Here is a 57,671-nt window from a genome sequence, read left to right on the forward strand (position 1 = left end):
CATTGATTTTGCATTATTTGTATAGCTTCCGCTTTGCTTACCAGTTAAAATATTAATTAGCATATTGGTATATTCTAATTGTAAGTTTTGTCTAAAAGAATTAATACTTCCGTATATATCAGCTTTAAAAATAGCATTATTTAAATCTGTCATAAATTTAGATAAAACATACTGATTGCCATAAAGTTCTGAATCTGTGATACGTTGTAAGGTATTGTAATGTAATAAATGGTTTAAAACATTTTTTTGGTAACTTAATACTTGCTCGTGTATTTTTGGATCTTCAGGACCTCTAAAAAAGTTATAACCACGGCGTTGAAGTGCTAGATAATTATATAAATCATTAGGAGCATCAAAAGCATTAGGCGCAAAAACATATTTACTTAAAGCAGCCATAGCTCTTTTTTGGTCTTCTAAACTAACAGGCGTATAAGGTTGTTTTGCATTTTCTTGTCCTGCCATAGCCCGTTCTACATAAACACCACCAATTTGTCTTGAAATAACATTGGCAGCTCCTGCCTTTTGGCTGCTTAGTAAATAATAAACACGTCTTAATTCTTGATAAGATTCACCATCTTTTATAAAACGCTGTTTTGCCGTTTTCATTAAGTCGTTAGATAGCTCAATTCTATCAATGGAATAGGTAATAGGATCGTTTGATTGATCGTTAGTCATTACCCTAGGGTCAATTGCTTTTCCTGGCGATCGCATATCATCAGCATCGTTACCAAAAATAAGTTCTGGTTTGGTAGATTGATTTAATAAGGTTTGTTTTTCAGTTTCGTTTTGAAATGGTGTGTAACCAAATTGAATGGCCCAAACATCGTAAGGACCTACAGCCGTATCGTCGTATTGACCTTGCTTACTTCTGTCTCTAGTTATGTTAAGTGTAGCATAATCCATAACGGAACCAGTTAAACATTTCCCTTCAATAAATTCTGGCGTAGCTAATTGCTCTGGAGTGTATAAATAACTCGCTTTCATGTTGTGGTTAAGCCCTAATGTATGCCCAACTTCGTGCATAATTAAGGCTGTCATCGATTCTTTTTTAATGCGCTCCATCTCTAAATCGGAAGCTCCTGTGGCAGAAGCTACCGCATTTGCAAACATAACATCTTGGTGCATTAAGTGCCCTAATGAGCAATACTTATAATCGTTTTCATTGGCATGTTCATGCTCAAAATATTCATTTTCTGCTGCTAAATTGTATAATTTATCGTAAAACACACGGTTTGTAAAGTGAACAAATTCTAACATAATATCGGCTCCTAAAATTTGACCTGTTTTTGGGTTTACAAAACTTGGGCCGTAACCACCAAAAGGAGGACGAGGAGATGAAGTCCAACGTAAAACATTATAGCGAATATCTCCAGCATCCCAATCGGCATCATCTGGTTGAATTTTAACTACCATAGCATTTTTAAATCCTGCTTTTTCAAATGCAGTATTCCATTGTAAAACGCCTTGTTTTATAGTTTCTCTCCATTCTAAAGGTGTTGAGTTTTCAATCCACCAAGTTATTGGTTCAACAGGTTCTGAAATAGCCAATTCCGGATTCTTTTTTACAAGATGCCAACGATGAACTAAATCGCGGTAAGGTGTTGATGATGTTGACGTTTGATCTTCAACTTGTGTAGTAAAATATCCAACCCGAGGGTCGTCTAATAAAATTTCATAATCGTTTTTAGGCATTTCAATTAAACTATGAAATACTTTAATGCTTACATTTCGTCCATCTGAAACAGCACTCGAGCCGCTATTTAATACTGAAGGCGATGAGTATACATATTCAACTTCCAAATTAGTATTTTCAGGATAGTTTTTTATGCTTCTTATTTTAGATTTACCTTTATCTAAATTTCCTAGTTTAAATGAAGTAGGCGGAGTTCCTGGACGATTTGAAGGTTTTATTTGTGCGAATGTTTCTTTTAAAAACAAATCATCTGCTTTAATTAAGTATAAACTGTCTTTTTTATCGTAAGCTTCAATTTTTAAGCTAGCCATATTACCTTGACTTGTATTGGCATCTTTCGATTTGGCTAAAGGGCTTTCTGGATCGAAATAGAATGAGGTGTTTTGAGTTACAAACTCAATTTTATTGAAATATTTTTCTATTTTAAATACTTTTGACCCACGGTAAGAACCTCTGTTAATTCGACCAGCATCCATTACGCCATCGGCTATTTGGCTAAAATATATGTATTCTTTACCTATTTGATCTTCAGAAATTAGCATTTGTAACGAACCCGAAATGGTATCTTGGTAAACCGGGAATAATCCGTCAATCTTTTTACTAGATTTTACTAAATCTGTAATTGTTTTTTCTTTTGATTTTTTTGCAGCAGGTGCTTCTGTTTCTGTTTTATTTTTATTTTTTTTCTTCTTTTTATTTTGTGCTTCAAAATTAGGAACATAAAATAAAGTACAGGCTAAAAATAGCACAGATAAAAACTTAAGGTTTTGGTTTTTTAGTTTCATTAATACATTTTTTAGAGAAAAAATCAATTCTCATTGAATTTAATTCAGTAAATGTATTAAATATTTACTTTTTTTCTATTCAATAAAAAGTTAAATATTATTGTTTTACTAAATATTTCCTAAAATACTGTCCATAACCCAACTGGTATGCAATGCGCTTTTACCTGTAGAAGGATGATTTTGTTTTTGGCTTAATAAATCATCTCGCATTAATTGCACATGATGCCATTGTATATGCTTTGGATTTTCAATGAAAAGCTCCTCATTTTTTGTTTCAGATTTTAAAATGATTGGATTTTCATGAAATACAGAAAATTCAATAGTGCCTTTTGTGCCGTAAATTACTTTTTTATCTACATGATCATTGCATCCAAAATTCCAAGTTCCATTACCTGTTATTCCATTTTTATGAATCCATGATGCCATTACAGCATCTAAGGCGGTGTACAAGTTTTGCTGGTTTGTGGCAATACCTTTTGCAATAGTAATATCGCCTAGTAAATATGTAAATAAATCTAATTCATGGCTAGCTAAATCGTCAAAATATCCAGCAGGAGCAATGTTTTTGTCGGTTCTCCAATTGTAATTACCCGATAAATCGGTTTCGTTAGGTGGCTTGCTTAAGTGTGACGAAATATGCCTAACATCACCTATATATTTGGCTTCAAGCCATTCCTTTATTTTTAAGAAGCGCGGTAAAGATCTTCTGTAATAGGCCACAAATAAGGGTAAATTATTAGTTTCAAATGCTTCAATTATGGCAAGTGCTTCTTTATAAGATGGAGTTATTGGTTTTTCAATACAGCAAGGTTTTCCAGCAGCAGCAACTTTTAAAGCATAGTATTTATGTGTATCTGGAGGTGTTGCAATGTATACAGCATCAATGCTAGCATCATTAATTAAATCGTTAGCATTGGTGTACGTTTTTTTTATGTTATGGCGTTTGGCGTAATCCAATAATTTGGTTTCATCGCGACGCATAACAGCATGAAGGTTAAAACCTTCAACCTTTTTGTAAGCAGGTCCGCTTTTTACTTCCGTAACGTCGCCACAACCTATTATTCCCCAATTAATTTGTGCATTTTGCATGATTTGCCTCGTTTTTCTATCAATATTTTCAAAAATATAATTTCTAATTAAAAAAAAGTATAAAATTTTAAAACCGCATAAATAAAAACTTCGTAGGTAGTGTAAATTGAAAACAAAATATATTATGAAACGATTAAACCTAGCAAAATTATTGTCGATTACAGTTATCTCAAGTATTTTTTTAATGTCGTGTGAAGACAATGACGACAATTTGGATAACGACACAGGAACAGGAACATATTTGTATACATCAAACAATGCTAATGGCGATATTACATATTATAATGTTACCGATATGAGCGATGTTACAACGACGGCACTTTTAACGTCGTCTACAGCTGCTGATGGTATATATTATAACCCAGATGAAGATGTAATTGTTCAAGCTTCAAGAAGCAATTTTGCATTAGAAGCATACACAAACACTTCAATGAGTAGTTCTGGTACTTCTATTTCTGTAAGTATAGCGGGAAGTACCGATATGACGAGCCCTCGTGAACTGGCTGTAAATGGTGATTTTTATGTAGTTGCCGATAATGCCGATGTAGATGGCGATCCAGATACTGCAGATGGACGTTTATATATTTACGAGAATACCGGAAGTAGTTTTACTTTAAGAAATGTAATTACAACCGATTTTAAACTTTGGGGAATTATTTTTGAAGGAGACGATTTATATGCCATTGTTGACACAACAAATGAACTAGCCGTTTATACAGACTTTTTATCGAACACTACCGATGCTGCAGTTTCTGCAACGAAAACTATTGCTATTGAAGGCTTAGTAAGAACACACGGTTTAACGTACGATGCCACGTCTGATACCATGATTTTAACCGATATTGCAGAAGCCACAAATGGTCAAGATGATGGTGGTTTTCATGTAATAACTAATTTTATGACTAAATTTAGTAGTACAACCGATGGTGGTACTTTAGCTTTAACAGATCAAATTCGTGTTGCAGGTAGTGAAACCATGTTAGGAAACCCTGTTGATGTGGCTTTTGATAATGCAACCGAAACGGTTTACATAGCTGAAGCTGGAAATAACGGCGGAAGAATTTTAGCATTTAATAACATTGGAAGTGGTGGCAATATTGCGCCAGTACTTAACTACGATTTAGCTTCGGCTTCTTCGGTTTATTTAGTTAAATATTAATAAAAACATTATTAATTATAAAAAGCGGTTAGCATTTTTTTTGCTAACCGCTTTTTTAGTTTTTACTTGTTTAATATTTTATTCTGCTTCTTGCATGGTATGATATACGTTTTGTACATCATCGTCTTCTTCAAGTTTTTCAATTAGTTTTTCTACATCGGCAACTTGTTCTGCGTTAAGTGTTTTTGTTACTTGTGGAATACGTTCGAAACCTGACGATAAAATTTCAATATTATTTTCTTCTAAATAGGCTTGAATTTTTCCAAAACTTTCAAAAGGCGCATATATCATTACGCTGTTAACTTCATTTCCGTCAGCATCTTCGTCGGTGTCTTCAAATATTTCTTCAACACCAAAATCAATAAGTTCTAGTTCTAGTTCTTCTAAATCCATGCCTTCACCCTTAATTTTAAAATTACAAGTGTGATCGAACATAAAAACAACCGAACCTGACGTGCCTAAACTACCATCACATTTATTAAAATAGCTACGTACATTAGCAACTGTTCTTGTATTATTATCTGTAGCTGTTTCAACTAAAATAGCTATGCCATGTTGTGCGTAACCTTCAAAAAGGACTTCTTTATAATCGCCTTGACTTTTATCGCTAGCGCGTTTTATGGCACGCTCAATATTGTCTTTAGGCATGTTTACAGACTTGGCATTCTGTATTACTGCTCTTAATCTAGAATTGCTATCTGGGTCTGGGCCACCTTCTTTAACTGCCATTACAATGTCTTTACCTATGCGAGTAAAGGCTTTACTCATGGCAGACCAACGTTTCATTTTTCTTGCTTTTCTAAACTCAAAAGCTCTTCCCATAATTCTATATATTTAATTTTTTAAGGTGATATTTTAATCGAACAAAGTTAATAACCTGATGTTTAAAAACAAATTATTCCTCGGGTTCTACAATGTGTTCTATGGCTTCGGCCAATTTAAAATCTTTATTGGTAACACCACCAGCATCGTGTGTTGATAATGAAATAGTTAAAACGTTATAAGTATTGCTCCAATTTGGATGATGGTTTAAAGCTTCGCACTCGAATGCAATGCGACTCATTGCGCTAAAACAATCTTTAAAATTCTCAAATTCAAACTCTGCATGTAATGCATTGTCGTAATATTCCCATTCGGGAAAACGTAGTAATTTAGTCTCTATTTCTTCTTGGGTTAAAACGCTCATAAATAAATTTAATTTTTTTTTAAATGTACAGATTTAGCTATTTATAATCAAGTTAAACTTTTATTTCACCCAGAATTTCGTCGCTTAAAATGTTTAAGTTTTTTGGGAGTAAATTGTACTTTGGAAGCACTGCTAAATAACGGTCGTTATTAGTTGTGTAAACTCTTTTAAAAAGCGCTTTTTCTGTTAAACCTAATTTACTTGTAATTTCTTTAATAAAATCGTCGTGATGAACTAAATCACTGCTGCCCAGATGAAAAATACCAAATTTATTTCTGTTAATTATATAATGAATTTGTTGTGTAATTTTACTTTCTGTATTAACATTCATTATTAAATTTGGGAAAATCTCGATAGGTTCTTTAGCCTTTATAAAATCAATTATTTCTAGTATTCGTGGTGATTGCGAACCAAAAACCATTGGTAATCTTAAAATACATACTTTTTTTTGAGGTAAGCGTAAAAGCATATTCTCAATTTTTATCTTAAAATGGCCGTAAACACTGTTGCTTAAGGTTTTATCTTGTTCGTAACTTGGGAATTTACTATAAGCATCAAAAACATTGGCAGACGATAAAAAGATGAGTTTGGTATCATTATCTAAAATATAATCGCTTAAATGCCTATGAAGCATAACTTGTTTTGAAAAATCGCCACGTAAGGCCGAAATAATTATAGTTGGTTTTACAATATCTAGAATTTCGTAAATATCATCTTCTGCAAAGTTGTATTCAAAAAAATGATGGTTTTTTTCGAAGCTCTTGTTAAAATTGTATGTTGCAAATGTGTTAAAATAAGAACATAACTCCCTGTAAATGGCATAACCTAAAAAGCCACTGCCACCAAGAATTAATATGTTATGTTTTATTTCAGGCATAAGTAATAATTAGTTTTTAATGAAATTAAAAGATAGATAGGTTTGTTTTGGTCGTAAATTGCTCTAATGCTTTCATACCTAACAACGAATTCCCTTTTTTATTGAGTCCGGGGGCCCAAGTTGTAATAATAAAATGATCGGGTAGAAGGGCAACAATGCCACCGCCAACACCACTTTTACCGGGTAAGCCAACCTCGAAGGCAAATTCTCCAGCTTCATCATAAAAACCGCAGGTTAACATTAAAGCATTAATACGTTTTACTTGCGAGTTACTTAAATGTAGCTTTTTATTAATACAGTAACCATCGTTAGCTAAAAAATAAAATACGTTAGATAGTTGACTGCAAGTCATTTCTATAGAACATTGATGAAAATAGAAATCTAAAACTTCTTCAACGTCATTATCAAGGTTTTTAAAGGATTTTAAAAGGTTTGCAGCAGCAAAATTTTTAAAGCCCGTATCTTTTTCAGATTTAGCTACAGCAGTGTTATAGTTTATATTTTTATCGCCACATAAATCTCGTACATAATTTAAAAAATCGGTCTTAGGGTTTTTTAAATTAGAAATTAAAATATCTGCGATAACAATAGCTCCAGAATTTATAAACGGATTTCTTGGAATACCATTCTCAACCTCTAACAAGGCTAGTTGATTAAATGGGTGGCCAGAAGGCTCCACATCAACACGTTTAAAAACCGATTCTCCAATAAGCTCCATTGCTTTTCCTAAGGCTAAAACTTTAGAGATACTTTGTATTGAAAAGGGGGTATTAAAGTCACCAACGCCATAATTTTCGCCAGTCATGGTTTTTAAATAAATACCAAAATTATCAATATCTATTTTAGCCAATTCGGGTATGTAAGTCGCTACTTTACCTTTATCGGTTTGGGTAATAGCTTCGTTGTAAATAGAATGTAAAATAAATTTAAAGTCGCGCATTAATTTTTATAAAAAGGGAGTTTTACAACCGTTGCTGGAATGGTTTTTTTACGAATTTGAATATTAATTTTGCTATTAACATCGGCAAAAACTGTTGGCACATAGCCTAAACCAATACCTTTACCTAAACTAGGGCTCATTGTACCAGAAGTTACATTTCCAATTATATTACCATTGCCATCTACAATATCATAACCTTGTCTTGGTATACCGCGTTCGTCTAACTCAAAAGCAATTAATTTTTTATCTACACCGTTTTCTTTTTGCTTTTTTAAGGCTTCAGAATTTGTGAACTCTTTAGTAAACTTTGTAATCCATCCTAAACCAGCTTCAATAGGCGAGGTGGTATCATCAATATCATTTCCGTAAAGGCAATAGCCCATTTCAAGTCTTAATGTATCGCGAGCAGCTAAACCAATAGGCTTAATACCAAAATCTGCGCCGGCTTCAAAAACTTTGTCCCAAATTTGTTTTACCTCACTGTTTTTGCAATAAATTTCGAAACCACCACTACCAGTATATCCAGTAGCCGAAATAATAACATGCTCAATACCTGCAAAATCACCAACTATAAAATTGTAAAATTTAATACTAGCTAAATCGTGGCTTGTTAAACTTTGCATGGCTTCAACCGCTTTTGGTCCTTGAATAGCCAGTAAAGAATAGTCTTCGCTTAAATCGCGCATGGTAGCGCCAGCATCATTTTTATTCGAAATCCAGTTCCAATCTTTTTCAATATTACTAGCGTTAACTACAAGCAAATAGGTATTTTCTTTTATGCGATACACTATTAAATCGTCTACAATACCACCATTATCGTTAGGTAAACAACTGTATTGTGCTTTACCAATTGTTAACTTAGAAGCATCGTTACTAGTAACTTTTTGTATTAAGTCTAGAGCATGTTCGCCTTCAATTAAAAATTCGCCCATATGGCTAACATCAAACACGCCAACGGCATTTCTTACGGTTTCGTGTTCTGCGTTTACGCCTTCGTATTGCACAGGCATGTTAAACCCCGCAAAAGGAACCATTTTAGCGCCAAGAGCAGTATGAGTTTCGGTAAGAGCAGTATTCTTCATTTAAAAATCTTTTGTTAGTATATAAAGTGCAATTAGGCATATTACAACAATTAATATACCTATTAAAACAGGATTTCTTTTTTTAAAGAAAACATAATATCTTCAATAAAATTACCGAAGAATTTTATAATTCTTACAAGTATGTCTTCTATAATTCAAAGAAAAGCAAATGTATTGAAATTTTATAATAACGCTTTCGCGGAAGGCTATAAAGGTTAGTTAAATATTAGCATTTGTCATTTAACTTTTCTTTTAAACTTTGTGCTAAACTATCGTTAAACACTTAAAATGAAACAGGTAAGACCAGTTGTTTTTTGTAAATTTAAGTATGAAAAATATATTAGTAGCAGGTGCAAATGGCACCACCGGTAAACAAATAGTAAATTCATTAAATAGATCAGATCATTATACACCAATAGCAATGGTGCGAAAACAGGAGCAAGTATCGTACTTTAAAGATAAAGGTATTCAAACTGTTGTGGCCGATCTAGAGCAAGATGTAACAAAAGCTTTTAATAAGCAAATAGATGAAGTTGTATTTGCAGCAGGTTCTGGAGGTAAAAATGTAATAGGAGTAGACCAAGAAGGAGCTAAAAAGTTAATAGATGCTGCACAAGCAAATAATGTAAGCAAGTTTGTTATGCTTAGCTCTATGGGCGCAGATAACCCTGAAGCACATTCACAATTACAAGAATACTTAAAAGCAAAACATAATGCCGATGAGTATTTAAAAAGTAGTGATTTAAATTATGTAATTGTGCGCCCAGGTAGTTTAAAAAATGATGACGGTGCAGGTAAAATTGAATTAAAAAACCATTTTGATAAACACGGTGAAATTAGTAGAGCAGATGTGGCTAAAACCCTAGTACAATGTTTGGATGATGATGTACCAAATAATATTACTTTTGAAATTCTAGAAGGAGCAACACCAATTAAAAGGGCTGTTTTTGGTTTAGCTTTAACTGAGGTTGAAGTTTAAAATGTAAACATTGCAAAATAAAAAAAGCTACCATTTTTGGTAGCTTTTTTTATAGTTAATTTTAAAATTTATAAAACATAAGCTCCTTTTAAACAATTTATAAAGTTGTTATTTCCAGCATTATCTACATGATAATGATAACCACGTATATCGTCGTAATGCCCTCTGCATTCATCTAAATCGGTTGGTTCGTCGCCATTTTCATCAAACCTAGCATATATACCATGACCGTCCATAGCATAGCCAATAAGTTCTGCATGCCCGTCGGTTTGTGTAATTACATGTCTATCGGCTATGTCTTGAGTTGCGGCATGATAGTGATAGCCTTGATTAACATTAATATGCCCACCGGCATCATCGAAAGGGGCTAGAGTATATGCCGCTAAAATATTGCTTACAGGTGCGGGTGCAGAAAATTCTATACCGTTTAAAGCAACACCTCTTGTAGAAGGTCCTGTTGTAGCTCCTGGTGCAGAATTAAAGCTATAAGTTGTAGTAAGTGCAATTGGCGTAATTGGTATGGTCCAAGTTTGTGTTATATCGTTTATATACGATGGAATACATTCAACACAAAAATTTTGATATGCTTCACCAACATTTGGGTTGGCAGCGTTTATGCAATCTTCTTCTGTTTCTGTGATGTAAATATCTCCGTTGTCATCATACATTAGCCAAGTATTATCGTTGTAAAAAGTGGCTAAATTAGATACAAATTCACCATCAACGTCGTAAACAGTTCCATTATCTAGCCAAATGCCTCCGGCAGAATCGTCATCTGAAATATGGCTTGGACACCAAGGTCCCATTTCATGATCTGATGGAGCGCTTGTTGTAACAATTTCGTAGCAATTGGTTTCCGTACCATTAGATAGTGTACACGGAACAATGTTTACTGTAACACCAGTAAAATTATCGCTTGAAGCATCTATAACAATATCGTAATCAACTTCGTTATCTTGTGATGTTGTTGTGCTATCAGTATCTCCACTACAAGAAAAAAATGCACATGCACTTGAAAATAAGGTAAGTAAAATTAAGTTTTTCATTTTTAGCTAATTAATTGAGATATAATTAAGATGCACTAAAAATGAAAAACTTGTGGTTTATTTAAAATTAGTTTAATAAAAACTGCTTTAAATCTTCGTAAGTAGAAATAACTGTTGCTTCTTTTTCTTTACCCATAACACTTTTTATTTGCTCTGGTAAAGGCTGTTCTTCTTTTATAACCTCTTCAACTACATCTAAAAATTTAGTAGGATGTGCCGTTTCTAAAAACACGCAATGCGCTTCTGGGTTTTCTTTTAGATAATTTTTACAACCTAAATAACCAACAGCGCCATGCGGATCGGCAACATAACCGTAGTTTTTATAAATTTCTAATAGCGCAGCTTTAGTTTCTTCATCTGTAAAACTGTAAGACGATAAGTTTTCTTTTAAAGCCTCGAAGTTATTTTTATAAATTTCTTCAATACGGATAAAATTACTTGGCGCACCAACATCCATAGCGTTACTAATAGTTTGTACCGATGGTTTAGGCTCATACAATTGTGAAATTAAGTAACGTGTAACCACGTTATTTGCATTGTTTGATGCTACAAAATGTTTAATTGGTAACCCTAATTGCTGTGCCATCATTCCTGCACAAATGTTACCAAAATTTCCGCTTGGTACAGAAAAAACAATATCGTTATATTTTTTATGAAGTTGCTTATAGGCAAACATAAAATAGAATAATTGTGGTAACCAACGCGCCACATTTATTGAGTTTGCAGAGGTTAATTGCATTTTGCTGGTTAAGCTTTCATCTAAAAAAGCGGTTTTAACCATGGCCTGACAATCATCGAAAGTACCATTAACTTCTAAAGCTTTAATATTTTGCCCAAGTGTGGTTAATTGTTTTTCTTGAATGTCGCTCACTTTTCCGCTAGGGTAGAGAATAACAACATTTACACCTTTTACGCCTAAAAATCCGTTGGCCACAGCACCTCCGGTATCGCCTGATGTTGCTACTAGAACCGTTACTTCGTTATCGTTATCTTTATTAAAATAACCTAAGCATCGTGCCATAAAACGTGCGCCAACATCTTTAAAAGCCATAGTTGGGCCGTGAAACAATTCTAAAGTTGAAATGTTATCGTTTAGTTTTACCACAGGGAAATCGAAGGATAATGTTTCTTCAACAATCGTTTTTAAAACATCCTCAGGAATTTCAGGTGAAACGAACTGCTTTATTGCGGTAAAAGCAATTTCAGAATTTGAAAGTTCATCAATATTATCGAAAAATGCCTTTGGTAATGGCGTTATACTTTCAGGAAAATATAAGCCTTTATCTGGCGCTAAGCCTTTAACAACGACGTTTTCAAAAGTTGTATTTGGTGCTTTATGGTTTAATGAATAGTAGTTCATGGATTATTTTGTTGACCGATGATTTTTTGATCGTTGACCGAAGCCGAAAAAACGATTAATTAAAAATCGGAGTATTTATTTGTCTTATTTTATATTTCTTTTAAATGCTTGCATCATGTTCATTAAATGAAATGCTTCGTTATATAGTATTTCAAAATTATAGATTTCAATGTAATTTCTTCTTTTAGCTTTATGTAAACAAGCAACAACTTCAGCCAAAGATCTAATAGCATAATTTATAAATTTACGTTGTTCAGGGTTAGATTGACCTATGGAACCTTCGGAAATATTTAACGCAATAGAATCGACAGCTCTACAAATTTGAGATGTTAAATTAAATTTTTCAATATCTGGAAAATTTTTAGCTAATTGAAAAATGGTTTCGCCATAATCCATTGCTTTTTGCCAAATAATTAATTTTTCAAACTTAAATTTACTCATAACTTTGATGCTTCAGTCTTCGGTCATTTTTCCGTCATCTGTCAAAATTACTATAGAATTTTAACTCCTTTTGTATTAATTTTCGATACGTGAATATCAAAATCAATTCCAGTAGAGTTGTATACATTTTTAATGGCTTCTGCTACCTTTTTTGCAGTTTCTTCTCCTTTGCAAAGTGAAAAAATTGAGGGGCCAGAACCCGAAATACAAGCGCCTAAGGCTCCAGCATTTAGCATGCTATTTTTAACCTCTTGATAATGCGGAATAAGTTTGCTTCTGTGCGGTTCTATAATAACATCGTGAAGCGAATCTTTAATTAAATCGTAATCGCTGGTATGCAAAGCATGAATTAAACTTCCAACGTTAGACCATTGCGAAATGGCATCGCTTAACGAAACTTCTTTTGGTAAAACAGCACGAGATTCTGATGTTTTTATTTCTATTTGTGGATGAATAATAGTTGCAAACAAATCATCTGGACTCGGAATTTCCAAAATTTGTAATGGCTTGATTCCTTTAACCAAAGTAAAACCACCAAACATGGCAGGAGCCAAGTTATCGGCATGTTCGCATTTACTTGCTAAAGCTTCACCTTTTATGGCAAATTCGGTTAATTGGGTTTTGTTAAATGGTCTTCCTAAAAGTTCGTTCATACCAAAAACACTTCCCACAGCACTGGCAGCGCTACTACCAATACCGCTACCAGGTTTTATATTTTTATAAATTTCAATTTCAAAACCAAAATCTATATCCAGAGCTTCATACATTGCTAATGCCGAAACACCAGCAACGTTTTGTTCGGCTTCGTAAGGCAAATCGAAACCTTCAATATGGGTAATTTTAATGCCCTTTTTATCTACTTTGCGTATTACCATATCGTCACCAACATTGTCTAAGCAAAAGCCTAAAACATCAAATCCGCAGGCCACATTTGCGACAGTAGCTGGTGAAAAAATCTTTATTTCATTCATCATTTCAATTAAATAATTTTCGGCGGCACAAGAGCAAGAAATATCGCTTGGTTTATGCAATTCCATACTCAAAATTAATCATTTCCAATTCTTATAATATCTGCAAACAAACCAGAAGCAGTTACATCTGCACCAGCACCAGCACCTTTAATTATCATAGGTTGGTTGGCGTAGCGTTTTGTATAAAACATCACGATGTTATCGCTACCTTCTAAATTATAAAACGGATGTCCTTCTGGAATTTCTTGTAAACCAACACTCGCTTTTCCTTCGTTAAATTGTGCCACATATTTTAATTGGCAGTTATTCGCTTTCGCGGAAGCATATAAACTTTGGTAATGTGCTTCGTCTGCAATTAATGTTTCATAAAAATCATCAACGGTGTCGCTTTTTAAACCAGCTTCAGAAAGGAACGGATCGTTTTTAATATCTTCTAAATTCATTTCAACACCACTTTCGCGAGCAAGAATTAAAATTTTTCTAGCCACGTCTACACCGCTTAAATCAATTCGTGGATCTGGTTCTGTATAACCTTCATCTCCGGCTTGTTTTACAACATCGTAGAATTTGGTTTTATCATTAAAATTATTGAATACAAAGTTTAAGCTTCCAGAAAGTACTGCGTGTATTGATGTAACTTGGTCGCCAGAAGCGATTAAATTGTTTAAAGTGTCTATTATTGGTAAACCTGCGCCAACATTAGTTTCAAACAAATAAGGTGCGTTATATTTTAGCGATAAGGTTTTTAGCAGTTTGTAGTTTTCAAAATCACTTGCACAAGCAATTTTATTACAAGCTACAACGCCAATACTTTCGCGTAAATATTTTTCGTAAAGCTTAGCCACATCATAATTTGCAGTTACATCTACGAAAATACTGTTGCGTAGGTTTAAAGCTTTTGTACCTTCAAAAAAGCCTTGTAATGACGCTTTTTCGCCATTGGCAAGTTGTTCTTTCCAGTTCGATAAATCGATTCCAGATTCGTTAAAAATCATTTTTCTAGAATTCGATAAGCCCGCCACACGAAGATTAATTTTTAAATTCTTTTTTAAATAATTGTGCTGTTGTTTAATTTGCTCAACTAATTTTTCGCCAACATTACCAACACCTGTAATAAATACATTTAGTTGTTTTGTTTTAGCTTCAAAAAATTGTTCGTGTAACGTATTAAGCGCTTTTTTCACATGTTTTTCTGCAATAACTACAGAAATGTTTTTCTCTGATGCACCTTGAGCAATAGCACGTATGTTTATATTGTTTTTACCTAGAGCGCTAAACATTTTACCACTTATACCTTGATGGTTTTTCATGTTATCGCCAACTAAAGCAACAATAGATAATTCGTTTTCAACTATTATGGGGTCAATTTTATGAAGCGCAATTTCGTTACTAAAAGCATCATCTATAGCTACTTTTGCTTTTACAGCATCAGCTTCATTAATTCCTAAACAAATGGAATGTTCTGAAGATGCCTGTGTAATTAAAATCACATTTATTTTCTCTTGCGATAAGGTTTCAAACAATCGTTTAGAAAAACCGGGAATACCTATCATACCGCTACCTTGCAAGGTTAATAACGAGATTTTAGAAATATTACTTATACCCTTTACAGGTTGCGATGTGTTAACAATTTCGTTAGATATTATTGTTCCCGCGGCTTCCGGGTCTAACGTGTTTTTTATATGTATAGGAATATTTAAATCTAAAACAGGTTGCACCGTTGGCGGGTATAAAACCTTAGCTCCAAAATGAGATAGCTCCATAGCTTCTTGGTACGAAATTTTCTCGATTGGATAAGCATGTTTAACCAATTTAGGGTTGGTTGTGTACATACCACTTACATCGGTCCAAATTTCTAAAGAGTCCACTTTTAAGGCCGATGCTACAATAGCGGCAGTAAAGTCTGATCCACCGCGTCCAAGTGTAGTTTGTTCTCCTGTTTTTGATTTAGCAACAAAACCAGGAAGAATGGTTATTTTACTAGAAGCTGAGTAAAAATAATCGGATATATTTTTGTTTGTAACCTCGTAATCTACTTCGGCTTTTGTGAAGTTTGAATTGGTTACAATTAATTCTTGTGAGTTTTTACAAGATGCCGATAAACCTCGTTTTACTAAAGTTTCACCAATAATGTATGATGATAAAATTTCACCAAAACTAACGAGTTTATCCGATGTTTTTGGAGATAATTCGTTAATTAAAAAAATACCATCTAATAAGTTTTTTAACTCGTTTAAACGTTGATTAACAAAAGCAATAATACTTTGTCCTTTTAAAGGCGTTAACTCATTAATAATCTCTAAATGTTTATCACAAATAAAATTAAAGGTATCGTTATAGGCAGCGTCTTTATCTTGTGCTTGTTTACCAGCAAGTAATAATTTATCGGTAATACCACCAACAGCAGAAACTACACAAACTACCGATTCGTTTTTAGAATAATTTTCTAAAATACTAATAACACTATTTATATTTTTTGAAGAACCTACAGATGTTCCTCCAAATTTTAAAACTTTCATGTTTTTTTAAATGAATAATTAAAAATAAAATTAAAACTGTTGTAATTAAAAAAATTACAAAATCTGCTTGAAGTATATATAATTAACAACCCCAAAGGGTAGTGGTAATTATAGTTAAACCAATAGTAAATGTTCCTTTTGTAGAAGTAAAAGGAGTAGAAATAGCTGTATTTTGGCTTAAATGATTCATTGTATTAATTATACAGCTCAAAAGTATTACTTTTAGCTTAATAAAAAAATTAAATACTTTTTTTTAATGTATTCTTATATTGAAGTTAATTTCGTTTAATATTTTTAACGAAAATTATTTTGAACTGAAAAATTGATAATACCTAAATGAAGATTTTCTCTAAAAAACAGATATACGAAGGCGATCGTTTAACCGCTGAAAGACAAAATATTTCATCAACCGATTTAATGGAACGTGCAGGCACTCAAATTTTTAATTGGATGCATGCCAGAATGCAAGGCGCCCAAGTGCCAATTCACATATTTTGTGGTATTGGAAATAATGGAGGTGATGGTTTAGTTTTAGCTCGACATTTAATTTTAGATGGTTATAATGTAAAAACCTACATTATTAATTATAGTGATAAACGATCGAAAGACTTTTTAATGAATTATGAGCGAATTAAAAACACTACAAAAGAGTGGCCTTTACTTTTAACTGATGCTGAAAGTTTACCAGAAATTAACCCGAACGATATTATTGTCGATGCCGTTTTTGGTATTGGTTTAAACCGCCCAGTTATAAATTGGGTAAAAACTTTATTTATGCATTTTAAAGCAAGTAAAGCGTTTACGTTGTCTATCGATATTCCTTCTGGCTTATTTGTGGATAAACCTGTTGAAGATGAAGACGCTGTAGTTTATGCCGGTTTTACACTTAGTTTTGCATCCCCAAAATTAGTATTCTTTTTACCAGAAACAGCTAAATACACTGTACAATGGGAAATTTTAGATATTGGTTTAGATCAAGAATATACACTTACCACCCAAACTGATACCGAACTTATCAGCAAATATGAAGTGTTGCCTAACTACAGACCGCGCGATAAATTTTCGCATAAAGGCCTATTTGGGCACAGTTTAATAATAGGAGGTAGTTACGGCAAAATAGGCGCTGTTACTTTGGCAAGTAAAGCAGCTTTAACAACTGGAGCAGGTTTAGTAACGACTTATCTGCCAAAATGTGGTTATCAAGTTTTACAAACAGCTTTTCCTGAAGCTATGGTAATTACGGATGAAAGTGAAAATATAATTTCGAATATTGATTTTGATATTGAGCCAACCGTAATTGCATTTGGAGTAGGCGTAGGACAAAACACAGAAACAGTAAAAGCGTTTGAAGCCTTTTTAATAATAAATAAAACACCATTAGTTATTGACGCTGATGGCTTAAATATTTTAGCTAAAAACCAAAATTTATTAGAATTATTACCGCCAGAATCTGTTTTAACACCACATCCCAAAGAATTAGAACGATTAATTGGATCGTGGGCAAACGATTTTGAAAAGTTAGATAAAGCCAAAGCTTTCGCCGAAAAACACAACGTTATTTTAGTAATTAAAGGCGCAAATACCATTACTATTTTTAATAATAAGCAGTATATAAACACAACAGGAAATCCTGGATTAGCAACTGCCGGTAGTGGCGATGTTTTAACAGGAATTATTACAGGATTAATTTCACAAGGTTATCATCCGTTAAGTGCTACTATTTTTGGAGTATATTTACACGGAAAAGCGGCCGATATAGCTGTTGAAGATTCTGGATATGAAAGTCTTTTAGCTAGCGACGTTATAAATAACATCGGTAAAGCAATTATTGATTTATTTGCGCAACCAGAGCATCAAGAAGCGGCTCAACAAACTCCAGAATAAAACGTATTTGTATATGGTTAGTTGCGTTGATAAGCAATTGAGTTAGCAAACATTTACGAAATCATGAATATTCCGCAGGAATATTCGCAAGTAGGGAAGAACAAAGCAAATTGGTGGCTTCAAGTGCTTTTATTTTATCGGTTTTTGTTTCGTTCCTCTAAAGTTAATGATTTCAATTAATTCCTTTTTTGGTTGAATTCTGTAGATTATATAATTGTTTTTGTCAACCAATCCTTTGTGAACATTATTATACTTTCCAGTTTGAGGATAAATTGTAGGATATTTGCTTATTCGAGTTAAAAGGTCATTAATATTCTGTTCTAAATTCAGAATTTCCATTATAGTCCATTCTTTCTCTAAATAATCTAAAACCTTGTCTAATCCATTTTCAGCTTGTGGTGTCCAAACGATTTTCAATGCCATTTTTCAAATCGTTTCATAACTGTTTCATTAGCTTTATATTCCTCATTATCAGCTTGCACCAAACCAGTCTTGATTTCTTCTTGTTCCTTTTTAGACATTTCACTCCACCAATCCACTTGCTCTTCCTCAAAAACAGATTTGATTTTTTTTAAAATGCTTTCTTTCTGTGTTTGAAGTAAAAGATGCATTAATTCTAGTTTTGTAGTCTCTATACTCATAATCCTAACTTTTATTATAACAAAGATAGTTTTTTATCTACAAACTTTATTTCGAATTATTTAGATAATAATATTTTTAAGTTTGGACTTGAAATTTGATGATTTTCGATGTCTTCCAGCATTAAAGCCAACTAAATTTAAGAATACTTGAGGCCAATTATATTCGAAACTTCGTCGAGTAATGCAATTAATTTTCTGCTAAAATCGAAAGTCATTATGTCGCTTTCGGTTTTTCCAGATTTTATTAGGTCATTAAAATGAATAGTTTCGAAGTTATAACCAATGGTTGTATAACCAAAATCTTTTGTTTCTTCAACGCCGTTTTTTGTAATGGTTACCGTTGACGGTTGATGAAACATGGTGTTTATTTTTATAGAAGCATCTTCAAAGGTAAAAATAGCTTCTGTGGGTAAAACTTCTTTAATAGAGCTTTTTAACTGTGCTTCAACACCATTTTTATAATTAAAAGTCATAGTGCATGAAGCATCTACTTCATTTTCAAAAAAGGTAGCATCGGCGTTAATATGTTCCGGTATTCCTAAAGTTGATAGTGCCACAAAAATAGGGTAAATGCCAATATCTAAAAGGCTTCCGCCACCAAGGTTTTTACCAAATAAACGTTTGCTTTCATCAAATGGTCTTGAAAAGCCAAAATCGGCTTTCAGGTTTAACAACTTTCCGTGAGTCTCGTTTTTTATTTCGTTTAACACGAATTGATAATGCGGTAAAAATGCTGTCCAAAGTGCTTCCATGAGCAAGGTGTTGTTTTCCTTTGCACAGGTAATCATATCTTCAACTTCGTTGGCATTCATGGCAAAAGGCTTTTCGCATAAAACGGCAATTCCTTTTTGTAAGCACATTATGGTATTTTCCTTATGGAACACGTGTGGTGTGGCAATGTAAACAGCATCAATATTACTGTCGTTTGCTAAATCTTCATAGCTTGCATAGGCTTTTTTCGCTTGGTATGTATTAGCAAAATCATCGGCTTTTTCTTGAGTTCTAGAAGCCACAGCATATAATTCGGCATCGGGAATTGTAAGTAAATCTTTGGCAAATTTATGGGCTATATTTCCTAAGCCAATAATGCCCCATTTAATAACTTTTTTATCTTGTTTCAACATCTTTCGTGTTTAGTTTTTGAATTAAATATGCAATACACATGACCAATACACAGCCGAATAAATTAAGCCATAAATAAGGCATCCAGTTAAACCACCAACCGACAATTACTATTATTTGAGTAATAATTGCGGCGGTAAAAACGGCATTTGCTTTTATAAATTTTGTAAAAAAGGCCAGTAAAAATATTCCTAAAACATTACCGTAAAAAATCGACCCGATAATATTTACCAGTTGTATTAAATTTTCGGCAAGATTTGCAAAACAAGCAATAATTATGGCAACAACACCCCAAACTAAAGTGAAAATTTTGGTCATTTTTACCATGTGCTTTTCATCTTTTTCACCTTTGTAATTTCTGCCGTATAAATCTATAGATGTTATTGTAGCCAAGGCATTAACCTCGGATGCAGTTGACGACATGGCAGCACTTAAAATTACGGCTAACAGCAAACCGATCAATCCTTTAGGTAAATAGATTAAAATAAAGGTGATAAACATATAATCTCTGTCGTTGGTTTGGGTGTCTTTTGCAGAGGCTTTATAGAATGTGGATAATGCTTCTTTTTTAGTTTTATAAGCTTCAGAATTTTTATTTAATGCATTTAATTCTGATGCAAGCTTTTGGTATTGCCTAGCATAACTAGTATCTACCGCTTGCTTTATTAAAAATTTAGAATGTAAACGGTAGGTTTTGTCAATACTATCTAATTTATTTAATTGTTGTTTAGTTGCTTCCGATTTTTTTTCAGCATAAGCAATACTTAAACTTTTTTTCTGATTAAATAATTCATGTTGTTGTTGTTGAAGGCTTTTGTATTCCGAAGCATATTCCGAAGCCAATACTTTTTTGGTTGAAGTATCAATAAAATTTAATGGCGACGGGTTAAATTGATAAAACACAAATACCATAACGCCAACTAAAAGAATAAAAAATTGCATAGGCACTTTTAGTAAACCGTTAAAAATTAATCCCATCTGCATTTCTTTTTTATTCTTTCCAGATAAATAACGTTGCACCTGGCTTTGGTCGGTACCAAAATAAGAGAGCATTAAAAATGTACCACCAATTAAACCGGTCCAAACGGTATATCTGTTTTCTAAATCGAACGAAAAATCGAGTATTTCCATACGATTATTTGCACCTGCAATTTCAAGCGCATCGGTAAACGAAACATCGTCTGGAATTAAGTTTAAAATAATAAACAAAGCAGCGAGCATGCCAGCGAAAATGACAAACATTTGCTGCTTTTGGGTTACGGTAACAGCTTTTGTGCCTCCAGAAACGGTGTAAATAATTACTAAAACACCAATAATAATGTTAAGTGTTACTATGTTCCAACCTAAAACAATCGATAAAATAATGGCAGGAGCAAAAATGGTAATACCAGCAGCTAAACCGCGTTGTATTAAAAATAAAGTTGCTGTTAACGTTCTGGTTTTTAAATCGAAACGGTCTTCAAGAAATTCGTAAGCCGTATAAACTTTTAAGCGATGATATAGTGGAATAAAAACCAAACAAATAATTACCATGGCAATAGGTAAACCAAAGTAAAATTGTACAAATCCCATACCATCGGAAAAGGCTTGACCGGTAGTTGATAAAAATGTAATGGCACTGGCTTGTGTTGCCATAACCGATAAACCAATAGTCCACCACTGCGTGCTGTTACCGCCTTTTACATAATCTTGCACGCTTTTGCTTCCGCGGGTTTTCCAAGTACCATAACCAACAATAGTTAATAAGGTTACAATAAGAACTGCCCAATCTATCCAATTTAAACTATGCATAATTAAAAAGCTCGCATGATTAAGTAAAAAATAACAAGATATGCCAAATTAGCGATTAAAACTATGGAGTATAATTTTAACCAAGGTTGTTTGGTGTTGTTTTCGTTTTCTGGGGTCATTAGTCGTTTAGTTTGCTATTGTTTTCAAGATTGTCTTTTCCTAGAGAAAGCATGTTCGCGAATAGGCGATAAGCTCCCGAAACACCTTCGGGAAACTCTCTAAAAAAGCTTAAACCTGTATACATGTAATAGCCTTTGCCATGTTTTGCTACCAGTAAACTTCCTTTTTTAGCCGATTCTTTTTTATCGTGCATGGATAAAATAGGAGTAAAGGCCTTGTCCCATTTATTAGGAAAATACAAACCGCGCTCTTGAGTCCAACCTTCAAAATCTTTTGCTGTAATTTTGTTAGGTGTATTTAATATGTCGTGATTAGGTTCTAAAAATTTAACTTCGGCATTTTCGTCGGTTACACGATCTCTTGAAAGCTCTAAATTATAAGGTGCAATATGGTCGGTTTTTAAACGATGACTTGTGTTGTATTGCACAATCATATTTCCTCCGTTTTCAACAAAATTAAATAGGGTTTCCTGCTTAAATTTTAAATCCTCAAGGGTATTGTAAGCTCTAATACCAACTATAACGGCATCGAAATTACTTAAAGTTTCAGTTGTAATTTCATTGGATTTTAAAATACGAACATGATAGCCAATTTGTTGTAAACTTTCAGGTACCACATCGCCAGAGCCTTCAATATAAGCAATGTTTTCACCACGTTTTTTTATGTCTAATCTTACTACTTTGCTTTCGCTTGGTAATAAAACGGTTTGGTTAGGAATATGATCGTAGTTAATTTCTATAAGTTCTTTACTAAAGGTTTTATTATTTAAATGAAGCGCAGGCGAAATATAACCTTCGTGTTGATTTTCTGGGGGAATTACCGTAAAAACAAGTGTTTGTTCTTCATCTTTATTTTGAATTGAAACGTTTTGCTTTTTCGGGTAAACGCTCCAACCTTCTGGATGATTAAGTTCTAAATAGCCATCAATATTATTCGTGCCTGCTTTTACAACTACGGGAATTTCCTTTTGATTGGAAGTATTGAAAATAATTACTTTTTCAGGTATTTTTACTGAAGCTTCAGGAATAATTTCGAAAGGTCGGTATAATTCACCTTTATCGGGTTTTGCATAACGTTGAATTACCGGTTTTGTAATGGTAATTGGTGTGTTTTCAATTAATAAATTAAAATCTACGTTGTAAACACGAGGCGTTTCGGGTAAGCCAATAAGGTTTTTATCGTTTACTTTATACATGCCTAAAGTACCATTTTCGGTGAGCCAATAGGGTGTTGTTGGTTCTCGATTCTCGTTTATTTTTAAAACCTCTTTAAAAGTGTATGCTATATTGTTTTTAAGCTGAATATCTTTTGAAATGCTTACTGCATTATCCTTTTTTATACTAACTAAAGTTATTGGTGTATTGCTTCGGTTTAAAACTTCTAAATTTATTGTAACCAAACCGTTTGGAGTTGCCCAATGGGTGTCTGCTGAAGCCTCTAAATACAAGCCAGCACACATTTGTATAATATCCTTTAAGGCTTTAGTTTTAAGGTTTTTCCAATGTTTATCTTCAATGTTTTGAAGTAGTTTATAAGCTTGAACAAGTTGCGGTAAATGCATAGAAGGATTGCTGAAATTGAAGTTATTTTCAACTTCATATAAAATAGCTCCAATAGCTTCGCCACCTTTTATACGATTCCATGACGTATCAATGCCTTCAAAAATAGAATTTGAGCCCTGTAAAGGTTCTCCTTTTAAAAATTCGATATAGTCTTTACTGCTTCCTCGGCTAGAAAGACGACCGAAACCTTGACATAGGTGCTGACTCCTAGAAATGGCTGCAATTTCGTTGTTAGATAAGCCTTTATGCGGATAATAAACACCAACATCGAGAGCCAACATATTGCTTTTATCAACTTTATCGAATGCTTCGCGACTGCCATAACGCCACCAACTGGTGTTGTAAAACAAGCGTTTAGGTTGCCACGGACTTACAATATTGTTTAAGTTTGAAAATGCCGAAGCATTGCCAGCTAAATCGAAAGCCTCAACACTTAACATGGCAGAACTAGTGTGATGGCCATGGGTAGTTCCGGGTGTTCTGTGGTCGAAACGGTTAATTATTACATCGGGTTTAAATTTTCGTATGGCTAAAACCACATCACTTAAAACTTGGTTTTTATCCCAAATTTCTAAGGTCTCGTCTGGGTGTTTTGAGTAGCCAAAATCGTTAGCGCGAGTAAATAGTTGTTCGCCGCCATCTACACGGCGTGCTGCTAAAAGTTCTTGTGTACGCATAACACCTAAAAGTTCGCGAATTTCTGGTCCTATTAAGTTTTGTCCGCCATCGCCACGCGTTAACGAAAGGTAAGCAGTGCGGGCTTTTTCGTGATTTGCCATGTAGGCAATTAACGCCGTGTTTTCGTCGTCTGGATGCGCTGCAATATATAAAACCGAACCTAAAAAATTAAGTTTTTGTATGGCTTCGTAAATGTTTGAAGATGTAGGTTTTGCTGGTTTTTGAGCATGGATTTTATAGCTCGAAAACATTAAAATTATACTTAATAAAATAAGCTTGCGCATAATGTTGATTGGTTTGATAGCTATCAAATATAAAAAAGAAACCAGCAGAATAGCTGGTTTTAAAATTTCTTTAACGATTTAAAACATTAATTATTAAATACGTTTATAGTTTATATTTTTTTCCTCTGGCTCTGCGGGTATTAAAGGTTGATTTTTGTTAAAGAATAATTGTTGAATAGAGTCCATACGTTTCATCATGCTTTTTATTTGTTGGTCTTGATTGGTAAAACCATCAAAAAAGAAGTTTTTATGATTAAAACTTCCATTTATGGAATCGGTTTTAAAAAAATCATCGAAAAATGAATCGCTAAAAATAGAATGATTTTTAAAATGTTGTTGAAATTGAAGTTTAAGGCTATCATTAATTTTATTACCAGAAGAATAGCTATAAGAATAAATAGAATCGTATTTAATTAAATTACCAAATTCATCATACTCCTTATTTACTTGTACGTTTTCGTTGGGCTTAAGGTGGGAATCTGTTTTATTTTGCTGTTTTTCTTGTGAAGAACAGCTATTGCATAGTAAAAATAAAATCGGAATAACTTTAAGTGTTTTCATTATTTGTACATTTTAAATTAAACAAATTTTTAAGAATTCATTTTCAAAAAATATACCAAATGAAAAAATGACAGTTAAAATTTTACAACCACTTTTTACGTTTAAAATAATACATCATACCTAAAAATATAGCAATCATTACGCCCCAAACTACAAAATAGCCGTTTTTATAATGTAATTCCGGAATGTATTGAAAATTCATACCGTAAATGCCAGCAATAAAAGTAAGCGGAATAAAAATAGAAGCCATTATGGTAAGTACTTTCATAACTTCGTTCATTTTATTGCTAATGGTTGTCATGTACATATCCATTAAACTCCAAACCATTTCGCGATAAATTTCAATGTTTTCGGAAACTTGAATTAAATGATCGTAAATATCGCGGTAATAGGTAATTGTTTTTGGTTTAATTAAGGTGTTCTCGTTTTTTTCGATGCGATTTAAAATTTCACGCAAAGGAAACATGGCGCGACGCACTCTTAAAATTTCTCGTTTTAAATTTTGAATATTCTGGCTAGTGTCGTCTTGCACGTTTCCTGAAAAAATATCGCTTTCAAAATCTTCAATTTTATTGCCTAAAACTTCAATAACGCTAAAATAATGATCGACAATGGCATCCATTAATGTGTAAAGTAGGTAATCGGACTGCATGTTTCGAATGCGACCTTTGGCATGGCGTAAACGATCTCTTACCGAATCGAATACATCGCCTTCGGCTTCTTGAAAACTAAGCACATAATCTTCTCCAAGAATAAAGCTAACCTGTTCTGAAATTATCGTGTCGTTCGCGTCGTAATACAACATTTTTAACACTACAAAAATATAATCGTCGTATTCATCTATTTTTGGGCGTTGCGAGGTGTTTACAATATCTTCTAAAACTAATGGATGTAATTCATAATGCTCGCCAATTTTTTCAATTGTATCTACATGGTTTAAACCATTAACATTTATCCAGGTTATGGTTCCTGCTTTAAAGGAAAAGCATTCTTCAACATTTGTGAGTTCTTTTTCTATGCAGCTTTCTTTATTATAATCGAAAGATTCAATAAAAAGCTTTTGGTCGGTTTTTTTTCCGGTATAAATAACACTTCCAGGGATTTGACCAATGCTTTTTTTAGAAAAAAGATGTCGAACTTTCTTAGCCTTTTTAATCATAAAGTGCTGATATTATTTAATAATCAAATGGTGTTACTATCATCTTCCTGCAATTCTACAATAGCGTCTTTTTTAATTAAAGTTACCGCTTTTTGCAGCATAAGATTGTTAGGATATGTTACTAAATCGCCGTTTTCTAATCGTAATATAAGTTGAAATGCTCTAATATCTTCAATAATTACAATCTCTGGGAAATCGCTATCATGAATTTTAATTTTATCGCCCACTTTATAGGGAAAATTAAAAAACATGATTATTCCAGATGTAATGTTGCTTAAAATAGACCAGATGGCAAATAATGCAATACCAATAACTGTAAAAACAGAAGAGAAAAAGAAAGCTAAGTCTTTAAAATTTATAAAAATTACACCTTCAATTAAAACAAATATAATTATTAGTGTTACCGTAAAGTAGCGCTGAATTAATCTAATTCTGGCATCATTAATACCATTTTTTTTAGCAATTTTAGTTACAGCATAGCTTACAATTATTTTTATTAAAATGATTGAAGCTAATACAATAGCCGAAATTATGAGTTCGTTTTTATATTCAACAAGTAGCATGTAATAGTAATTAGTTTAAAAGCAGAGAGTCTCTAAGCGATTCGTTTTCAATACTTTTTTTGTTCCAATAATCGGTTTTTATTGTTTTTAGTTTGGTGGCTTTGGTGGCGTTGTTATTAACGGTTTCTTCCCAACTCACAATATCGAACGGAAATTTTGCATTAAAATTTATGGTTAATGTGCGATTTAATTCCGGATAATCAATTTTATACCAATCTGAACCAAGTGTTGCTTTTGCTTTGTAGGCTTTAAGTGTAAAATGCTGCAGTCTAATGGTTTCTAACGATGGAATTATTTGCAATTCGCCTGTTGGTAATAATTTAGGGTTTACGCGAAGTTGTACCCATAATTCGTTTTCTAAAATATTTTTGGTTAATGTAGTTGTATTATCGGCTTCTGTTTCAAAATATGAATGTGTGGTAATTTCAAAATCATCTTTATTATTAAGTTGCGTGTACACGTGTCCGCACCATTCTTGAATAGATGCCGAAACTTTTAAAGCATGTTTATTGTTTGCTACAGGATAAAATGTGCTTTGCATAATGGAATATGGGTAAATTCCTGTTACAAAATTTTTAGTCGCATTCAGTTTTAAAACAGGCGTGTTTTCTTTACTGTAATTATCTGCTTTTACTTGTTTTTTGGGTAAAAAATCTTCAGTTACATAAACTAAAACGGCTGTACCTTCACGAAGTTGGCCATAGCGGTATTGCTGTAGTTTATATGATGAAATTTCAGCTTCACTGGCATACCAATATGTTTTAAAGTCTTTTGAAAGTGGTTGTTTTGGTTTGGTAATGTTGTTAACAGAATCTGTTGTTTTTTTTGAATTTATAACTGCCGCTAGTTTTGCGGTATTTTCACTTTCAGATTTGCAAGCAGTTAAAATAACCAAAAGAAAAATACAACCTGAAAGCAATTTTTGATGTTTATTTAAAGAGAAAAGCATAATTTTTTATTTAAAATTACGAATAATTAAGCTTCAATTAAATCATTTAACGTTTTATAAAGAAGGTGCACAGGTAACCCCATTACATTAAAATACGAACCTTCTATTTTGGTTACTGCAATTTGGCCAATCCACTCTTGTATGCCATAAGCGCCAGCTTTATCAAAAGGTTTATAAGTGTTAATATAATAATTAATTTCGGCATCTGTTAAAGTTTTAAATGTCACTTTAGTAACATCGAACAGAGTTTTTTGAAAACTTGTGGATGTTACACAAATAGAACTTATGACCTCGTGTGCACTGTTGCTCAGAGCTTTTAAAATACTAAAGGCTTCAGCAGCATCGTAAGGTTTTCCCAAGGCTTTATTGTTGTGCCAAACTATGGTGTCGCTGGTTATTAAAATATCGTTTGGCTTTAATTCGGGTTTATAAGCTAAGGCTTTTAATTCGGCTAAATAATTACTAATTTCAAAATGCGTTAATCGGTTCGGGTATTCTTCTTTAATAGATTTTAATCGAATTTCGAATTTTAGGCCTAAGTCTTTTAAAAATTGTTGTCTTCTTGGAGAGCCAGAAGCTAATATAATATTATGATTTTTAAGTTTTTCTGAAAGCATTAGTTTAAAATTTCATACTTATATAAAAGTAAGGAAAGCATCCCAAAAACCAATACTATTTTATAAAGATTGCTTAAATGTTTAAAGGCCTTTTTATCGTTAGAGCTATATGTTTTAATGGCGATATATAATAAAGGCGCAATAACAAACAGTAAAAAATAAATTACCGCAATCGTGTTTTTGTATAACTGATTAATAACATGTATAATGATAAGAATTAGCGGAATAAAATTTAAAATTGCCAAAAGTATTTTCGTGTTTTTAAGGCCAAAAACGATAGGTAAGGTTGCCATATTAGCCTCTAAATCGCCTTCGTAATCTTCTAAATCTTTTGCAATTTCTCGAAGTAAATTAATGCAGAATGCAAATGCAGAATAATTAAAAATTAACTTAAAAAAAGTAAGCTGAATAGTTCTGTTGTCTAGAGTTAAACTGGGTATTAGCTCAAAAACACCAACAATTAAAATGCTAAAACCAACTAATGCAGAAATTACCATATTGCCAATTAATGCATAGCGTTTTAAGTAATTAGCATACACATAAAGTAAAACCGAAACTATTATAAATATTGAAAAGAAAGCAGGTTTATCAATAATATTCGACACATAAAACCCGCAAACAACGCCAATAACATTTAAAATAATAAAGGCGTTAAAAGCCACATTTTCTGGTATAAGTTTACCAATTATAACTTTGTTTGGTTTGTTAATTAAATCGGTTTCAACATCGTAAATGTCGTTAATTATATTGCCTGCCGCAGCAATACAAACGGTAGCTAAAATTAAAATTGAAAATTGAAAAATATTGAGACTTGTTTGCACACCAAAAGCCTCTAAAAGAGCATATTTTACTAATAATTGCGATAATACAATTATTAATAAGTTTTTATAACGGATAAGTTTAAAAAATGCAACCAATAACATTAATCGTTTTTAGCCGAGAAATTTCCAGCCCATTTACCTTGTACTTTTAAAACCTGCTCGATAACATCTCTAGCAGCGCCTTTACCACCTTTTTTATGAGAAATGTATTTAGAAACATTTTTAACCTCTGGCACAGCATCTTGTGGGCAACATGGTAAACCAACAACTTGCATTACAGGAATGTCGGGCATATCGTCGCCCATGTAAAGTATATTTTCTGCTTTAATATTTTGTGTGGCTAAATAATCGTTAAACTCATTAATTTTTTCATGAGCATTTAAATATATGGCCTTAACACCTAAACCTTCTAAACGTTTTTTTACACCTTGGTTAGTTCCTCCGGTAATTACACAAAAGTTAAAACCACGTTTTATTGCTGTTTTAATAGCATAACCATCTTTTACATTCATGCTTCTAAGTAATTCCCCATCATTAGAAACCAATACGGTGCTGTTGGTAAGTACACCATCAACATCGAAAATAAAAGTTGTAATATGTTCTAAATATTCTTTATAGCTTTTTTCTTCCATGTGTTATTTGAATAGATTCTGTTAACAACTTATAAATAGTTTCGTGATGTTCGCTATTTAAAAGTTTTAAGTGATTTTTTATGGTTTTTTTATCGTTTCGCTTTGCAGGACCAGTTTGTGCCATGTAAGGCGAGTGGTCTTGTACTTTTAAAGCGGTTTCTAAAATTAATGGCTTTAGTAAATCGAATTCGGCACCTTCGCTCTCGGTAATTTCGTGTGCAACACGATATAATTGATTGGTGAAATTATTAACAAAAACGGCTGCTAAATGTAAAACACCTCGCTGATTACTATTTACTTTTTTTGTTGGACTACCCAAACTAATCGCGATGGCTTTTAAAGTATGATAACACGGTTTTTCAATGGTTTCAATACAAATGGGTACGTTTGCAAAATCTATTTTAGCATTTTTACTAAAGCTTTGCAAGGGGTAAAATACGCCACGTTTGTGTTTTTTGTCTAAATCGTGAATATTGACACTTCCAGACGTGTGAACCACTAAACGATTTTCAAATGGTAACTGCGACGACAATTCTGAAACGGCATCATCACTAACGGCTAAAATATAAACATCGGCTTCAACTAAATCGTTTAAATTATCTGTTATTTCAACATCATTTTTAAACGATGAAATCGATTTAATATTTCTGTTATACCATTGTTTTACACTAACCTCATTGCTTTTTTGTAAAGCTTTAAATAAATGTGTGGCTACATTACCAGCACCCAAAATTACTACTGAAATCATTTCGCAAAAATAGAAATAAAAGATCAATAAGTAAGTGATTCTTGTATCTTTGTTTTATATGAAAAAAGCCGATTTACAAACTAGAGCAGATGTGTATTTATTAGTGTCGTCATTTTATGAAAAAGTAAAAAATGATGCGGTTTTGGCACCATTTTTTGAAGGTGTAGAAAATTGGGATTTGCATTTAGAAAATTTAACCAGTTTTTGGGAGTCGAGTTTGTTTTTAAAAACAAAATATTATGGCGACCCTTTAGAGCAGCATATTAAAGTTGATCAACAGAACAGCAATTTAATAACACAAGAGCACTTTGGCTTATGGTTAAATTTATGGTTAGAAACTGTTAATGAGTTATTTGAAGGTGAATATGCAGAAATAGCCAAAAATAGAGCCCGCAAAATGAGTACTTTTTTGTATTTGAAAATTTTTGAGGCAAGAATGGAGTAGTTGCTTGTTGGTCTTTGGTGTTGTTCTGTTTAGTTTGCGGTGTGTTGTTTTCTAATTTAGATTTTAACGCAACCAGAAACCAGCAACAAGCAACGTGTAACCAAAAGAAACAACCTTTATTAAGTTAATTTTAACACCCGCAAATAAACATAATTGGTTAAATTTGCAAAACCTTTAAAAAAAGGGTGAAATTATGCAAAATAAACTAGCCAAAATTCTCTTTTCAACACGTCTTACCGCCATTTTATTTATTGTTTTTGCCGCTGCTATGGCAACAGGTACATTTTTAGATGCCGGACAAGAAACATCGCCAACACCATATACACGAAATTTAATTTACAACACCTGGTGGTTCGAAGCTATTATGGCTGTATTCCTAATTAATTTTATTGGAAATATTAAGCGCTACAACCTGCATAAAAAAGAAAATTGGGCAACTTTTATATTGCATATTGCCTTTATTTTCATTCTTTTAGGAGCATTTATTACGCGTTATACTGGGTTTGAAGGTATGATGGCAATTCGAGAAGGAGCAACAGAAAGTTCATTTTTATCAAGAGAAACATATATTACGGCCTATATTGATGGTGATTATGAGATTGATGGTGTTCGCCAAAGGTTAACTGTTCAAGATAAAGTTGATTTTTCAGGAAGAATGGATAACGATTTTAGCTTAGAAACTAAATACAACAATCAGCCAGTTAGTTTTGAGCTAGAAAAATTTGTTGTTGGTGCAGAAAAAGATATCGTGCCGGATGAAACCGGAGAATCTTACCTAAAACTAGTTGAAGCTGGACAAAACGGACCACATAATCATTTTTTAAAAGAAGGTCAAGTAGCAAGTATACACAACATACTTTTTGCACTAAATAAACCAACGCCTGGTGCTATAAATATTACAAATTATGGCGATTCTTTAACTATCAATTCTCCTTTTGAAGGTGAGTATATGGTTATGGCAACTATGGCACAGGGTAAGTTAATTAAAGATACCATACAACCATTAGCATTAAGAGCTAGATATGTAATTGGTAACATGCAAGTGGTGTTTCCTAAACCTGTAGTTAAAGGTGTGTTCGATGTGGTTAAAAAATCAGAGTTATTTAAAAACGATGAAGATGGTGTGGTTTTAAACGTTACTGCAAACGGAGAAACTAAAAAGGTAGGATTAATAGGTGGCATGGGAACCAATAGTAAATTTGAGCAAATTGAAGTTGGAGGATTAGAAATTGCTTTAAACTACGGCTCGAAAGTTTTAGAATTACCATTTTCTGTGAAGCTTAACGATTTTGAAGCTGAAAAATATCCTGGAACCGAAAAACGCTATTCTGCTTATTCAAGTGAAGTTACGGTTATTGATGAGGAAGCTGAAAGTTTCGACTATAAAATATTTATGAATAACATTTTAGATTATAAAGGCTATCGGTTCTTTCAATCTGGTTTCGATCCTGACGAAAAAGGAACAATACTATCTGTAAACCATGATTATTGGGGAACTATGATAACCTATTTTGGGTATTTAATGTTGTATTTAGGCCTAATGGCTATTTTATTTACTAAAAGTTCGCGTTTTGGCGATTTAAAAAAGCAATTAGATAAGGTTAAAGCCAAAAAAATAAAAGCCGCCACTATTTTATTGTTATTTGTTGGTTTACATGGTTTAGCTCAAGAACATTCTGCTAACGATGGACATAATCACAGCACGCCACAAAAATCAAGTAAATCTCAAATAGACTCGCTTTTAAAGGCTAATGTTTCTCCAAAAGATCATGCCGATGAGTTTGGGCATTTGGTAATTCAAGATTTAAGTGGTCGTATGATGCCTGTTAACACTTATGCTTCAGAGTTGTTAAGAAAGCTAAGTAAAAGCGATGCATACGAAGGTTTATCTGCAGATCAAGTATTTCTTTCAATGCAAGAAAGTCCGGTATTTTGGTACAATGTGCCAATTATTTATTTGCGTCCAATGGAAACCGATTCTTTAAGAACTATAATTGGTGTACCTAAAGAAGGAAAACATTTTGCTTTAAACGATTTTATAAACGAAGATGGTTCATATAAATTAAGTCCGTATTTAGAGGAAGCTTACAGTGCTTCAATTCCTAACGGATATCAGAAAAAAATAAAAGAAACAGACGAACGAGTTACTTTACTCTATAATACCATTCAAGGCGCATCTTTAAAATTATTTCCAATTCCAGAGGACGAAAACAATAAATGGATTTCTTCCTACGAATACAAATTAGGTGCAGTCCCTATACAAGATTCGCTTTATGCCAATTTTATAAAAAATGGATTAGAGGTATACTTATATACTTTAAATCAAGCTAAACAATCGGGTGATTTTTCTCAAGCTTCAAAAATTGTGGAGTCCTTTAAAAAAACTCAGCAAAAGTACGGTGGAGAGGTTATGTTAAGCGATAAAAAAATTAAAACTGAAATACTTTATAACAAATACGACATTTTTAAGAAGTTGTTTAGTTGGTATATGTATGCAGGTACTTTAATGTTTATTTTAATTATAATTCAAATATTTAAAGATAAAAGCAAAGCATTAAACGTATCGGTTAATATTTTTAAGTTTATTATTTATGGCGTTTTTATTTTACACACGGCTGGCTTAATAGCACGTTGGTATATATCTGGTCATGCGCCATGGAGTGATGCCTACGAGTCTATGATTTACGTAGCTTGGGCAACTATGTTTTTTGGTTTAGCCTTTGGTAGAAAAAGTGATTTAACTTTAGCTTCAACAGCATTTGTTACTTCCATGATTTTAATGATTGCACACTGGAATTGGATGGATCCAGCAATTGCTAATCTACAACCTGTTTTAAATAGTTATTGGTTAATGATTCACGTTGCAGTTATTGTTGCTAGTTACGGTCCATTTACTTTAGCTATGATTTTAGGTGTTGTGTCACTATTTTTAATGGCATTTACCAATAAAAATAATAAAGCTAAAATGGATTTAAACATTAAAGAACTTACAATAATTAACGAAATGGCTTTAACTGTTGGTTTAGTTATGCTAACTATTGGTAACTTTTTAGGTGGTATGTGGGCTAACGAAAGTTGGGGACGTTACTGGGGTTGGGATCCTAAAGAAACTTGGGCTTTAATTAGTATTATGGTTTATGCCTTTGTAATACACATGCGTTTGGTTCCTGGTTTACGTGGGCGTTGGATTTATAACTTATTATCCATAGTTGCTTTTGCAAGTATAATGATGACTTATTTTGGTGTTAATTTCTACTTAGCAGGTTTACACAGTTATGCAAGTGGCGATCAAATTGTAAGTTTAAAATTTATAGGTATTGCTTGTGGAATAATTGCTATTTTAGGTTTTGTTAGCTACAGAGGCTATGCAAAGTTTTACAAAAAGTAGAAAAAATGAATGTTCGCCTTTTTAAAGTTTTAAATAAGTTAAAAGTTTTTAAATATTTAAGCTTTAAAAAGGAAATCACCCTTAATAACAAGCAAATTACAGTTCCTGTTTACGATAATATGGGGCAAGCTTATTTGTTCGATTTTGAGCCTTGGATGCTTAGTTTGCTTAATACTATTTCTCCATTTATTACAAATAGTTTTGTTGATGTTGGCGTAAATATTGGTCAGACTTTATTGAAGGTTAAAAGTGTTTCACCTACAATTAACTACATTGGTTTTGAGCCAAATCCTGATTGTTATAACTATTTAAAACGATTAGTAGCTTTAAATAATTTTACTAATACTCGCATTTTTCAATTTGGCATTTCAAACGAAGTAGGAGATGGGGCTTTGTACTTTTCAAATAATAGTAAAACAGATCCTTCGGCTTCAATAGTAAATGGTTTTAGAAATCAGTCTTCAATAAAAAAAAGTATTGATGTGCCTTTAACAACTTGGAACTCTATTAATGGTAAACATAATTTTGATACTGTTTCTGTTTTAAAAATTGATGTGGAAGGTGGTGAATTAGAAGTTTTAAATAGTTTTAAAAGTTGTTTAATTAATGATAAACCCATCATTATAATAGAAATTTTACCAACTTATACTCCTGAAAATAGTTTTAGAATTAACCGACAACGTAAAATTGAAGCATTATTAAAGGAGTTAGATTATATCATATTTAGAGTAATAAAAAAGAATAACGATTTACAAGGTTTTAAAAAGTTAGATGCCATTGAAGTACATGACAATATTAGTTTATGCGATTATGTTTTAGTGCCAAAAACTAAAGAAGCAGATTTTTATAAATGCGTTAAAAACTTCCTAAATAAGGTGTATTAAATAATTGTACGTAATACCAAATGCCATAGCTAAACCAAAACTTAGTAAGGTACCAATTAGAATGTATTCGGTAAGTTTTCTATCGGTAGCTTTCGATAAATCGCTAAACCTAAATACCGATTTTGCTGCAATTAAAAAGCCAATACCTTCCCAGTGATTTGTAATTATAAAAGCAAAAACAAATAGACGTTCCAGCATACCAATATAAGCGCCTGCTTTTTCTAGAGAGGCTTGTTCGGTGTATTCGGTTAAGTCCCATTTCGATATTATTGTTTTCATTAAAATTGCCGAAACATAGGTAATACCAACGATGCTTGTAAGGAATAATAGAAATTTTGTCTCGTAGAGGACCTCAAAGTCTAAGGTATAATTATTATAAATTTTAATAACCAGCGCTATTACAACGAGATGCGCGAGTTGGTCTAGACCAAACAAAATTCTAGAATTCATTTTTGGTTTTAGGAATAATTTTAAAACATCAAAAATATAATGACTTATTAGTATAATTAAAACACCTAACCAGTAGTTTACATTGGCTTGTAAAACAACAATTAAAGCAGCGAAATGCACTAAAATATGAAAATACAAGTATTTCGATTTGTGCTTGTAAGTTTCCTTGTGAGTTACCCATTTTTTTGGTTGCAACAAAAAATCGCCAACAAAATGAGCTAAAATAAGTTTAATGGCTAGGGCAATCATAAATTAATTATTTGATGTTTGTAAAAATTCATGAGTTTTTGCATCTCATCAAAACCACCACGTTTTAAACCTTCACTAATATTACTTTGTGATTTGCCTAGTAATTTAGCCAATTGATTTTGGTTTAAATCGGGATTTAATAAGGTTGTTTTTATTATGGTTGATGAAATGGTGGTCCAATTATTCATGGTTAATTGTGCCAACTCAAACATAAGGTTTAAAGTTAAGTCTAAATCGTTAAAATTCGATTTTATAGCTAATGTATTTTTTTTTAAATCTTCAAAACATTCGCCCGAATTAATAAATGCAGTGCCGTTCGATTCGGTTATATTATTAGTTTCATATGTTTTGTCTCCTAAGCCAATAGCAAGTCGAACATCCATGTTTTTAAATTGCTTTATAACCGATTTTATTAAAATAGCAGCAAAAAGAGCCTCTATGGGCTTAACTTCTAATTGAAAGCTATCGCCTCTAAAAATTTCCCAGGTTTTAGGTGCATTTCCAAAAAGGCTAAGTGTTTCTTTTAGTGTGTTTAACCAAATTTCAGGTTCGGTTGCCCTTGAGTTTATTATGTCTCCTGTTAGTATGGCTATCATTGTAATTAACTTTAATTGTAGCTGTTTTATTAATTTAACTTTAGTTAAAGTTTAAAAGAAACACTAAAGTTGTGTCCTTTTACATAAACTGTTCAGCTTCATTTAATTATATATTATGCGAAAATATACTTTTTTTATCAGATATTCAAAAATATATGCTAATATTCAGATATATTAAATTATCTTTTTTTTAACGGATAATTAAGGTTAGAATTTTAACTTTGTTATAAATAATTAAAAATTTAGTTTATGAAAATATTTAAGGAGTTTAAAGAATTTGCTGTAAAAGGTAATATGATGGATATGGCCATAGGTATAATTATTGGTGCCGCCTTTAATAAAGTTGTAGATGTTTTAGTTAAAAAAGTATTTTTACCACCTTTATCTTTATTAACCGATGGCGTAAATTTCCAAGATAAGCGTATTATATTAAAAGATGCTGTAAATAATGTAGATGGAACAATAAAAACCGAAGAAGTAGCTATTGGCTACGGTGCTTTAGCTGAAGCTGCTGTAGACTTTTTAATAATAGGTTTTACTGTATTTATAATAGTTAAATTTATGAACCGATTACGAAATAAATCTCACGACTCTAAAGATAAAACAGTTGTAACCCCAAAGGATATAGAATTGCTAACAAAACTTACCGATTTAATGGAAGAGCAAAATAAGTTATTAAAATTAAGTAAAAAGCCGTAAATCTTTCAAAATCACTACAAAACCTTGTTCAATTTATCAAAAGAAATAGCATCAAAACTAGTTACAACTAAATTGGCAGTGCTATAATCTTGGTTTGTTGAGTGTAAACTATCGTAACCAACGCAAAAAATACCTGCAGCATTGGCAGCTTTTATACCGTTTGTAGAATCTTCAATAACCACACATTCTTCATTTGTAAAACCTGTAGATTGCGCCGCTTTTATAAAAATTTCGGGGTGTGGCTTGCTTTGTTTTAAATCGGCACCACTAAATTTTGCAGAGAAAAAAGGGTCTAAATTAAAACGTTTAAAAACAAGTTCAATACTTTTCATGGATGCCGACGATGCCAATACAAGTTTTAATCCGTTTTTATGATAATCTTTTATAGCATCCAAAACACCAGAAATAAGTTGTAAATCATCATCATTTTCAAAAATGTATTTATGGTGTTTACGCTTTATTTTTACTAAGGTTTCTGGGGCTTCTTTTAAGCTAAAAGTATCACACAAGCGCTTACAAACATTTAAAGTAGATTGCCCTGTAAACGATTCGTATAACTGGCTAGAAACCTTAATGCCTACATCGTTAAACATACGATGATAAGCTTTATAATGCAAGGGTTCACTATCAATAATAACCCCATCCATATCGAAAATTACAGCTTTAAGCATATCCCTTTTTTTAGCGAATATATATGAAATTAAAAAGGCTTCCTAAATTTCTTTTGGTGATTTAAAATTATATAGGCACTTTAGCCTAATAAAATTGAGAATAAAATTAAAAGAAAAGCAGCATTACACCCAAACAACGAACACCAAGCAGGATATAATTTAAATGATTTATGTTTAATTTATCCAGAGCTTGAAGCTTTTGTTGTTATTAATAAATACGGGAACCAATCAATCGATTTTGCCAATCCTAATGCAGTAAAAGCATTAAACAAAGCTTTATTGTTTAAATATTACCATGTGAAATTTTGGGATTTTTCCGATGTAAATTTATGTCCTCCAGTTCCTGGGCGTGCGGATTATATTCATTATTTAAATGATTTAGTAAACGAAGGTAAACAGCAGAAAAACATAAAAGTTTTAGATATTGGAACAGGAGCTACCTGCATTTATCCGTTACTTGGAAATGCCATATATAACTGGAGTTTTGTAGCAACCGATATCGATAAAACATCGTTGAAAAATGCTCAAAATATTATTGATAAAAATGATTTGGGGCCAGTTATTAAATTAAGATATCAGGAGAACAGCCAACAAATTTTAAAAGGTATTATAAAATCCTCGGATGCATTCACGGTAAGCATGTGCAACCCGCCGTTTTATAAAGATGAAGCTGAAGCCAACGTAGCAACTTTAAGAAAGTTAAAAGGTTTAAAGGCGTCAGAAAAAAACGAATTAGTTAGAAACTTTTCGGGCACAACCAATGAATTGATTTATAAAGGTGGAGAAAAAGCATTTCTTCATAACTATATTTACCAGAGTAGTTTGTTTAAAAACCATTGTATTTGGTTTACCTCTTTAGTATCTAAAAAAGAATTAATTAAGGACTTAAATACATCGTTAACCAAATTAGGAGCTGTTAAAATTAAAGTGATTAATATGGGGCAAGGTCAAAAAATATCACGAATTTTAGCATGGACATTTATAAATGAATAAACTTAAATGCTAATAATTTTATAAAACCGAGTTGTTTTTTATTTAAATTAACGTTTTTAGCTTAAAATTAAAATTTATGAAACTAGATATACTTGTTTTTAGTGCACATCCGGACGATGCCGAACTTGGTTGTGGTGGAACGATTGCTAAAGAAGTCGCAAGCGGCAAAAAGGTTGGAATTATAGATTTAACAAGGGGCGAATTAGGTACTCGTGGCACTATTGAAACACGTTATAGCGAAGCTAGTGATGCAGCGAAAATTTTAGGAGTTACAGTAAGGGAAAACTTAAAATTTGATGATGGCTTTTTTGTAAATGATAAAGCACATCAACTTAAAGTAATTGAAAAAATACGACAATACCAGCCTGATATAGTAATATGTAACGCCATTGATGACAGACATATAGACCATGGCAAAGGCAGTAAATTAGTTAGTGATGCCTGTTTTTTAAGCGGATTGATAAAGATTGAAACCAGAAATGAAAATGGCGATTTACAACAAGCTCACAGACCAAAATGTGTTTATCATTATATACAATGGAAACCAATTGATCCGGATTTTGTAGTAGATATTTCTGGGTATATGCAGGTTAAAATGAATTCGGTTTTAGCTTATAAAACTCAATTTTATAACGCCGACAGTAAGGAACCAGAAACACCCATATCGAGTAAAAACTTTACCGATAGCGTAAACTACCGTGCAAGAGATTTAGGTAGGTTAGTAGGAGTGGAGTATGCCGAAGGTTTTACTGTTGAGCGTTATGTAGCCGTAGATAGTTTGTTTGATATCAAATAGATAAAAAACATTTAAAAAATAATAAAAAAAGTATTTGTAGAAACCATGTAAATGTTTACATTTGCACTCGCATTTAATTATGCGCTTAAATGGTGGTTGTAGCTCAGTTGGTTAGAGCGCCTGATTGTGGTTCAGGAGGTCGTCGGTTCGAGACCGATCTTCCACCCAAAAATAAAAGCCTCTCCGATTTTGGAGGGGCTTCTTTTGTTTTTAAACTTATCGGTCGAGAAGTTTATCCTGAGCGCAGACGAAGGGAGACCGATCTTCCACCCAAAAATAAAAGCCTCTCCTTTTTTGGAGGGGCTTCTTTTGTTTACGTGATAAGCCATTAAAAACATAAAAAAAGCCTTTTATAAAAATTATAAAAGGCTATTGTTTTTTTCAGAATAAAGTTAATCTACTTTTATTCTTTCCTCTCTATTTGCTATTTCCCAAGCCGTTGCAAAAATTAAACGCGTTCTTGTTTCTAAAAATTCGTAATTAATTTTATCTGGAGTATCACTTGGTCTGTGGTAATCAGCATGAGTACCATTAAAATAAAAAATAACGGGTATGTTGTTTTTTGCAAAATTGTAATGATCCGATCGGTAATAAAAACGGTTAGGATCGTTTATGGCATTATAGGTATAGTCGAAATTTAAATTAAAATACTTTTTGTTAATTTCTTCGGACAAATCGTGCAATTCGGTGCTTAATCTATCCGATCCAATTAAATAAAGGTAATTTTCGCCACCTTCATGTTTGGCATCTACACGACCAACCATATCGATATTTAAATCTGCTACTGTGTTTTCTAAAGGAAAAATAGGATCGACATTGGTGTAATAACTAGAGCCGTAAAGTCCAAGTTCCTCTCCGGTAACATGTAAAAACAAAATGGAACGTTTTGGGCCATTTCCTGCTTTTTTGGCTTCGTTAAAAGCTTCAGCAATTTCTAAAAGCGCAACTGTTCCAGAGCCATCATCGTCGGCACCGTTGTTTATTTCGCCATCGCTTGATATGCCGATGTGGTCTAAATGCGCAGAAATAATAACAATTTCATCTGGTTTTTCAGAGCCTTCAATGTAGGCTAAAACATTTTCTGAAGCTTTTATGCCATGATGAAAATAGGATTCAGGGATTTCTTGAAAGTAATCATTTTCTGAAATAGGAGAGGGAATGCCGTTTTCAACGTAGACATTTTTTATAAACGCGATAGCTTTTTTTTGTCCTGGTTCTCCTGTTTTTCGTCCTTCATATTCATCTGAAGCATAAATGTAGAGCATCTCTTTTAACTCCTCAGCATTTATGGTTTGTGCATAAGTTTCAATTAAGTTTTCACTTTTAGACTTGTTTTGCGATGAACTACACGAAATTAATGAAGAAGCAATAATTGCAAATAGTGATAATTTTTTCAATGTTAATTATAATTTTTACAAATATATTATAATTTGCTTACTAAATTTAAAAATTAGAGTTGTTTACTATTCAATTTCGAGATTTTCTAACTCGGTTTCATCAATTTCAACGTCTTCAAATTCAATAATTTCTAATTCCTGGGCATCAACATTTTCATTAATATCAATATTTTTTAAGTCTTCTGCTTCAATTTCAAGGTTACTTTCTTCAATATCAATCGCCTCAATTTCGGCTTCATCAATTTCTAACTCTTCAATATCTAGTTCTTCTAATTCTTCAATCGCCTCTTCTTCAAGTTTAATTTCTGTTTCTTCTAAAACTTTGGTGTCTTCTACAACTGTTTCTGTAAACATGGCTTTATATGTGGTTAATATTAAAGCTAAACCAGTAAGCATTAAGGTAAATGGTATGATTTTTTTTACTTCCCCCGATTTTTTAGATAAATAGTAAGCAAAACCAGCTAGTGCAAGTGCTATAATCCCAGGAATTACTGCCAAGTTAGAAATTGGTAATATCGACAGTATAACAGTAAAAACGGAGGCAATTATGCCTAAAATGGTTAATAGTTTTTTCATTTTCTTAATTTTTTAAGCCTGATGCCGATTTAATTTTTAATTCGCCATTACCAACAGGGATTTTAAATTTTCCGTAAACAGGTACTTTATTGGCATCGGCTGTAAGCCATAACACATTGCTGTTTTTTCCTTGTAAAACGTTGCTGTCGGCAGATCCTATGGCAATTTTATAGCACGATTTAGTACCAATAGCGGTAGAAATAGTTTCTTTACCTAAATAAGTTATTTGTACTTTATACTCCTTTCTGTCGAAAATAATATTCTGGGTTATAGTTTTACCATTTGTCATTGAGGAATAATCGAGTAAACGAACGGAATAAAGTGTTGATATAATGTCTTTAGTCCCAGAGTTAATAGACACGGTTTTATTTTCTACACGGTTTTTACTTTTAGTTTGAACTGTTTTAACCGTTTTTGTTTTATGGCTAAAGGTGTATTTCATTTTTTTGAAATAACCGCCTTCATTTATGGAACGGTTATACAAATATGGTGTTAGCGATTTTGGGCTAACATAACTTTCGTATAAATCTCTAATTTTAAAAAAGTTATCCCATTTACTGTATGTAGTTGCGGTACATTTTAAACGTAATAGTGTAGCTTTCGATGTTTTAACAGGACTAGTTTCCATGTTAATTTGAGCCAAATCTGTTAAAATACCAGACATGTTATAAGATGCCGTGTATACTAATTTTTCGTTATAACCAACTGCTGTGTTTTGAGCATTTAAAGCAACGGTAAACATAAATAGGCAAATAAAAGATAATCGTAACATAAAGTACTTTTTAGGGTTAATAACGTTAGGTATAACATTTATTGTGCCGAAAATACAATGCAAAACACAAATAATCTAATTTTTTAATTTAAAGAATAAAGTATTTTCACGTTAAGATGTCTTGTAACGAATTGTGATGTTATTTGTTTTTGCCTAAAAGTTATAAATGTATTGGTTATATATGTGTCGTGAATACAAAACGACTTCATTAAGAATGCGATAATAATACCTTTGGTAAGAATGAATATCCACTTTATAATTTGAAGAACGATATTTATTTAATGCAATTTTGAAGAAAAAACATTGTAAATTTCTAGTGTTTAATAAACTTAAAGCGTTTAGTACCCATTGCAGTTTCTAAATTTAAAATATAAATACCATTTTTTAATGCGTTAATAGATACATGTGATGTAATATTGTTTTTAATATTTAAAACACTTTTACCACTAGTATTGTAAATAGCTAGTTGTTTTATAGCATTGCTTTCAACATTATTTATTTTTAAAACGGCATTATTTTTTAAATAAGTTAAATTTATATTTTCTATATTTTCTTTAGAGTCAACATTTAAAAGAGCATTTTTTTCTTGATAGGAGATACTAAATCTGGTAACATCAATAGTTTCGTTAATCCATATTTCCGCTGGTGTTTCTGATAGATTATAACTTAAATTTGTTTCGTTGTCTTTTAAATAAATATTTATATTCTCAGGAAGGTTCTCTAATTTATTTAATTTAATAGTGAAATTTCCAGAAGTGTATATATTAAAACCTAAAGGTAATGTTTCGTTTTTATCAAATTCAGGTAGAGCCATTATACATAAATTATGGTTGTTCATTACCCAGTACATTTCATTTTTATTATCGTTAAAAGCTCTGGCGTCGTAACCGTTATCGTAGTCGTGTGTAGTGTTTTCAATATAGCCCAGCCCAATGATACGCATATATTGGTTTGGATCTGTAAAGGAAAGCCATATTTTAATTCGATTATCTTGTGTATTTGCCTGAGCAAATACATTGGTTGCATTTATAAAGGCTAATATGAAATAGATAAATATTTTTTGGGGCATGTTATTGGGTTTTGTACGAAAATATAAAACCTTAACGATAAAATGTTTAAAAAATCGATAAAATGTAAAAAATATATAATTTTGTAGGATTTATAATATAAAAATTATCGATAAACTGTAAATAACCTCGTTATGGTTTTTATTATCTAAAAAAAATGTAACAAAAAATGCATATAAACGTCATATTAATGAAAAACAAATTAATCATGGAAACGAACTACTACACTCTAAAACGAACTGATAACCAATTATTAGCATTAACACATTTGTCTCAATTACTTACTTGTTTAACAGGATTTGGTGGGTTAATTGTACCATTAATAATTTGGGCAACACAAAAAGATAACGTAGAAGGTTTAGATATTCATGGAAAATCTATAATTAACTTTCAGTTAAGCATTGTTGTATATTCTGTATTAAGTATTCCTTTAATATTACTATTTGGTTTAGGTCTATTAACACTTATTTTTATAGGTATTTTGGCTTTTGTTATGCCAATTATAAACACGATAAAAGCTAGTAATGGCGAATTACCTAGCTACCCATTATCTCTTAATTTTATTAGTTAGTGTTATTTTATATTAAGAGATATTAAACGCCTACAATTGTAGGCGTTTTTTTGTATTTAGAAAAAAAAATAGGGCTTACAGCAAAATACATGTATCATTATTTACATAAATGTTAAGTTTGTTGTTTAGTAATTATGCGGTATTGTTTTAAGTATATACTTGTTTGTTTTTTTTGCTTTGTGTTACAGGCTCAAAATCCGGTGTCTGTAAATATGGGAAGTATATCTCAACTTCCAGATGTTGAATTTTATGACATTGCTGAAGATGAAGACCATTATATATGGTTAGCAGCAGATAAAGGCTTGTATAGATATGACGGAAAAACATATCTTAATTTTGATAATCCCGAGAAAAAATCGAATTCAATATTTCAACTACAATTTGATCGCGAAGGAAAACTTTGGTGTAATAACATTTACGGACAATTTTTTTATGTTGAAAACGATAGTTTGAAATTGTTTTTTGATGCTAGTAAATTCGTTAAAGGTCAATTAGCTTCTTATCGTGTTTTAGAAAAAAGTGTTCGTATATTCACAGAAACAGGTATTTACGATATAAATAAAGATTCTAAAAATATCTCAGCAGTTTTTAATGGCATGTGTATTAGTAATGCATTTGTAAATGATGCGAACTACACGTTTGTTATTAATTTAGATGGTTCTTTAAAACGTCATAGAGTTTATAAATTTAAAAACGGAATAGCAAAAAAAATTATTGAAATAACAAGTTCAAAACGCATTCAATCACCAAAGCTTTTTGCATTTAACAATGTTGTGTTTTTTACACATAAAAGTTCTAATGGTAATGTAATATACCTAGTTGATAAGCAAAGCGACTCATACACTAAGATAGAAACCCCAAAACAGTTGCAAAATGAAACTATTTACAATGTTTTAAGTTTTAACAATGCGTACTGGTTTTTAACTAATTCAGGTGTATTAATATTTAAATTAAAAGATAAATCATTAATATTTAAAGAACAGCTTTTTAAATCAGAATCTATTACAGACATTCAAATAGATTTTAATAAAAATTATTGGTTTACAACTTTAGATAATGGTGTTTTTGTATCACCAAATTTAAATATTAGGCAAGTAGAACATAAAAATAAAGTAACTGCATCTGCTGCGTTATACGATAATAATTTTGTTATAGGTACAAACAATGGCAAGTTGTTGTTTTATAACAAAGATAAACTGTATAAAACCATTCAATTACCTGGAAAAAAAATTATAGGAAACTTATTTTTTGATGATAAAACCAAACAATTAATTGTAAGCATAAATGCATCAGAATCGTTTATTGTAAACTTAAAATCTTTTAAAATTAAGGATGCAAAAAATACATTTTCTGTAGCAAAGAGCTTTTCTAAAATTAATGATAGTACTTTGTTTTACGGCAATTACAGGCAAGGTATTGTTTATAAAAAACCATATAGTTTAGATTACAAAAAAGAGCTTCGTTCAAGTCGAGTAAAAGCCTCTACAGTTTGCAACAATAGTCTGTTTGTATCTTATATTGATGGATTTTTTGTTTATAATTTAGAAAATTTTGAATCAAAAGAAATACACTATAATTCTAATAATTTAATAGTTAATGTTATTGCATCAAATAACGAAAAAATAATTTGGTTAGCTACACAGCACAATGGTTTGCTTAAACTTGAAAATAATACACTATCAAAATTAGAAATTGGTTTACCCAAAAACCTTCATATAAATAATTTAAAATATGATGATAATTTATTGTGGATTTCATCAGATTCTGGACTATTTCAGTACAATATAAACACAACAACATTAAAGTTTTTAAGTGCTCAAGATGGTTTAAATACTGCTGTAAATAATTTTTTAATACTTAAAAATAAAGTAGTAGTTACTCTGCCAACTTCGTTTTATTTGCTTCCAAAGCATGAAGGATTATTTAAATCATTTAAAACAGCAAGAGTAAAAATAGAAAGCGTAAAGATAAATGACCGAGATACACTTCTTAAGCCAACTTACAAATTACCACATGATTTAAATAAAATTGAAATTCAGTTTAACTCCAATGGCTTTCAAGCTAACCAACAAGTAAATTATAAATACAGGGTTAAACAACTCGATACAAGTTGGCAAAATATACCCAAAAACACACATTTTGTTAATTTTAATAGTTTGGCTAATGGTAGTTACACGTTCGAGCTTAAAGCAAAAAATAGTAGCGCCAAAGGTTATGTTTATGCATCGCCAATAACATTTATAATTAGCAAACCCTTTTGGGAAACCTATTGGTTTTATGGTTTAGTAATGTTGTCAATTTTTGGTTTAATATGGCTGTACTTTATAAATCGTTTAAAGCAAAAGGAAAAACAGCGCATTTTAGAAATTGATAAAATTTTAATCGATAAAAAAATAACGAATTTAAGACTAGAAAATCTGCGTTCGCAAATGAATCCGCATTTTATTTTTAATGCGTTAAATTCCATTCAAGATTATATTGTTTCAAACGAAAAAGAATTAGCAAGTTCTTATTTAGTAAAGTTTAGCCGATTAATCCGAATGTATTTAGATTACAGTCAGCAAAACGAAATTACTTTAGAAGAAGAGCTAAATGCATTAAAATTGTATTTAGAATTAGAAAAAGTACGTTTTGAAGATGAGTTAGAATATAAAATATCTGTCGATAATCAGTTGAATACAAAACAGATAAAAGTACCGTCATTGTTTATTCAACCTTATGTGGAAAATGCCTTAAAACATGGGTTGTTACACAAATTAAACGACCGAAAATTACATATTAAAGCAGAAGTTATTCAACAAAATAAATTAAGAATTACAGTTGAAGATAATGGTATTGGTCGAGAACAATCAGAGAAATTAAAACGTCCTAATAAACAGCATAAACCTTTTGCTACTCGGGCAAATCAAGAACGAGTATATTTATATAAAAACAAGCTAAAACGTGATATTACTATAATCACAAAAGATTTAGCTACAGATAAAAATATACCATTAGGCACTCGAGTAATTATAATGATGCCAATACAATAATATATGAAAGCGATAATTATAGACGACGAAAAACGCGCCAGACATTTACTATCTAACTTGTTAACCCAACATTGCACAAGTATTACCTCTATTAATGAAGCTCAAGATTTGGCATCTGGAGTAGACTTAATAAAAACAACCAAACCTGATGTTGTTTTTTTAGATATAGAAATGCCAAATCAATCAGGTTTAGATATTTTGAAATACTTTCCAAACAACATAGACTTTAAAATTATTTTTGTAACAGCGTATAATCAATATGCTATTGAAGCTTTTAAATTATCGGCAGTAGATTATTTATTAAAACCGGTTGATACCACCGAGTTAAAGGAAGCAGTTACTAAAGCCGAAGAAGCGATAAAAGCCAATAATTTAAATGACCAGTTAAACAAGTTACGCGACTCTTTAAAACAACTTTCCATAGATAAAATTGCATTAGAAATACCAAAAGGAATTATGTTCGCGTCGCACAATGATATTGTCTATTTTGAGGCAGATGGTATGTACACCAATGTACAACTTATTGATGGTAAACAAAAAACCATTTGCAAACCCTTAAAACATTTTGTTGAGCAGTTAGAGCGTAATACTATGTTTTTTAAATGCCATCGTTCGTATTTAATCAACTTAAAATATGTAGATGAATTGGTTAAAGATGATGGCGATTATTTATTAATGAATAATCAAAAACGCATTCCCATTTCAAAATCTAAACGCGATCAATTTTTAGAGGTGATAAAGGAAACATTCCTATAAAAAGTTTTCAGAAAAAAAATAGTACTATTCAGAAAAAACAAAATTACAAATAGTGTTTCATCAAGTTATTTTGAAGATAATTAAACACTATTTCAAATGAAAAAAATATTATTATTTCTAGTTTTTACTATTTGTTATACTTCTAGTTATGCGCAATTTGGTAAAATGCTAAAAAGTAAAGCTAAAGCTGCTGTCGAGAAAAAAATTAATAAAAAAACAGAAGGCTCTTCAGAGTCAGAAAAAGATAATTCGGCAACAGGAACGGTTAGTAATTCGTCATCAAATTCAAATGAATATACAGATGAAGAATTTAAAGCAGAATTAGCCAAAAAATATCCAAATGACCAGGCGAAACAAGATTTATACTATCAAAAATATCTTGAAAAAAAACAACAAGAAGCTGAAGCTAATAAGCCTAAATCTGCAAATACAGTAAGTGACGATTTTTTATACATGTCGTACCCGTTTGCTATGACCAAAGGTATGAGCGCAATTGGTGTTGATCGCGTAAAGTTAAGACGCCAAATGACAGACATGGGTGATAATGTAGATATATTACCAGCGCAAGATCCAGATTATGCATGGTTACGCTTTTTAACAACACCAGAGCTAGTAGCCATGTCGCCAGAAGGTTACATTGGTTACGAGTTGGTTTCCGGAATGTTTACAACCAAAGTTGGTGCAGACCGATCGCAAACTTTAGAGCTAGGTACAGGTATGCCAATTTTAGTAAGAGGAATGTTAATTGCAGACGATGTTTTTGTTATTTATGCTGCATCTCACCAAGGCGGACACGCATTTAATGTACCATCGTATATGCATGAAAAAGATATTACCATTTTAAACGTAATTGGTAAAGGAGAACAACAATTTCATTTAGACTGGTTAGAAAAAGCGAAGCCAATTGTAAAAGAGTTTGAAGCCACGTTAAAAGCAAATTACGATGCTGCTGCAAAATCGACTATGGATGCTATAGAAATGCCAAAAGCAGGTAGCATGAATAGTAATGCTTCATTAGTGAGTTTTGCTAAAGAAAATGTATCTAAAACCATTGCAAAAGATGGTGCAAAACTTCTAAAGTTAAACATAGAATCTAACGATTGGAGTATTGTAACAAACAAATATACAGGTCGTATTTTATACCGTTGGATTAAAGGCGCATTCACAGAAAAAAATAAAAATAACGACTGCTATTTACAAGGTTTTTTAATCAAGCAACAGTACAATGGTAGTGGTTATGGTAGCTCACAATTTGGAGGAATTATTCACGGACAAATGCCTTACGGACAAAAAATGAACTGTGAAAATGCCAATTAAAACGATAAAGGAATAATTAATACATTTTAAAAAATGAAAAAGCTATTTATATTTTTAACTATAATTTTTATAGGTGCAGTACAGCCTTCATATGCACAATTCTTAAAAAAAATAAAGGATAATTTAGATAAGCCTCTTATTAAACAGAAGGAGAAAAAAATAAGTGAAGAAGAGCTGGAAAAAAGAAAAAATATTAAGCTGCCAGATGTCGGTGTCTTGGATAAAGATGAAGCTTTAAAAGCCATTGCAGTTAAAGGTTTAGATTCGTATTACAGTAAGCATAGCATGAGTAATACACATCAATATATTACATCGAATACTTGGTCTACTGTAAAACATAAAGATACAGGGCTGCCTTTATACCAATGGGCTGTAGGAGCAGTTGTTCAGAAAAATTCAGATGGACAATGTATGCTATATGAGTTTATTTTAAGACGAGATTACACAGGTGGAGGGCAGTTTGGAGATTCCTATTTCAACGGTATAAATAGAGGCACAATTAAGGCGCCTTATGGTAATTATATAGCTTGCGTAGAATAATATCTAAAAAATATTTGCTTTCATATTTAAAAGAGTTTACGAGATGTAGACTCTTTTTTTATGAAATAAAACTGTAGTATGATTTAAAAAAATCATTTAGAAAGAAATTAGAACAATTCAGAAAAAAGCATGTTGAAAACCTTTTTATGTACTATTATTTTGTTCTTGAAAATCATAATAAATCTCAACTACAATGAAAAAAAAATTACTCTTATTTTCCTTTTTAATGGCAACTGCATGGTTTAGTACACATGCACAAAATGTTAATATTCCCGATGCTAATTTTAAAGCGTATCTTGTTGGAGATACAGCAATTAATACTAATAGCGATAGCGAAATTTCTGTTGCAGAAGCGCAAGCATTTTCTGGTGAATTATTGATTAATGGTTTGTCAATTTCAGACTTAACAGGAATTGAAGCCTTTATAAATATTACACGATTAGATTGTTATAGTAATAATTTAACGTCATTAGATGTTAGTAATAATTTAGCATTAACACGTTTACATTGTGGTTCTAATCAAATTGAAACTTTAGATATTAGTGCAAATACATCAATTACAGATATACAATGCCATAATAATGGCGTGTTATATGAATTAAACATTGCCAATGGTAATAACAGTAATATTAACTGGATGAAAGCCTATGGTAATAGCTTATCATGCATTCAAATAGATGCTGGTTTTACGCCACCTGCAGATGCTGGAATATACAGCCAAGGTTGGACTAAAGGTAACTCAGCATTTTATAGTGAAGACTGTGCTGCGTTAAATCAAGTAGTAAACATCCCTGATGCCAATTTTAAAAACTTTTTAGTAAGTGATAACAGTATCAATTTAAATGGAGATGCTGAAATAACGATGGCAGAAGCGCAAGCGACTACAGAGTTAATTATGAACGGTATTGGTATTGCAGATTTAACAGGTATTGAAGCTTTTACTAATTTAACGCGTTTAGATGTTCCTAATAATAGCTTAACTACTATTGATGTTAGTCACAACTTATCATTAACACGTTTGCATGTTGGTTTCAACAACTTAACAAGTTTAGATATTCGTTTAAATACAAGTATTAATGAATTGTTTTGTTATGAAAATAGTGCATTAGAGAATTTGTTAATCTCAAACGGAAATAATAGCAATTTCACATACATGAAAGCGTATAGTAATGCAAGTTTAACATGTATTCAAGTAGATGCAGGCTTTTCTCCACCAGCAAATAGCGGTCAATACGTAGTAGGTTGGACTAAAGATGGTCAAGCAAGTTATAGTGAAAATTGTATACCAGCAGTTTATTATGTAGATGCCAATGCAACAGGTGCTAACGATGGTAGCTCTTGGGCAGATGCTTTTACAAACGTAACAGACGCTTTAGCACTTACCAATTTAAATGATGCTGTTTGGGTTGCAAAAGGAACTTATACATTGGCAAATAAAAATACACCAATTGGCGTAAGTACAAACGAAGTAGATGTTATAGGTGGTTTTGCAGGAACCGAAACAACTTTAGCTGATAGAGTTTTAACAGCTATTCACACTACAAATGCAACCATTTTTACAGGCGATATTAATGGTGATGATATTGATGGAGATTTTTCATCGAACAAAACTGATAATGCGGAGCGTTTATTTGAAGTAACAGCAAGTGATGTGACTTTTGATGGGATAATTTTTGAAAATATTTACGATACATCTACATCTGGTGGTGTTGAAGAAAACGGCGTAATCTTTATTCCTAATAGTTCAAGTATTAATAACTTAAAAATTAAAAATTCGGTATTCAGAAGTAATTATTCTAATGGTTATTTGCTTAAAATGAGAACATTAAATGGAGGGTTGCTTGTTGAAAACACCAAGTTTATAAATAACACCATTGTTAATAGGGGATTGGTTTATGTGCAATCTGATAGTACAAACGGCTATATTTTTACACGTTGGGCTAACGTTTTAGTGGCAGATAACGATATTAATCTTACCGCCTTAGATATTTTCAGATCAGATTGGAATAACGGAAACACTTTAGATGTTGTAATCAATAATAGTACGTTTGTTAATAACGACTATAATAGTACCTATGGAAATTCAATTACGGCATCAGGAAACGGAAGTGTTAATTTAAATGTTTATAATTCTATCTTTTGGGAGAATATAGTTAATGGAGCAGCAACTACCAGAGATATTTCCAACGGAGCTGAAACAAATTATGATGTTGTTATAGCAAATACTGTAGCAAATGTATCGTCAAACGCTGGAACTAACGGCTCATTCTCTGCAACAAATGTAACAACCTTAGATCCTGCAACTGATAACTTAAATTTAGATAATGAATATAAGCCAACATCAGCTTCAAATTATATTGTAGATCAAGGAGATAATACTTACTACGATGTAGCTTTATTTGGTGATTTAGATTTAGCAGGTAATGATAGAATTTTTAACAGTACAATAGATCTTGGTGCTTTTGAATATGATTCAACATTAGGAATTACTGATGTGTCTTTAAATACAAATTCAATAAAATTATATCCTAATCCTGTAAAGGACCGAATGTTCGTAAAATCGAATGAGCAAATAGAGAGTGTGTCTATTTACAATATTAACGGACAATTGCTTAAACAATCTAACAATATAGAAAATGGCATTGATGTATCTGTATTACCTTCAGGTTTGTACATGATTTACATCAAGACCTCAAACAATGCTATTAATCAGAAGTTCCTTAAGAACTGAGTTGGTGTGTAACATCAGCTTTATTTGGCGCTCACTTTTGTGGGCGCTTTTTTTAACCAAGTAATTAAAAAATCACATGAAACATTTAAAAAACAGCTTATTCGTATTCTTAACAATTTTATTAACCGCTTGTTCACTTAATGATGATTCCAATACTTCAGAAAGTAATTTTATTCTGGTAGGAGATTCTTCTTTTGAGATGAAAATGGCTGTAGTAGAGCCATCATTTAATTCGGTTTTTTTAAGTATAACCAATAAAACTGAAGCAGAAATTAATGCTTCTTTTTCAGGAACAACCCTAAACAATGTCGACTATTTTTCAGCAAAAATTAGTCATTCCGACCTTTCTCCAGGAGAAACGTATGACCTAGACGATATTTCAAGTCTTGAATTTATTGTTGATGGAGATATTATTAATTCTGAATTTGAAAATGGTTTTAGTCAATTTTACAACAGCGGTAGCAATTCAGACTTAGAGGTTATATCTGGTAGTATAACTGTAATAGATTATTCTGTGGATGTTATTAGTTTATCATTTACATTTAACCGAAATGATGGTACACAAATAACAGGAAGTTATACAGGTAGCTTTTTATACTTTAATGTCGAAGATAATTAAATTAAAGTCTCTTAAAATAAAAAAGCGCTTATAAATTTTATAAGCGCTTTTTTTATATCAGTAATTAAATTTTTACTAGCTATTAAGCATCACAGGCATTACAAGCATAGTAACTTGCTCGCCTTCATCTAAACCATCAACAGGTGTTAAAATACCAGCTCTGTTAGGCATACTCATTTCTAACTGTACATTATCTGAGTTTAGGTTGTTAAGCATTTCAGTTAAAAAGCGCGAATTAAAACCAATTTGCATATCGTCTCCTTGATAATCGCAAGTTAAGCGTTCTTCGGCTTTATTACTGTAATCTATATCTTCTGCAGAAATATTTAATTCTGCTCCCGCAATTTTTAAACGAATTTGGTGTGTTGTTTTATTAGAGAAAATACTAACACGTTTTACTGAGTTTAAAAACTGATTTCTGTCTATTACTAATTTATTCGGGTTTTCTTTAGGTATTACCGCTTCATAATTAGGGTACTTACCATCAATTAAACGACAAATTAACTCGGAGTTTTCAAAAGTAAACTTAGCGTTAGAGTCGTTATATTCTATGGTTACTTCATCTTCATTAGTTGCTAAAATTCCTTTTAATAAGTTTAAAGGTTTTTTAGGCATAATAAATTCTGCAACTTCGTTTGCTTTAATATCTTCTCTAGTATATTTTACAAGTTTGTGAGCGTCAGTTGCTACAAAAGTTAAACCTTCTGAAGTAAACTGAAAAAATACACCGCTCATTACAGGGCGTAAATCGTCGTTTCCGGCAGCAAAAATAGTTTTACTTATGGCGGTTGCTAAAATATCGCCGCTTACTACAGTTTTACTTGGGTCTTCTAGTGCTACAGCCTTAGGGAACTCATTTCCATCGGCGTAAGCTAAAGCATATTTACCGTGGTTCGAGCTTATTTCTACAGTGTTATTTTCATCGGCAACAAATGTTAAAGGTTGCTCTGGAAATGTTTTTAATGTATCTAAAAGTAAACGGGCTGGTATTGCAACACTTCCTTCGCTATCGCTTTCTACGTCTAAAATTGAAGACATTGTAGTTTCTAAATCGCTAGCCGAAACGGTTAATTTGTTTCCATCTAATTCAAATAAAAAATTATCTAAAATAGGTAAGGTGTTAGAGTTGTTAATTACACCTCCAAGAACTTGTAATTGTTTTAATAAATATGTGCTCGATACAATAAATTTCATGTAATAGCTTAGTTTTAATTGTAAAATGTACTATTTACAAATATATTTCAAAGTGTGTATATTATGAAACAAACTTATTAACATTTAAGCGCTGTAATTACGCTTTCTAATATAAGTAAAAAGTATACCAAAAATTGCTAATAAAAGTAGCGGAAGCACTATGTTTATTAGCTGCCACATTGTTTTTTGTTCTGCAATTTTTTCTTGATTTAAAAATGCAACCGATATTTCTTTGGTACGAATGTTTATAAGTCCGTTATCGTCTAGTAGGTAATTTACTGTATTTAGTAAAAATTCTTTGTTACCGTAAAGTTTTCCCGTCCATTTATCGAAACCTAATTCTTGCGGTATATTTCTAGAAACATCATTTTTAATAATATTTCCATCTGCAATTACAACCATTTTAGTCGGTACACTTTTATTTTTTATTTGTGAAAATGAAAATGGTTTAACTCTATTATTGTAGGCTGAGGTAAACTCACCTTCCAACAATACAGCTAAATTCTGTTTACCTTTATTAAATGTTGAAGGGTCTTGCTCTTGTGTAACAATGTTTAAACTTATTTCTCTTGGAATTCCTTCTAAACGGGTTAGCGGAGCTGTTTCAAGTAAAATGGTTTTTTTTATGCTGTTTTTTAAGGTATCAATTTGGTTGGCAAAGTCAAACTTTACTAAATCTAGGTTGTTAGTAATAGCATGAGTATTGTTACTTCCAGCCAAAGGCGAATACGGCCAACGTAAATGCTGAAATTGTGAATTACTGCCAGTTCCCATAGCTAGTGTAATAGGAGCAGAGTACAAGGTACTCGTAATTACAGGGTTTATACGAACTCCATAATTAAAGAAATAATCGGTTAGCTTTAAATCGCGTCCTACAGCAAAATTTCGCCCTGCATCATTGTACAAACTATCTTTTTCTATAGCCACTTTGTCAATAAGCCATAAGCTTTTGCCACCATTCATGGTGTATTGGTCTAATACAAATTTTTCTTCTTCTGTAAAAGGCTCTAATGGTTTTGCAGATATTATTAAATCAAACTGGCTTAAATCTTGTAGTGTTTTTTTCGGGTTTGTAGCTACGCTATCTATGGTAAATGGGGCAATTAAATAATATTCACCAATGGTTTTTACAAAATCTGCAATGTATTTATCCTCTAATTGTTTGTTACCTTTTAATATGGCAATTTTTTTGCTTTTGGCTTGTGTAAGTTTGCTAAAAGCATCGGCGAAAGCGTATTCTAAATGTTGTACCGAATTGGTAACTAATTCCTGTTGCGAAGCACCTATTTTATTTTTTACTAATGGAATAATAACTGTTTGCTCATTATAACTAGCTAATGCCCAAGGAAAAATTATGGCTTGCGATGACTTTCCGTTTTCTTGAACGGTAAGTTGCATTGGTGTTAAACCGCGTTGTGTAAGTTGTTCAATATTTCTGTCGCGGGTGTCTTCATTTTCTAACGGATTTATGAAATTGAAAACAATATTTTTATTTTTCGCTTTAAATTCTTCTAATAATTCAGTGGTTTCGCGTTGTAATCTTCTAAATTCTGAAGGGAAATCGTTTCCTTCTAAAAAAACATCAATAACTAAAGGCGATTCAATATTGGTTACAATATTTTCTGCCGCTTCGCTTAATGTATAACGTTTATCTGTAGTTAAGTCAAAACGTTTGTAAGCTTTGTTTGCAATAAAATTAATGGCAAAAAGTACAAATACTAATAATGCTATGTGTTTTATGTTTTTATTCAAAAGATTGTTCTAATTGATATTGTTTTACAGTAACCACTCTATTATTTTTAAAAACCAACTCTAAACATTCTTGTGTTTGGTTTAATGCTCCGGGTTTAAAACCAAGATTGTAGTTCCACATTTCTGGTGAATTTGCTTTTATAGAATCGTCCCAACTAAACCATTCTGCTTTTCCCAATGCTTGCTCTACATCAATTTTGTTTTTTCCAATAAAAATGCTGTCGTTAACTATATAATTACTCATTTCGTAGCGTAATGCAGGTTTGTTTTCCCATGCGTTAGCATTAAAATATTTTTCATGATGATAGCTAACAAAAATATTAATAAACGGATAAAAAACATAAAAATATACAATAGGCGTAAGCGCCAAACTTACGATAACCGTAAGCCATTTACGTTTGTCTATGGTATTAACAAATAACCATGTTAAGGCAAAAACAATGATTAAAAATATTATGAAAAGAGGAGTGAAAATCATTAGTTTTCTTTACTTATATTAAGTTTGGTTAATAACAAAAATAAAGCGGTAATGCTTAAAAAATAAACCAAGTCTCTGGTGTCTATTACACCGCGACTCATGCTTTTGTAATGCGCACTCATTCCTAATTGATCTATAAAATTGCTTGTGGTAAAATCTGCAATCCCTTCAAAACCAATAAAAAATATAAAACAGATAAAAACAGCTATTATAAATGCCACTATTTGGTTTTCAGAGAGGGTAGATGTAAAAATACCAATGGCAGTATAGGCCGCTACTAAAAATAATAGGCCAAAATATGAGCCAAGTGTACTGCCAAAATCTAAATTACCAATAGGATTTCCTAAACTGTATACAGTATAAACATATATTAAGGTTGGTATAAGCGCAACCAATATTAAAATAAAAGCACCTAAATATTTACCTAAAACAATGTTTAATTTGCTTATTGGTTTTGTAAGTAAAAGTTCCATGGTGCCTTGTTTTTTCTCATCGCTAAAGCTACGCATTGTAACAGCAGGAATTAAAAAAATAAGTATCCAAGGGGCTAATAAAAAAAACGAAGATAAATCTGCAAAGCCATAGTTTAAAACGTTAAACTCACCTTTAAATAACCATAAAAATAGTCCGTTTAAAACCAAAAATATAGCAATTACCAAATAGCCAATGGGCGAAGCAAAAAACGTGTTTATTTCTTTTTTTAATAATGCTAGCATGAAATTATTTTACAACAAATGTAGTGTTTTGTTTAATAAAACCTAATTATTGATTTTTACTCTAAGCTTAAAAGTTTTTCTACACTCCAAGCTTTTGGTGGTTTACTAAATAATGGCTTTGTTTTACCCCAAACCTGGCTAAATAAATCGGATTTTCTATAGTTTTCAAGCGCATCTTCATTCTCCCAATAGCTATATGTAAAAAATACGGTAGGATCGTTTACATCGCGATATAGCTCTAAAAACTGGCAGCCTTCAAAATTTCTTATGTCTTGTTTATGGGCGTTAAAATCTTCTAAGAATACCTCAATATTCTGTTTGTAAAACCCCATTTTCACTATACGAATTAACATAGTATAAATTTTAATTAATATTTGTTGGTATTACTTAAAGCTTGCGGCATATTATCAGGTGTGTTAACCACTTTATTTGGTATAAAATGCACACTAATAGTATTTAAAGGTTCTAGGCCTAAAAGGGTAGAAGCACTGCCAACAGTTGCCGGATTACTTTTATAAACGGCAATTTCCAAAAAGTCACCAGAATTAAAAACAACAAGACGTTTGCCTTCGTCGTTTCGCTTATTTTCAGCAATGTCAAAATTTACAATATCACTATATTTTTTATAAATCTTTTTAAATTTATAATGACGTGCCGAAATTTCGAAAGCTCTACCTTTTTGAATGGTTTCAAAAAAGCTTCGTTTTATGTTCGTTACAACAT

Annotated in this window: 54 protein-coding genes and 1 tRNA gene (2 of these 55 only partly in view); 17 read left to right on the forward strand and 38 right to left on the reverse strand. The window is 31.9% G+C overall.

Features of this window, described 5'->3' with window-relative positions:
- Window positions 1-2,478, reverse strand: partial view of a zinc-dependent metalloprotease gene (locus LG651_RS08935; RefSeq protein WP_226695793.1) — the 5' portion only. 120 nt of this gene lie to the left of the window's left edge; the window shows 2,478 of its 2,598 coding nt (coding positions 1-2,478); it begins with the start codon at window positions 2,476-2,478; its stop codon lies beyond the left edge, outside the window.
- 108 nt (window positions 2,479-2,586) lie between these two features.
- Window positions 2,587-3,567, reverse strand: a complete 981-nt coding sequence (locus LG651_RS08940) for a Gfo/Idh/MocA family protein (RefSeq protein WP_226695794.1) — start codon at window positions 3,565-3,567, stop codon at window positions 2,587-2,589.
- Window positions 3,568-3,691: 124 nt separating this feature from the next.
- Between LG651_RS08940 and LG651_RS08945 the strand changes: the two genes are divergently transcribed.
- A complete protein-coding gene (locus tag LG651_RS08945) occupies window positions 3,692-4,726 on the forward strand; it encodes a hypothetical protein (protein WP_226695795.1) in 1,035 nt (344 codons plus the stop codon).
- 78 nt (window positions 4,727-4,804) lie between these two features.
- Here LG651_RS08945 and LG651_RS08950 read toward each other — a convergent pair whose 3' ends face one another.
- The 5 genes from LG651_RS08950 to gcvT form a co-directional block, all read right to left on the reverse strand.
- Entirely contained in the window at window positions 4,805-5,548 is a 744-nt protein-coding gene (locus LG651_RS08950) for a YebC/PmpR family DNA-binding transcriptional regulator (protein ID WP_226540681.1), read from the reverse strand.
- Between the two features lie 73 nt (window positions 5,549-5,621).
- Window positions 5,622-5,912, reverse strand: coding sequence for a 4a-hydroxytetrahydrobiopterin dehydratase (locus LG651_RS08955; RefSeq protein ID WP_044632046.1), 291 nt, complete (start codon window positions 5,910-5,912; stop codon window positions 5,622-5,624).
- Between the two features lie 52 nt (window positions 5,913-5,964).
- A complete protein-coding gene (locus tag LG651_RS08960; protein WP_226695796.1) occupies window positions 5,965-6,789 on the reverse strand; it encodes a sugar nucleotide-binding protein in 825 nt (274 codons plus the stop codon).
- 25 nt (window positions 6,790-6,814) lie between these two features.
- Window positions 6,815-7,729 carry a glutaminase gene (locus LG651_RS08965; protein ID WP_226695797.1) on the reverse strand — a complete coding sequence of 305 codons (915 nt, stop codon included), beginning with the start codon at window positions 7,727-7,729 and terminating at the stop codon, window positions 6,815-6,817.
- Entirely contained in the window at window positions 7,729-8,811 is a 1,083-nt protein-coding gene (gcvT, locus tag LG651_RS08970) for a glycine cleavage system aminomethyltransferase GcvT (protein WP_226695798.1), read from the reverse strand. The genes LG651_RS08965 and gcvT overlap by 1 nt, the downstream gene beginning before the upstream one ends.
- 328 nt (window positions 8,812-9,139) lie before the next feature.
- Here gcvT and LG651_RS08975 point away from each other — a divergent pair, with 328 nt between their 5' ends.
- Window positions 9,140-9,790 (forward strand): SDR family oxidoreductase, encoded by a 651-nt coding sequence (locus LG651_RS08975; protein ID WP_226695799.1) that lies wholly within the window; start codon window positions 9,140-9,142, stop codon window positions 9,788-9,790.
- A 68-nt stretch (window positions 9,791-9,858) separates the two neighbouring features.
- On the opposite strand, the gene LG651_RS08980 is transcribed toward LG651_RS08975, so the two are convergent.
- The 5 genes from LG651_RS08980 to thrA all read right to left on the reverse strand — a co-directional run bounded on the left by LG651_RS08980 (window position 9,859) and on the right by thrA (window position 16,127).
- Complete coding sequence (locus LG651_RS08980) at window positions 9,859-10,836, reverse strand: YHYH protein (protein WP_226695800.1); 978 nt, start codon at window positions 10,834-10,836, stop codon at window positions 9,859-9,861.
- 67 nt (window positions 10,837-10,903) lie between these two features.
- A complete protein-coding gene (thrC, locus tag LG651_RS08985; protein WP_226695801.1) occupies window positions 10,904-12,196 on the reverse strand; it encodes a threonine synthase in 1,293 nt (430 codons plus the stop codon).
- Window positions 12,197-12,280: 84 nt separating this feature from the next.
- Window positions 12,281-12,637, reverse strand: a complete 357-nt coding sequence (locus LG651_RS08990; protein ID WP_226695802.1) for a four helix bundle protein — start codon at window positions 12,635-12,637, stop codon at window positions 12,281-12,283.
- Window positions 12,638-12,687: 50 nt separating this feature from the next.
- Entirely contained in the window at window positions 12,688-13,608 is a 921-nt protein-coding gene (locus LG651_RS08995) for a homoserine kinase (protein ID WP_226696043.1), read from the reverse strand.
- A 74-nt stretch (window positions 13,609-13,682) separates the two neighbouring features.
- Complete coding sequence (gene thrA / locus LG651_RS09000; protein WP_226695803.1) at window positions 13,683-16,127, reverse strand: bifunctional aspartate kinase/homoserine dehydrogenase I; 2,445 nt, start codon at window positions 16,125-16,127, stop codon at window positions 13,683-13,685.
- Between the two features lie 336 nt (window positions 16,128-16,463).
- Between thrA and LG651_RS09005 the strand changes: the two genes are divergently transcribed.
- Window positions 16,464-18,011, forward strand: coding sequence for an NAD(P)H-hydrate dehydratase (locus tag LG651_RS09005; protein ID WP_226695804.1), 1,548 nt, complete (start codon window positions 16,464-16,466; stop codon window positions 18,009-18,011).
- A 129-nt stretch (window positions 18,012-18,140) separates the two neighbouring features.
- On the opposite strand, the gene LG651_RS09010 is transcribed toward LG651_RS09005, so the two are convergent.
- The 13 genes from LG651_RS09010 to LG651_RS09070 form a co-directional block, all read right to left on the reverse strand.
- Window positions 18,141-18,434 carry a type II toxin-antitoxin system RelE/ParE family toxin gene (locus LG651_RS09010; protein WP_226695805.1) on the reverse strand — a complete coding sequence of 98 codons (294 nt, stop codon included), beginning with the start codon at window positions 18,432-18,434 and terminating at the stop codon, window positions 18,141-18,143.
- Complete coding sequence (locus LG651_RS09015) at window positions 18,425-18,652, reverse strand: hypothetical protein (RefSeq protein ID WP_226695806.1); 228 nt, start codon at window positions 18,650-18,652, stop codon at window positions 18,425-18,427. Before LG651_RS09015 ends, LG651_RS09010 begins: the two co-directional genes overlap by 10 nt.
- Before the next feature lie 137 nt (window positions 18,653-18,789).
- Complete coding sequence (locus LG651_RS09020; protein WP_226695807.1) at window positions 18,790-19,776, reverse strand: Gfo/Idh/MocA family protein; 987 nt, start codon at window positions 19,774-19,776, stop codon at window positions 18,790-18,792.
- Window positions 19,760-21,565 (reverse strand): sodium:solute symporter family transporter, encoded by a 1,806-nt coding sequence (locus LG651_RS09025; RefSeq protein ID WP_226695808.1) that lies wholly within the window; start codon window positions 21,563-21,565, stop codon window positions 19,760-19,762. The genes LG651_RS09020 and LG651_RS09025 overlap by 17 nt, the downstream gene beginning before the upstream one ends.
- A 118-nt stretch (window positions 21,566-21,683) precedes the next feature.
- On the reverse strand, window positions 21,684-24,209 hold the full coding sequence (locus LG651_RS09030; RefSeq protein WP_226695809.1) for a PIG-L family deacetylase: 2,526 nt from the start codon (window positions 24,207-24,209) through the stop codon (window positions 21,684-21,686).
- Between the two features lie 93 nt (window positions 24,210-24,302).
- Window positions 24,303-24,770, reverse strand: coding sequence for a hypothetical protein (locus LG651_RS09035; RefSeq protein ID WP_226695810.1), 468 nt, complete (start codon window positions 24,768-24,770; stop codon window positions 24,303-24,305).
- 82 nt (window positions 24,771-24,852) lie between these two features.
- A complete protein-coding gene (corA, locus tag LG651_RS09040; RefSeq protein ID WP_226695811.1) occupies window positions 24,853-25,929 on the reverse strand; it encodes a magnesium/cobalt transporter CorA in 1,077 nt (358 codons plus the stop codon).
- 23 nt (window positions 25,930-25,952) lie between these two features.
- The gene (locus tag LG651_RS09045; RefSeq protein ID WP_226695812.1) at window positions 25,953-26,492 is read right to left on the reverse strand and encodes a mechanosensitive ion channel domain-containing protein; all 540 of its coding nucleotides are present in this window, start codon (window positions 26,490-26,492) and stop codon (window positions 25,953-25,955) included.
- A gap of 10 nt (window positions 26,493-26,502) precedes the next feature.
- Entirely contained in the window at window positions 26,503-27,441 is a 939-nt protein-coding gene (locus tag LG651_RS09050; RefSeq protein WP_226695813.1) for a septum formation inhibitor Maf, read from the reverse strand.
- Between the two features lie 26 nt (window positions 27,442-27,467).
- The gene (locus tag LG651_RS09055) at window positions 27,468-28,058 is read right to left on the reverse strand and encodes a Maf-like protein (RefSeq protein WP_226695814.1); all 591 of its coding nucleotides are present in this window, start codon (window positions 28,056-28,058) and stop codon (window positions 27,468-27,470) included.
- A complete protein-coding gene (locus LG651_RS09060) occupies window positions 28,058-28,975 on the reverse strand; it encodes a geranylgeranylglycerol-phosphate geranylgeranyltransferase (RefSeq protein ID WP_226695815.1) in 918 nt (305 codons plus the stop codon). Before LG651_RS09060 ends, LG651_RS09055 begins: the two co-directional genes overlap by 1 nt.
- A 5-nt stretch (window positions 28,976-28,980) precedes the next feature.
- Window positions 28,981-29,511 (reverse strand): KdsC family phosphatase, encoded by a 531-nt coding sequence (locus tag LG651_RS09065; protein WP_226695816.1) that lies wholly within the window; start codon window positions 29,509-29,511, stop codon window positions 28,981-28,983.
- Window positions 29,492-30,259 (reverse strand): Rossmann-like and DUF2520 domain-containing protein, encoded by a 768-nt coding sequence (locus LG651_RS09070; RefSeq protein WP_226695817.1) that lies wholly within the window; start codon window positions 30,257-30,259, stop codon window positions 29,492-29,494. Before LG651_RS09070 ends, LG651_RS09065 begins: the two co-directional genes overlap by 20 nt.
- A 58-nt stretch (window positions 30,260-30,317) precedes the next feature.
- On the opposite strand from LG651_RS09070, the gene LG651_RS09075 reads away from it, so the two are divergent.
- The 3 genes from LG651_RS09075 to LG651_RS09085 all read left to right on the forward strand — a co-directional run bounded on the left by LG651_RS09075 (window position 30,318) and on the right by LG651_RS09085 (window position 34,976).
- Window positions 30,318-30,704, forward strand: a complete 387-nt coding sequence (locus LG651_RS09075; protein WP_226695818.1) for a group III truncated hemoglobin — start codon at window positions 30,318-30,320, stop codon at window positions 30,702-30,704.
- 193 nt (window positions 30,705-30,897) lie between these two features.
- A complete protein-coding gene (ccsA, locus tag LG651_RS09080) occupies window positions 30,898-34,092 on the forward strand; it encodes a cytochrome c biogenesis protein CcsA (protein ID WP_226695819.1) in 3,195 nt (1,064 codons plus the stop codon).
- Between the two features lie 5 nt (window positions 34,093-34,097).
- Window positions 34,098-34,976 carry an FkbM family methyltransferase gene (locus LG651_RS09085; protein WP_226695820.1) on the forward strand — a complete coding sequence of 293 codons (879 nt, stop codon included), beginning with the start codon at window positions 34,098-34,100 and terminating at the stop codon, window positions 34,974-34,976.
- Here the strand turns inward: LG651_RS09085 and LG651_RS09090 are convergent.
- Complete coding sequence (locus LG651_RS09090; protein WP_226695821.1) at window positions 34,959-35,675, reverse strand: DUF3307 domain-containing protein; 717 nt, start codon at window positions 35,673-35,675, stop codon at window positions 34,959-34,961. The two genes, LG651_RS09085 and LG651_RS09090, sit on opposite strands and share 18 nt — an antisense overlap.
- Complete coding sequence (locus tag LG651_RS09095) at window positions 35,672-36,271, reverse strand: SatD family protein (RefSeq protein ID WP_226695822.1); 600 nt, start codon at window positions 36,269-36,271, stop codon at window positions 35,672-35,674. The genes LG651_RS09090 and LG651_RS09095 overlap by 4 nt, the downstream gene beginning before the upstream one ends.
- Window positions 36,272-36,520: 249 nt before the next feature.
- On the opposite strand from LG651_RS09095, the gene mscL reads away from it, so the two are divergent.
- Complete coding sequence (gene mscL, locus LG651_RS09100; RefSeq protein WP_226695823.1) at window positions 36,521-36,970, forward strand: large conductance mechanosensitive channel protein MscL; 450 nt, start codon at window positions 36,521-36,523, stop codon at window positions 36,968-36,970.
- A gap of 14 nt (window positions 36,971-36,984) precedes the next feature.
- On the opposite strand, the gene LG651_RS09105 is transcribed toward mscL, so the two are convergent.
- Window positions 36,985-37,641, reverse strand: a complete 657-nt coding sequence (locus LG651_RS09105) for an HAD family hydrolase (protein ID WP_226695824.1) — start codon at window positions 37,639-37,641, stop codon at window positions 36,985-36,987.
- Between the two features lie 105 nt (window positions 37,642-37,746).
- Here LG651_RS09105 and rlmF point away from each other — a divergent pair, with 105 nt between their 5' ends.
- From rlmF to LG651_RS09120, 3 genes are all read left to right on the forward strand, one after another.
- Complete coding sequence (rlmF, locus tag LG651_RS09110; protein ID WP_317197715.1) at window positions 37,747-38,634, forward strand: 23S rRNA (adenine(1618)-N(6))-methyltransferase RlmF; 888 nt, start codon at window positions 37,747-37,749, stop codon at window positions 38,632-38,634.
- A 76-nt stretch (window positions 38,635-38,710) separates the two neighbouring features.
- Complete coding sequence (gene bshB1 / locus LG651_RS09115; protein ID WP_226695825.1) at window positions 38,711-39,430, forward strand: bacillithiol biosynthesis deacetylase BshB1; 720 nt, start codon at window positions 38,711-38,713, stop codon at window positions 39,428-39,430.
- Window positions 39,431-39,521: 91 nt separating this feature from the next.
- Window positions 39,522-39,597: transfer RNA gene (locus tag LG651_RS09120), tRNA-His, on the forward strand.
- A 225-nt stretch (window positions 39,598-39,822) separates the two neighbouring features.
- On the opposite strand, the gene LG651_RS09125 is transcribed toward LG651_RS09120, so the two are convergent.
- The 4 genes from LG651_RS09125 to LG651_RS09140 form a co-directional block, all read right to left on the reverse strand.
- Window positions 39,823-40,827 carry a M28 family metallopeptidase gene (locus LG651_RS09125; RefSeq protein WP_226695826.1) on the reverse strand — a complete coding sequence of 335 codons (1,005 nt, stop codon included), beginning with the start codon at window positions 40,825-40,827 and terminating at the stop codon, window positions 39,823-39,825.
- Between the two features lie 66 nt (window positions 40,828-40,893).
- Window positions 40,894-41,403, reverse strand: a complete 510-nt coding sequence (locus LG651_RS09130) for an FUSC family protein (protein ID WP_226695827.1) — start codon at window positions 41,401-41,403, stop codon at window positions 40,894-40,896.
- 4 nt (window positions 41,404-41,407) lie between these two features.
- Window positions 41,408-42,175, reverse strand: a complete 768-nt coding sequence (locus tag LG651_RS09135) for a DUF3108 domain-containing protein (protein ID WP_226695828.1) — start codon at window positions 42,173-42,175, stop codon at window positions 41,408-41,410.
- 313 nt (window positions 42,176-42,488) lie between these two features.
- Window positions 42,489-43,244, reverse strand: coding sequence for a T9SS type A sorting domain-containing protein (locus LG651_RS09140; protein ID WP_226695829.1), 756 nt, complete (start codon window positions 43,242-43,244; stop codon window positions 42,489-42,491).
- Between the two features lie 188 nt (window positions 43,245-43,432).
- Between LG651_RS09140 and LG651_RS09145 the strand changes: the two genes are divergently transcribed.
- From LG651_RS09145 to LG651_RS09175, 7 genes are all read left to right on the forward strand, one after another.
- Window positions 43,433-43,813, forward strand: a complete 381-nt coding sequence (locus tag LG651_RS09145) for a DUF4870 domain-containing protein (protein ID WP_226695830.1) — start codon at window positions 43,433-43,435, stop codon at window positions 43,811-43,813.
- 212 nt (window positions 43,814-44,025) lie between these two features.
- Complete coding sequence (locus LG651_RS09150) at window positions 44,026-46,845, forward strand: sensor histidine kinase (protein ID WP_226695831.1); 2,820 nt, start codon at window positions 44,026-44,028, stop codon at window positions 46,843-46,845.
- Between the two features lie 3 nt (window positions 46,846-46,848).
- Entirely contained in the window at window positions 46,849-47,601 is a 753-nt protein-coding gene (locus LG651_RS09155; protein ID WP_226695832.1) for a LytR/AlgR family response regulator transcription factor, read from the forward strand.
- Window positions 47,602-47,697: 96 nt separating this feature from the next.
- Entirely contained in the window at window positions 47,698-48,918 is a 1,221-nt protein-coding gene (locus tag LG651_RS09160; RefSeq protein WP_226695833.1) for a hypothetical protein, read from the forward strand.
- A 33-nt stretch (window positions 48,919-48,951) separates the two neighbouring features.
- Window positions 48,952-49,458, forward strand: a complete 507-nt coding sequence (locus LG651_RS09165) for a hypothetical protein (RefSeq protein WP_226695834.1) — start codon at window positions 48,952-48,954, stop codon at window positions 49,456-49,458.
- 193 nt (window positions 49,459-49,651) lie between these two features.
- Window positions 49,652-52,189, forward strand: a complete 2,538-nt coding sequence (locus LG651_RS09170; RefSeq protein ID WP_226695835.1) for a T9SS type A sorting domain-containing protein — start codon at window positions 49,652-49,654, stop codon at window positions 52,187-52,189.
- A gap of 76 nt (window positions 52,190-52,265) precedes the next feature.
- Entirely contained in the window at window positions 52,266-52,808 is a 543-nt protein-coding gene (locus LG651_RS09175) for a hypothetical protein (protein WP_226695836.1), read from the forward strand.
- A 75-nt stretch (window positions 52,809-52,883) separates the two neighbouring features.
- Here LG651_RS09175 and dnaN read toward each other — a convergent pair whose 3' ends face one another.
- The 6 genes from dnaN to LG651_RS09205 all read right to left on the reverse strand — a co-directional run.
- A complete protein-coding gene (gene dnaN / locus LG651_RS09180) occupies window positions 52,884-54,002 on the reverse strand; it encodes a DNA polymerase III subunit beta (RefSeq protein ID WP_044632009.1) in 1,119 nt (372 codons plus the stop codon).
- Window positions 54,003-54,086: 84 nt separating this feature from the next.
- A complete protein-coding gene (gene gldG, locus LG651_RS09185) occupies window positions 54,087-55,754 on the reverse strand; it encodes a gliding motility-associated ABC transporter substrate-binding protein GldG (protein ID WP_226695837.1) in 1,668 nt (555 codons plus the stop codon).
- Entirely contained in the window at window positions 55,747-56,232 is a 486-nt protein-coding gene (locus LG651_RS09190; protein WP_226695838.1) for a hypothetical protein, read from the reverse strand. The genes gldG and LG651_RS09190 overlap by 8 nt, the downstream gene beginning before the upstream one ends.
- Window positions 56,232-56,948, reverse strand: coding sequence for a gliding motility-associated ABC transporter permease subunit GldF (gldF, locus tag LG651_RS09195; RefSeq protein WP_226695839.1), 717 nt, complete (start codon window positions 56,946-56,948; stop codon window positions 56,232-56,234). Before gldF ends, LG651_RS09190 begins: the two co-directional genes overlap by 1 nt.
- A gap of 56 nt (window positions 56,949-57,004) precedes the next feature.
- A complete protein-coding gene (locus LG651_RS09200) occupies window positions 57,005-57,301 on the reverse strand; it encodes a putative quinol monooxygenase (protein ID WP_226695840.1) in 297 nt (98 codons plus the stop codon).
- A gap of 14 nt (window positions 57,302-57,315) precedes the next feature.
- Window positions 57,316-57,671, reverse strand: the 3' end of a protein-coding gene (locus LG651_RS09205; RefSeq protein WP_226695841.1) for an SAM hydrolase/SAM-dependent halogenase family protein. It continues 538 nt past the right edge of the window; the window shows 356 of its 894 coding nt (coding positions 539-894); its start codon lies off the right edge, out of view; its stop codon occupies window positions 57,316-57,318.

Source organism: Neotamlana sargassicola, assembly GCF_020523965.1.
Classification (GTDB): domain Bacteria; phylum Bacteroidota; class Bacteroidia; order Flavobacteriales; family Flavobacteriaceae; genus Neotamlana; species Neotamlana sargassicola.

What these genes read in the sequence shown, in the direction of transcription:
- LG651_RS08940 (WP_226695794.1), bottom strand. Translation starts at nt 3,567, where the DNA reads ATGCAAAATGCACAAATTAATTGGGGAATAATAGGTTGTGGCGACGTT.
- LG651_RS08945 (WP_226695795.1), top strand. Translation starts at nt 3,692, where the DNA reads ATGAAACGATTAAACCTAGCAAAATTATTGTCGATTACAGTTATCTCA.
- LG651_RS08950 (WP_226540681.1), bottom strand. Translation starts at nt 5,548, where the DNA reads ATGGGAAGAGCTTTTGAGTTTAGAAAAGCAAGAAAAATGAAACGTTGG.
- LG651_RS08955 (WP_044632046.1), bottom strand. Translation starts at nt 5,912, where the DNA reads ATGAGCGTTTTAACCCAAGAAGAAATAGAGACTAAATTACTACGTTTT.
- LG651_RS08960 (WP_226695796.1), bottom strand. Translation starts at nt 6,789, where the DNA reads ATGCCTGAAATAAAACATAACATATTAATTCTTGGTGGCAGTGGCTTT.
- LG651_RS08965 (WP_226695797.1), bottom strand. Translation starts at nt 7,729, where the DNA reads ATGCGCGACTTTAAATTTATTTTACATTCTATTTACAACGAAGCTATT.
- gcvT (WP_226695798.1), bottom strand. Translation starts at nt 8,811, where the DNA reads ATGAAGAATACTGCTCTTACCGAAACTCATACTGCTCTTGGCGCTAAA.
- LG651_RS08975 (WP_226695799.1), top strand. Translation starts at nt 9,140, where the DNA reads ATGAAAAATATATTAGTAGCAGGTGCAAATGGCACCACCGGTAAACAA.
- LG651_RS08980 (WP_226695800.1), bottom strand. Translation starts at nt 10,836, where the DNA reads ATGAAAAACTTAATTTTACTTACCTTATTTTCAAGTGCATGTGCATTT.
- thrC (WP_226695801.1), bottom strand. Translation starts at nt 12,196, where the DNA reads ATGAACTACTATTCATTAAACCATAAAGCACCAAATACAACTTTTGAA.
- LG651_RS08990 (WP_226695802.1), bottom strand. Translation starts at nt 12,637, where the DNA reads ATGAGTAAATTTAAGTTTGAAAAATTAATTATTTGGCAAAAAGCAATG.
- LG651_RS08995 (WP_226696043.1), bottom strand. Translation starts at nt 13,608, where the DNA reads ATGAATGAAATAAAGATTTTTTCACCAGCTACTGTCGCAAATGTGGCC.
- thrA (WP_226695803.1), bottom strand. Translation starts at nt 16,127, where the DNA reads ATGAAAGTTTTAAAATTTGGAGGAACATCTGTAGGTTCTTCAAAAAAT.
- LG651_RS09005 (WP_226695804.1), top strand. Translation starts at nt 16,464, where the DNA reads ATGAAGATTTTCTCTAAAAAACAGATATACGAAGGCGATCGTTTAACC.
- LG651_RS09010 (WP_226695805.1), bottom strand. Translation starts at nt 18,434, where the DNA reads ATGGCATTGAAAATCGTTTGGACACCACAAGCTGAAAATGGATTAGAC.
- LG651_RS09015 (WP_226695806.1), bottom strand. Translation starts at nt 18,652, where the DNA reads ATGAGTATAGAGACTACAAAACTAGAATTAATGCATCTTTTACTTCAA.
- LG651_RS09020 (WP_226695807.1), bottom strand. Translation starts at nt 19,776, where the DNA reads ATGTTGAAACAAGATAAAAAAGTTATTAAATGGGGCATTATTGGCTTA.
- LG651_RS09025 (WP_226695808.1), bottom strand. Translation starts at nt 21,565, where the DNA reads ATGCATAGTTTAAATTGGATAGATTGGGCAGTTCTTATTGTAACCTTA.
- LG651_RS09030 (WP_226695809.1), bottom strand. Translation starts at nt 24,209, where the DNA reads ATGCGCAAGCTTATTTTATTAAGTATAATTTTAATGTTTTCGAGCTAT.
- LG651_RS09035 (WP_226695810.1), bottom strand. Translation starts at nt 24,770, where the DNA reads ATGAAAACACTTAAAGTTATTCCGATTTTATTTTTACTATGCAATAGC.
- corA (WP_226695811.1), bottom strand. Translation starts at nt 25,929, where the DNA reads ATGATTAAAAAGGCTAAGAAAGTTCGACATCTTTTTTCTAAAAAAAGC.
- LG651_RS09045 (WP_226695812.1), bottom strand. Translation starts at nt 26,492, where the DNA reads ATGCTACTTGTTGAATATAAAAACGAACTCATAATTTCGGCTATTGTA.
- LG651_RS09050 (WP_226695813.1), bottom strand. Translation starts at nt 27,441, where the DNA reads ATGCTTTTCTCTTTAAATAAACATCAAAAATTGCTTTCAGGTTGTATT.
- LG651_RS09055 (WP_226695814.1), bottom strand. Translation starts at nt 28,058, where the DNA reads ATGCTTTCAGAAAAACTTAAAAATCATAATATTATATTAGCTTCTGGC.
- LG651_RS09065 (WP_226695816.1), bottom strand. Translation starts at nt 29,511, where the DNA reads ATGGAAGAAAAAAGCTATAAAGAATATTTAGAACATATTACAACTTTT.
- LG651_RS09070 (WP_226695817.1), bottom strand. Translation starts at nt 30,259, where the DNA reads ATGATTTCAGTAGTAATTTTGGGTGCTGGTAATGTAGCCACACATTTA.
- LG651_RS09075 (WP_226695818.1), top strand. Translation starts at nt 30,318, where the DNA reads ATGAAAAAAGCCGATTTACAAACTAGAGCAGATGTGTATTTATTAGTG.
- ccsA (WP_226695819.1), top strand. Translation starts at nt 30,898, where the DNA reads ATGCAAAATAAACTAGCCAAAATTCTCTTTTCAACACGTCTTACCGCC.
- LG651_RS09085 (WP_226695820.1), top strand. Translation starts at nt 34,098, where the DNA reads ATGAATGTTCGCCTTTTTAAAGTTTTAAATAAGTTAAAAGTTTTTAAA.
- LG651_RS09090 (WP_226695821.1), bottom strand. Translation starts at nt 35,675, where the DNA reads ATGATTGCCCTAGCCATTAAACTTATTTTAGCTCATTTTGTTGGCGAT.
- LG651_RS09095 (WP_226695822.1), bottom strand. Translation starts at nt 36,271, where the DNA reads ATGATAGCCATACTAACAGGAGACATAATAAACTCAAGGGCAACCGAA.
- mscL (WP_226695823.1), top strand. Translation starts at nt 36,521, where the DNA reads ATGAAAATATTTAAGGAGTTTAAAGAATTTGCTGTAAAAGGTAATATG.
- LG651_RS09105 (WP_226695824.1), bottom strand. Translation starts at nt 37,641, where the DNA reads ATGCTTAAAGCTGTAATTTTCGATATGGATGGGGTTATTATTGATAGT.
- bshB1 (WP_226695825.1), top strand. Translation starts at nt 38,711, where the DNA reads ATGAAACTAGATATACTTGTTTTTAGTGCACATCCGGACGATGCCGAA.
- LG651_RS09130 (WP_226695827.1), bottom strand. Translation starts at nt 41,403, where the DNA reads ATGAAAAAACTATTAACCATTTTAGGCATAATTGCCTCCGTTTTTACT.
- LG651_RS09135 (WP_226695828.1), bottom strand. Translation starts at nt 42,175, where the DNA reads ATGTTACGATTATCTTTTATTTGCCTATTTATGTTTACCGTTGCTTTA.
- LG651_RS09140 (WP_226695829.1), bottom strand. Translation starts at nt 43,244, where the DNA reads ATGCCCCAAAAAATATTTATCTATTTCATATTAGCCTTTATAAATGCA.
- LG651_RS09145 (WP_226695830.1), top strand. Translation starts at nt 43,433, where the DNA reads ATGAAAAACAAATTAATCATGGAAACGAACTACTACACTCTAAAACGA.
- LG651_RS09150 (WP_226695831.1), top strand. Translation starts at nt 44,026, where the DNA reads ATGGGAAGTATATCTCAACTTCCAGATGTTGAATTTTATGACATTGCT.
- LG651_RS09155 (WP_226695832.1), top strand. Translation starts at nt 46,849, where the DNA reads ATGAAAGCGATAATTATAGACGACGAAAAACGCGCCAGACATTTACTA.
- LG651_RS09160 (WP_226695833.1), top strand. Translation starts at nt 47,698, where the DNA reads ATGAAAAAAATATTATTATTTCTAGTTTTTACTATTTGTTATACTTCT.
- LG651_RS09165 (WP_226695834.1), top strand. Translation starts at nt 48,952, where the DNA reads ATGAAAAAGCTATTTATATTTTTAACTATAATTTTTATAGGTGCAGTA.
- LG651_RS09170 (WP_226695835.1), top strand. Translation starts at nt 49,652, where the DNA reads ATGAAAAAAAAATTACTCTTATTTTCCTTTTTAATGGCAACTGCATGG.
- LG651_RS09175 (WP_226695836.1), top strand. Translation starts at nt 52,266, where the DNA reads ATGAAACATTTAAAAAACAGCTTATTCGTATTCTTAACAATTTTATTA.
- dnaN (WP_044632009.1), bottom strand. Translation starts at nt 54,002, where the DNA reads ATGAAATTTATTGTATCGAGCACATATTTATTAAAACAATTACAAGTT.
- LG651_RS09190 (WP_226695838.1), bottom strand. Translation starts at nt 56,232, where the DNA reads ATGATTTTCACTCCTCTTTTCATAATATTTTTAATCATTGTTTTTGCC.
- gldF (WP_226695839.1), bottom strand. Translation starts at nt 56,948, where the DNA reads ATGCTAGCATTATTAAAAAAAGAAATAAACACGTTTTTTGCTTCGCCC.
- LG651_RS09200 (WP_226695840.1), bottom strand. Translation starts at nt 57,301, where the DNA reads ATGTTAATTCGTATAGTGAAAATGGGGTTTTACAAACAGAATATTGAG.